44 protein-coding genes, 1 tRNA gene, 3 rRNA genes, 1 other RNA gene and 1 pseudogene (2 of these 50 running past the window's edge) are annotated in these 57,671 nt (G+C 39.5%); 31 read left to right on the top strand and 19 right to left on the bottom strand.

What is annotated here, in order from left to right; genetic code table 11:
• Positions 1-2,823 carry the 3' portion of an efflux RND transporter permease subunit gene (locus tag VSAL_RS13430; protein WP_012551039.1) on the top strand. Its footprint begins 306 nt before the window's first position, so the window shows 2,823 of its 3,129 coding nt (coding positions 307-3,129); its start codon lies off the left edge, out of view; its stop codon occupies positions 2,821-2,823.
• A 16-nt stretch (positions 2,824-2,839) separates the two neighbouring features.
• Here the strand turns inward: VSAL_RS13430 and VSAL_RS13425 are convergent, their stop codons facing one another.
• The 4 genes from VSAL_RS13425 to mtnN form a co-directional block, all read right to left on the bottom strand.
• Entirely contained in the window at positions 2,840-4,150 is a 1,311-nt protein-coding gene (locus VSAL_RS13425) for a peptidoglycan DD-metalloendopeptidase family protein (protein ID WP_012551038.1), read from the bottom strand.
• A gap of 189 nt (positions 4,151-4,339) precedes the next feature.
• Positions 4,340-4,951: a TRIC cation channel family protein gene (locus VSAL_RS13420; protein ID WP_012551037.1), complete on the bottom strand. Its 612-nt coding sequence runs from the start codon at positions 4,949-4,951 to the stop codon at positions 4,340-4,342.
• 42 nt (positions 4,952-4,993) lie between these two features.
• Positions 4,994-5,947, bottom strand: coding sequence for a cobalamin biosynthesis family protein (locus VSAL_RS13415; protein ID WP_012551036.1), 954 nt, complete (start codon positions 5,945-5,947; stop codon positions 4,994-4,996).
• Between the two features lie 65 nt (positions 5,948-6,012).
• The gene (gene mtnN, locus VSAL_RS13410; protein WP_012551035.1) at positions 6,013-6,708 is read right to left on the bottom strand and encodes a 5'-methylthioadenosine/S-adenosylhomocysteine nucleosidase; all 696 of its coding nucleotides are present in this window, start codon (positions 6,706-6,708) and stop codon (positions 6,013-6,015) included.
• A 468-nt stretch (positions 6,709-7,176) separates the two neighbouring features.
• On the opposite strand from mtnN, the gene VSAL_RS13405 reads away from it, so the two are divergent.
• The 4 genes from VSAL_RS13405 (at position 7,177) to VSAL_RS13390 (ending at position 12,355) form a co-directional block, all read left to right on the top strand.
• Positions 7,177-8,721: ribosomal RNA gene (locus tag VSAL_RS13405) — 16S ribosomal RNA — on the top strand.
• A gap of 329 nt (positions 8,722-9,050) precedes the next feature.
• Positions 9,051-11,941, top strand: a 23S ribosomal RNA gene (locus tag VSAL_RS13400).
• 124 nt (positions 11,942-12,065) lie between these two features.
• Positions 12,066-12,181 (top strand): 5S ribosomal RNA (gene rrf / locus VSAL_RS13395).
• The 16S, 23S and 5S rRNA genes sit together here with 1 tRNA gene alongside, the layout of an rRNA operon.
• A gap of 97 nt (positions 12,182-12,278) precedes the next feature.
• Positions 12,279-12,355 (top strand) — tRNA-Asp (locus VSAL_RS13390).
• 82 nt (positions 12,356-12,437) lie between these two features.
• Here VSAL_RS13390 and VSAL_RS13385 read toward each other — a convergent pair.
• From VSAL_RS13385 to gltB, 3 genes are all read right to left on the bottom strand, one after another.
• Positions 12,438-12,869, bottom strand: a complete 432-nt coding sequence (locus tag VSAL_RS13385) for a DUF1499 domain-containing protein (protein WP_012551034.1) — start codon at positions 12,867-12,869, stop codon at positions 12,438-12,440.
• Between the two features lie 164 nt (positions 12,870-13,033).
• Positions 13,034-14,506, bottom strand: a complete 1,473-nt coding sequence (locus tag VSAL_RS13380; RefSeq protein WP_012551033.1) for a glutamate synthase subunit beta — start codon at positions 14,504-14,506, stop codon at positions 13,034-13,036.
• Positions 14,506-19,053 carry a glutamate synthase large subunit gene (gene gltB, locus VSAL_RS13375; RefSeq protein ID WP_012551032.1) on the bottom strand — a complete coding sequence of 1,516 codons (4,548 nt, stop codon included), beginning with the start codon at positions 19,051-19,053 and terminating at the stop codon, positions 14,506-14,508. Before gltB ends, VSAL_RS13380 begins: the two co-directional genes overlap by 1 nt.
• 558 nt (positions 19,054-19,611) lie before the next feature.
• Between gltB and VSAL_RS13370 the strand changes: the two are divergent.
• The 3 genes and pseudogenes from VSAL_RS13370 to VSAL_RS13360 all read left to right on the top strand — a co-directional run bounded on the left by VSAL_RS13370 (position 19,612) and on the right by VSAL_RS13360 (position 23,432).
• A pseudogene (locus VSAL_RS13370) lies at positions 19,612-20,554 on the top strand (TIGR01212 family radical SAM protein).
• A 55-nt stretch (positions 20,555-20,609) separates the two neighbouring features.
• Positions 20,610-22,976, top strand: a complete 2,367-nt coding sequence (gene arcB, locus VSAL_RS13365; protein ID WP_012551031.1) for an aerobic respiration two-component sensor histidine kinase ArcB — start codon at positions 20,610-20,612, stop codon at positions 22,974-22,976.
• Between the two features lie 9 nt (positions 22,977-22,985).
• Positions 22,986-23,432, top strand: a complete 447-nt coding sequence (locus tag VSAL_RS13360) for a hypothetical protein (protein ID WP_012551030.1) — start codon at positions 22,986-22,988, stop codon at positions 23,430-23,432.
• A 74-nt stretch (positions 23,433-23,506) separates the two neighbouring features.
• Here VSAL_RS13360 and arcA read toward each other — a convergent pair whose 3' ends face one another.
• Complete coding sequence (gene arcA / locus VSAL_RS13355; protein ID WP_012551029.1) at positions 23,507-24,226, bottom strand: two-component system response regulator ArcA; 720 nt, start codon at positions 24,224-24,226, stop codon at positions 23,507-23,509.
• A gap of 443 nt (positions 24,227-24,669) precedes the next feature.
• On the opposite strand from arcA, the gene VSAL_RS13350 reads away from it, so the two are divergent.
• The 4 genes from VSAL_RS13350 (at position 24,670) to thrC (ending at position 30,238) form a co-directional block, all read left to right on the top strand.
• The gene (locus tag VSAL_RS13350; RefSeq protein WP_012551028.1) at positions 24,670-25,146 is read left to right on the top strand and encodes a putative 4-hydroxy-4-methyl-2-oxoglutarate aldolase; all 477 of its coding nucleotides are present in this window, start codon (positions 24,670-24,672) and stop codon (positions 25,144-25,146) included.
• 394 nt (positions 25,147-25,540) lie between these two features.
• A complete protein-coding gene (gene thrA / locus VSAL_RS13345) occupies positions 25,541-28,000 on the top strand; it encodes a bifunctional aspartate kinase/homoserine dehydrogenase I (protein WP_012551027.1) in 2,460 nt (819 codons plus the stop codon).
• A gap of 1 nt (position 28,001) precedes the next feature.
• Positions 28,002-28,958: a homoserine kinase gene (thrB, locus tag VSAL_RS13340; protein ID WP_012551026.1), complete on the top strand. Its 957-nt coding sequence runs from the start codon at positions 28,002-28,004 to the stop codon at positions 28,956-28,958.
• Positions 28,955-30,238: a threonine synthase gene (gene thrC, locus VSAL_RS13335; RefSeq protein ID WP_012551025.1), complete on the top strand. Its 1,284-nt coding sequence runs from the start codon at positions 28,955-28,957 to the stop codon at positions 30,236-30,238. Before thrB ends, thrC begins: the two co-directional genes overlap by 4 nt.
• A gap of 155 nt (positions 30,239-30,393) precedes the next feature.
• Here thrC and grcA read toward each other — a convergent pair whose 3' ends face one another.
• Positions 30,394-30,771: an autonomous glycyl radical cofactor GrcA gene (gene grcA, locus VSAL_RS13330; protein WP_012551024.1), complete on the bottom strand. Its 378-nt coding sequence runs from the start codon at positions 30,769-30,771 to the stop codon at positions 30,394-30,396.
• A 361-nt stretch (positions 30,772-31,132) separates the two neighbouring features.
• Here grcA and nfo point away from each other — a divergent pair, with 361 nt between their 5' ends.
• The 3 genes from nfo to VSAL_RS13315 all read left to right on the top strand — a co-directional run bounded on the left by nfo (position 31,133) and on the right by VSAL_RS13315 (position 33,275).
• Positions 31,133-31,981, top strand: coding sequence for a deoxyribonuclease IV (nfo, locus tag VSAL_RS13325; RefSeq protein WP_012551023.1), 849 nt, complete (start codon positions 31,133-31,135; stop codon positions 31,979-31,981).
• Complete coding sequence (gene ung, locus VSAL_RS13320; RefSeq protein WP_012551022.1) at positions 31,982-32,656, top strand: uracil-DNA glycosylase; 675 nt, start codon at positions 31,982-31,984, stop codon at positions 32,654-32,656. It abuts the gene before it with no gap.
• Positions 32,657-32,744: 88 nt separating this feature from the next.
• The gene (locus VSAL_RS13315; RefSeq protein ID WP_012551021.1) at positions 32,745-33,275 is read left to right on the top strand and encodes a hemerythrin domain-containing protein; all 531 of its coding nucleotides are present in this window, start codon (positions 32,745-32,747) and stop codon (positions 33,273-33,275) included.
• A gap of 42 nt (positions 33,276-33,317) precedes the next feature.
• Here VSAL_RS13315 and VSAL_RS13310 read toward each other — a convergent pair whose 3' ends face one another.
• On the bottom strand, positions 33,318-33,500 hold the full coding sequence (locus VSAL_RS13310; RefSeq protein ID WP_026025389.1) for a DUF3545 family protein: 183 nt from the start codon (positions 33,498-33,500) through the stop codon (positions 33,318-33,320).
• A 733-nt stretch (positions 33,501-34,233) separates the two neighbouring features.
• Here VSAL_RS13310 and VSAL_RS13305 point away from each other — a divergent pair.
• From VSAL_RS13305 to VSAL_RS13290, 4 genes are all read left to right on the top strand, one after another.
• Complete coding sequence (locus VSAL_RS13305) at positions 34,234-35,667, top strand: alanine/glycine:cation symporter family protein (RefSeq protein WP_012551019.1); 1,434 nt, start codon at positions 34,234-34,236, stop codon at positions 35,665-35,667.
• 113 nt (positions 35,668-35,780) lie between these two features.
• The gene (gene yaaA / locus VSAL_RS13300) at positions 35,781-36,560 is read left to right on the top strand and encodes a peroxide stress protein YaaA (RefSeq protein WP_012551018.1); all 780 of its coding nucleotides are present in this window, start codon (positions 35,781-35,783) and stop codon (positions 36,558-36,560) included.
• Between the two features lie 256 nt (positions 36,561-36,816).
• A complete protein-coding gene (gene mscS, locus VSAL_RS13295; protein WP_012551017.1) occupies positions 36,817-37,677 on the top strand; it encodes a small-conductance mechanosensitive channel MscS in 861 nt (286 codons plus the stop codon).
• A gap of 164 nt (positions 37,678-37,841) precedes the next feature.
• Entirely contained in the window at positions 37,842-38,537 is a 696-nt protein-coding gene (locus VSAL_RS13290; protein WP_012551016.1) for an oxidative stress defense protein, read from the top strand.
• A gap of 102 nt (positions 38,538-38,639) precedes the next feature.
• On the opposite strand, the gene serA is transcribed toward VSAL_RS13290, so the two are convergent.
• The 6 genes from serA to zapA form a co-directional block, all read right to left on the bottom strand.
• On the bottom strand, positions 38,640-39,869 hold the full coding sequence (gene serA, locus VSAL_RS13285; RefSeq protein ID WP_012551015.1) for a phosphoglycerate dehydrogenase: 1,230 nt from the start codon (positions 39,867-39,869) through the stop codon (positions 38,640-38,642).
• Between the two features lie 140 nt (positions 39,870-40,009).
• Positions 40,010-40,891, bottom strand: coding sequence for an IS982-like element ISVsa6 family transposase (locus tag VSAL_RS13280; RefSeq protein ID WP_012548944.1), 882 nt, complete (start codon positions 40,889-40,891; stop codon positions 40,010-40,012).
• A gap of 187 nt (positions 40,892-41,078) precedes the next feature.
• Positions 41,079-41,735, bottom strand: coding sequence for a ribose-5-phosphate isomerase RpiA (gene rpiA / locus VSAL_RS13275; RefSeq protein WP_012551014.1), 657 nt, complete (start codon positions 41,733-41,735; stop codon positions 41,079-41,081).
• Between the two features lie 144 nt (positions 41,736-41,879).
• Positions 41,880-42,461: a 5-formyltetrahydrofolate cyclo-ligase gene (locus tag VSAL_RS13270; protein ID WP_012551013.1), complete on the bottom strand. Its 582-nt coding sequence runs from the start codon at positions 42,459-42,461 to the stop codon at positions 41,880-41,882.
• Between the two features lies 1 nt (position 42,462).
• A non-coding RNA gene (gene ssrS, locus VSAL_RS22425) (6S RNA) lies at positions 42,463-42,644 on the bottom strand.
• Positions 42,645-42,675: 31 nt separating this feature from the next.
• Complete coding sequence (gene zapA, locus VSAL_RS13265; protein WP_026025388.1) at positions 42,676-43,002, bottom strand: cell division protein ZapA; 327 nt, start codon at positions 43,000-43,002, stop codon at positions 42,676-42,678.
• A gap of 252 nt (positions 43,003-43,254) precedes the next feature.
• Between zapA and VSAL_RS13260 the strand changes: the two genes are divergently transcribed.
• From VSAL_RS13260 to VSAL_RS13250, 3 genes are read left to right on the top strand one after another with little or no spacing between them, the layout of a single operon-like run.
• Positions 43,255-43,824: a YecA/YgfB family protein gene (locus VSAL_RS13260; protein WP_012551011.1), complete on the top strand. Its 570-nt coding sequence runs from the start codon at positions 43,255-43,257 to the stop codon at positions 43,822-43,824.
• An 11-nt stretch (positions 43,825-43,835) separates the two neighbouring features.
• The gene (gene ubiH / locus VSAL_RS13255) at positions 43,836-45,023 is read left to right on the top strand and encodes a 2-octaprenyl-6-methoxyphenyl hydroxylase (RefSeq protein WP_044583496.1); all 1,188 of its coding nucleotides are present in this window, start codon (positions 43,836-43,838) and stop codon (positions 45,021-45,023) included.
• A 2-nt stretch (positions 45,024-45,025) separates the two neighbouring features.
• Positions 45,026-46,231, top strand: a complete 1,206-nt coding sequence (locus VSAL_RS13250) for an FAD-dependent 2-octaprenylphenol hydroxylase (RefSeq protein WP_012551009.1) — start codon at positions 45,026-45,028, stop codon at positions 46,229-46,231.
• Between the two features lie 86 nt (positions 46,232-46,317).
• On the opposite strand, the gene VSAL_RS13245 is transcribed toward VSAL_RS13250, so the two are convergent.
• On the bottom strand, positions 46,318-46,521 hold the full coding sequence (locus VSAL_RS13245) for a DUF1107 domain-containing protein (protein ID WP_012551008.1): 204 nt from the start codon (positions 46,519-46,521) through the stop codon (positions 46,318-46,320).
• A 461-nt stretch (positions 46,522-46,982) separates the two neighbouring features.
• Positions 46,983-47,939, bottom strand: a complete 957-nt coding sequence (ygfZ, locus tag VSAL_RS13240) for a tRNA-modifying protein YgfZ (protein WP_012551007.1) — start codon at positions 47,937-47,939, stop codon at positions 46,983-46,985.
• Between the two features lie 178 nt (positions 47,940-48,117).
• Between ygfZ and VSAL_RS13235 the strand changes: the two genes are divergently transcribed.
• Complete coding sequence (locus VSAL_RS13235; RefSeq protein ID WP_012551006.1) at positions 48,118-48,378, top strand: FAD assembly factor SdhE; 261 nt, start codon at positions 48,118-48,120, stop codon at positions 48,376-48,378.
• 466 nt (positions 48,379-48,844) lie between these two features.
• On the opposite strand, the gene nadB is transcribed toward VSAL_RS13235, so the two are convergent.
• A complete protein-coding gene (nadB, locus tag VSAL_RS13230; RefSeq protein ID WP_012551004.1) occupies positions 48,845-50,461 on the bottom strand; it encodes an L-aspartate oxidase in 1,617 nt (538 codons plus the stop codon).
• 321 nt (positions 50,462-50,782) lie between these two features.
• Between nadB and rpoE the strand changes: the two genes are divergently transcribed.
• The 8 genes from rpoE to era form a co-directional block, all read left to right on the top strand.
• Positions 50,783-51,361, top strand: coding sequence for an RNA polymerase sigma factor RpoE (gene rpoE / locus VSAL_RS13225; RefSeq protein WP_012551003.1), 579 nt, complete (start codon positions 50,783-50,785; stop codon positions 51,359-51,361).
• A 29-nt stretch (positions 51,362-51,390) separates the two neighbouring features.
• Complete coding sequence (locus VSAL_RS13220; RefSeq protein WP_012551002.1) at positions 51,391-52,008, top strand: RseA family anti-sigma factor; 618 nt, start codon at positions 51,391-51,393, stop codon at positions 52,006-52,008.
• Positions 52,009-52,986: a sigma-E factor regulatory protein RseB gene (gene rseB, locus VSAL_RS13215; protein ID WP_012551001.1), complete on the top strand. Its 978-nt coding sequence runs from the start codon at positions 52,009-52,011 to the stop codon at positions 52,984-52,986. It begins immediately after the preceding gene.
• A 4-nt stretch (positions 52,987-52,990) separates the two neighbouring features.
• On the top strand, positions 52,991-53,476 hold the full coding sequence (locus VSAL_RS13210) for a SoxR reducing system RseC family protein (protein ID WP_012551000.1): 486 nt from the start codon (positions 52,991-52,993) through the stop codon (positions 53,474-53,476).
• An 89-nt stretch (positions 53,477-53,565) separates the two neighbouring features.
• Complete coding sequence (gene lepA / locus VSAL_RS13205; protein WP_012550999.1) at positions 53,566-55,359, top strand: translation elongation factor 4; 1,794 nt, start codon at positions 53,566-53,568, stop codon at positions 55,357-55,359.
• Between the two features lie 120 nt (positions 55,360-55,479).
• Positions 55,480-56,382 (top strand): signal peptidase I, encoded by a 903-nt coding sequence (lepB, locus tag VSAL_RS13200; protein WP_012550998.1) that lies wholly within the window; start codon positions 55,480-55,482, stop codon positions 56,380-56,382.
• A 10-nt stretch (positions 56,383-56,392) separates the two neighbouring features.
• Positions 56,393-57,064, top strand: a complete 672-nt coding sequence (gene rnc, locus VSAL_RS13195; protein ID WP_012550997.1) for a ribonuclease III — start codon at positions 56,393-56,395, stop codon at positions 57,062-57,064.
• Positions 57,064-57,671, top strand: the 5' portion of a protein-coding gene (era, locus tag VSAL_RS13190; protein WP_012550996.1) for a GTPase Era. It continues 358 nt past the right edge of the window; 608 of the gene's 966 nt are visible here — the first part of the coding sequence; it begins with the start codon at positions 57,064-57,066; its stop codon lies off the right edge, out of view. Before rnc ends, era begins: the two co-directional genes overlap by 1 nt.

Below are 57,671 nucleotides of genomic sequence, written 5' to 3'. Positions count from 1 at the left end.
GATAAAGCGCTGAATGACGTAAAAGATGCGGTTGATCTTGTTAAGCCTAATTTGCCAGAAGAGAGCGATGAGCCAACTGTTAATGAGGTGACTTTAGCCGCAGAGCAAGCCGTTTTATCCGTTGTGTTATATGGCACGGTACCAGAGAGAACAACAATACAAATTGCCCGTCAACTAAGAGATAAACTAGAAAGCTATAAGCAGATATTAGAGGTTGATATTGCAGGGGATCGAGATGATGTTGTTGAAATTATTGTTGATCCTCTTTTACTTGAAAGTTATGGCTTAGATCAAGCTGCTATTTATAATTTGATTGCTTTGAACAACCGAGTGGTTGCCGCTGGATTTGTGGATACAGGCTATGGACGATTCTCTATCAAAGTACCTTCCGTTTTTGAGTCATTAAAAGATGTTTTAGAGTTACCAATTAAGGTCGATGGTAAGCAAGTAGTGACGTTTGGTGATATTGCGACAGTTCGTAAGGCGTTTAGAGATCCAAACAGTTATGCACGATTGAATGGTGAAAAAGCCATTGTTTTAGATATAAAGAAACGCTCAGGTGAGAATATTATTGAAACCGTCGAGATCGTAAAAGCGGTTTTATTGGGAGCCCAAGAGTTAGAGACGTGGCCAAATAATCTTTTAATTAAATACACTTGGGATGAGTCAAAAGACGTGAAGATCATGCTTAATGATCTGCAAAATAATATTTTATCGGCGATATTGTTGGTTGTTATTGTGATCATTGCTGTATTGGGCGCGAGAACCGCACTTTTGGTTGGGATCTCTATCCCCGGCTCTTTTCTTACTGGCTTATTAATGCTTTCCCTCGCAGGATTAACCGTGAACATTGTGGTTCTATTTTCATTAATTATGGCGGTAGGCATGTTAGTTGATGGAGCCATTGTTGTGACTGAATATGCTGATAGGAGAATGCAAGAAGGGGCTCATCGAGTCATCGCTTATAGAGAAGCTGCGCAAAGAATGGCGTGGCCAATTATAGCCTCTACTGCAACCACTCTTGCGGCATTTGCTCCTTTATTATTCTGGCCAGATACGACTGGTGAGTTTATGAAATACTTGCCATTAACTCTAATGGCGACATTAACTGCCTCTTTATTTATGGCTTTATTATTTGTTCCTGTTTTAGGCAGTTTATTTGGTAAACCCCAGCAAGTCCTCCCTGAAAAAAGGCATAAATTACAAGCATTAAGTAATGGTGATTACAGTCAGGCTACTGGCATAACTAAATTGTATTTCAATACATTATCGATTGCTTTGAAGCATCCATTTAAAATACTTTGTTTGGCTGTTGTTTTCTCTATTGGCATTGGCTTTACTTACGCTAAAGCGGGATTGGGGGTGGTGTTTTTCCCAGAGGTAGACCCTCCGTTTTTAACCGTCAAAGTTAGATCTCATGGTGATTTATCTATCAATGAAAAAGATAAGATCATGGTGGAAGTACAAAATGAAATATTAGGAATGAAGGAGTTAGATAGTATTTATACTCGTACAGGGGGGGATGATGAGATAGGCCAAATTCAAATAACACCTATAGATTGGCAATATCGTCGATCAGTGAAAGAGATTATTGAAGATTTAAGAGATAAAACAGAAAATATTGCGGGGATAGAATTAGAATTTAGTACACCCAATGCAGGCCCACCAAGTGAGCATGATTTAGTTATTGAATTGAGTTCTCGTGATGGTGAAGCATTGAATCAATCGGTTAGAAAAGCAAGAAACTGGATAGATGCCAATCCTGCTTTTACGAATGTTAGTGATACTTCGAATAAACAAGGAATTGATTGGAAAATCGATATCCGTAGAGACGATGCGGCACGCTTTGGTGCTGATGCAACATTGGTTGGTAATACCGTACAATTTGTCACTAATGGATTGAAAATTGGTGATTACTTACCTGATGATAATAATGAACAAGTTGATATATTAGTACGATTTCCTAAAGAGCACCGAGATATTGGACGTTTTGATGAGCTAAGGGTAAAAACCAGTCATGGTTTAATTCCTATAACCAATTTTGCTCGAATTATTCCTACTCACAAGCAAGATACGATTCATCGAATTGATGGACACCGAGTATTGACAGTAAAGGCTGATATGAGTGATGGTTATAATTTAAGTATTGAATTACCAAATATTGAGCGTGGTTTAGAAGAGTTAAATTTTCCTAAAGGAGTTGTATTTAAACTTAGAGGTCAAAATGAGGAGCAAAATAATTCAGCTGTTTTCCTTCAAAATGCATTTCTTATTGCATTAGCAGTAATGGCCATTATTTTAGTCACGCAGTTTAATAGCTTTTATCAAGCTTTCCTTATATTAAGTGCGGTTTTATTTTCAACCGTCGGAGTGTTTGCCGGGTTACTTATTTTTCAACGACCGTTTGGTATCATTATGTCAGGTATTGGGGTGATTTCTCTTGCTGGCATCGTGGTTAATAATAATATAGTCCTGATTGATACCTATAATACATTGCGTAAAGAAGGTATTGAGAAAGTCGATGCCATACTCCAAACCGGAGTTCAGCGTTTACGACCAGTATTATTAACAACGGTAACGACGATTTTAGGTCTAATGCCAATGGTGCTTGAAATGAATATTGATTTACTTAATCAAAAGGTTGAATTTGGTGCACCAAGTACTCAGTGGTGGTCTCAGTTAGCGACTGCTGTAGCTGGTGGACTTGCTTTTGCTACGGTGCTGACATTAGTACTGACACCATGCTTATTAATGCTAGGAAGAGATAACGTAGGAGTGGTTAAAGATATTAGTGAAAGAAAAAGCCCTAGTCTTTATAACTAGAGCTTTATTATTGATATTAGTGAGTGAGTACCGGATGAGTACCTACAATAAATTGACTGTATTGGTTTAACTCTTTTAATCGCTGTTTTGCGACAACTTCAAACTCTTTTTTATCTTTACCTGTTAGCGATTTAGATTGGGGTAAAGAAACGGTTCTTGAGTCTTTATGAACGCCATTGACTAAAAATTCATAGTGTAAGTGAGGGCCGGTCACTCGGCCAGTTCCACCAAGCGTACCTACGGTATCACCTTGTTTTACTCGCTGTCCTGCTTTTACATAGCGTTTAGTCATGTGTAAATATTTTGTAATGTAAGTATTACTATGACGAATGAATACATAGTTACCATTAAACTGGTTATATCCTGATTTATCTACGACACCATCACCGGCAGCCCAAATAGGCGTTCCTACAGGGGCAACATAATCAGTCCCTCGATGTGCGGTTCTTTGTCCTGTTACTGGATGAAGACGACGTGGATTAAAATTAGAACTAACATAACGAAAATTAATTGGAGAGCGTAAAAATGCTTTTTTCATCGCTCGACCATTAGGTTCGTAAAAATTTCCATTTTTATCATTACGAATTGCGGTAAACGTGTCGCCACGGTTAGTGAAAGTGGTCGCTATAATATTTCCTTTACCTGCATATTCACCTTTACTGTACTTCTCTTCATAAAGTACAGTGAAGGTATCACCAGCACGAATATCTAATGCAAAATCAATATCCCAACCAAAAATCCCCGCTAGTTCCATTATCTGATTCGGGTTTAACCCTGCAGTAATAGAAGCATTCCAGAAATTGGAAGTAATCGTTGCTTTGGTATAATTCAGTTGAGTTTCAATTTCTTGTTTTTCAAGTAACCCTAAGTAACCATCGCCTACTTTACTAATACGGTAGGTTTCAAATTGACTTATTGGACGGATCAGTTGGATGATTTCTTGATTTTGATTAAAACCAAATTTAAGTTTATCACCAGGTCGTAAGCGAGTCAGTTGTGTTTCTATTTCTTTGTCGCTACTGGTTAGATTATATAATTGACGGGCGCTTAATCCGACTCGGTTGAATAATACAGAGGCACTTTCACCTGATTTTACTGTGTAAGTTTCCCAAATCAGTTGTTGGTTTTTACCTGATTGTTCATGAGAGATCAGGGCTTCTTGACGGATTTCTGTGGGGTAAGTTTGACCAACGTTTAATTTATAAAAGCCAGAATCAGGAGCCACAGAGCCTGGAATAGTTGCAATCGCTGCAACGACTCCTGCACTGCAGAGACCGATAAGAATGCGATGAATCACGGGAATACGAGTTAATTTAGATAATATCATTCGATTAAGTAGTAAATATTGAATACAAATAACAACATAGAAGTTTAGCTTGTTTTTCGCTTTACTGCCATGAGCGGAGGTTATAGTTAAAGCTTGGTCACCTTTTTTTAATAAAAGTTCAATAAATAAACAGGCTTAATCATGAATAGAATAGATAGGCAGCAAACATACTGCCTATCTAGGGATTGATTATTTGTTTAGCGCAAAGGTAGGTAAAGATAAATGCCAACGAATAGCGGCTAGACGAATAACAAGAGTTGTCGCAACACCACATAGCATTGCGGTGGATGAGGGAACATTAAACTCTAAGGCTGAGGTATGAACTATTCCACCTAAGATACAAGCGGTGGCATAAACTTCGCTCCTCAATACCATCGGAACTTCACGGGCAAGAACATCGCGAATAATCCCACCACCACAACCGGTAATAACGCCCATAATAACTGCGACCATGGGATCTGCATTATATTTAAGTGCTTTTTCTACACCAATACCGACAAAAACGGCGAGACCAATCGCATCCGATACTGGTAAAACATACCAAGGAAGTCGCTTTGGTTTTCTAATGATAAGCATAGTTAAGATACAAGTAATAAAAATGACCAACAAATAATTTGTGTCGGTAATCCAGAAAACGGGGGTTGCACCTAGAGCCATATCACGAATCGTACCACCACCAATAGCGGTAACACTTGCCAAAACGGTAACCCCAAAAGGGTCCATTTTTAACCGCCCAGCTAATAACACTCCTGAAATTGCAAAAATGGCGGTACCGAACATATCAATTGTATAGATTAACATCTTGTCCTCTATGACTTACTGCATGATGTTGTTGAAGTAAGGTTATAGCCCTTGTTTAAGCATAACCATGATGACGCTTTGAAGAATTATCCAAATGGCGATTCTCCAGCTTAAAAAACGATGGATTTGAGCTAAATGAATCGCAGAAGGTACAATTTTCCCTCCTAGCTTTGGACGACTTATTTTCTTTCCTTGATAAATTACGGGTCCTCCCATAGATAATTCAAATTTACTGCCAATGATAATTAATAACCAAGCGTTATTTTTATTTGCCCAACTTTTTTGTTGTTGTTTGAGGCGTTGAAGGGTTAATCCGCATTTTTCACCTAAAAGACATAATAAGCTAAAAAGTTTTAAAGGAATAAAATCAAGGAACGCTTGAATGGTTAAAGCGGGGATCCCAAATGGACGAAATGAATCTCTTGATGGAGACCAAGCTCTGGCTAACTCTAAAGATAAGCGATAAATGAAAGCACCAATCCCACCTGCGATGCCATACCAGAATAAAACACCAATAACCGTTCTGGCATAACCTAAAATAATGGTTTCGGCGCTGGCTTTCCCTAAACCTAAAATAGATAGAGGTTCTACATCTCGATTTACCCAAGGAAGTAAGGCTTCTTTTGCTTCTTTTTTATTATTTTTATTAATCGCTTGAATAGTTTCTTTACAGAGTTTTTCAACCCCTCGCCATTCTAAAGAAATTAAGAGTAATCCTAGATTGAATAAGGGAAGATTCCAAACGATAGGTAATGCAGCAATACAAACAATAAATGAAGGGATAATCATTAAGCACCAGGCAAGAGCGCCTGAAATAAATCGTTGTTGATAGGATCGAGCTGTATTCACTTTTGTAGACAATAGTTCTGCAAACTTTCGCCAAATAGTCATTGGGTGGGCGTGAACAGGTATCGGCAAAAATAAATGAAATAACAATGCGCCCCATAAAACTAATAGGGAATAATCGGCGATGAAGAAAGACAGTTTATCAAGCATATATGTATTAACTATATATAGAGGGACAATGGAGCAAACTAATCGTTAACTCCATTATTATGTTATTACTTTAATAAAGTAACCATCTTCATCACCATTTCTGATGAACTTTCTGCAGCAAGAGGCAAGAATTCTTCAAAACTCATTGGTGATTCTTTATCTGCCACATCAGATATTGCACGAACGACAACAAATGGAACACTAAATTGATGACAAGTTTGAGCAATGGCTGACGCTTCCATTTCAACAGCGATAACAGAAGGAAAATGAGAGCGAATAAATGCTTGGCGCTCAGGCGTACATACAAAAGCATCACCAGTACAGATTAAACCACGTACAGCATGCTTATCTTCCATTTGAGTCAATGCTTTTTCTGCGACTGCCATTAGTTTTTCATCTGCTTTAAAAGCAGCTGGTTGTTGTGCCATCTGTCCCATCTCGTAACCAAATGCAGTTACATCAGCATCATGATGACGAACTTCTGTAGAAATAACGACATCACCAAGATTCAATGAAGAATCAAACCCACCAGCAGAGCCAGTATTAAGAACAACATCTACATTATGATCTGAGATAAGAAGAGTTGTCCCTACGGCTGCCGCTACTTTACCAATGCCTGATTGAAGTAAAACGACTTCAGCACCATTCAATGTGCCTGTATGAAAAGTACAACCAGCTTTGATTGTTGTCGCTAAGCCATTAATTTGTTCTTTTAGAATGGCAACTTCTTGTTCCATTGCACCAATAATACCGATTTTCATTTGTTTATCTCAGTAACGTTCGAATAGAACTGAATTGTAACATAGCTATTTAAGGTGGTGGAATAAGAGTTTTCTTGAGATAAAAGAGGATAAAGTGAGATTATTGATGTCTTTATATACGCAATGCTTGTTTATTGTTCGGTTGATTGTTTTTTTTAATAAAAGACTTGCATGAAATGCGCATCGGCATATACTTCGACTCCACCAACGCAGAACAGTGATTTAAATCACAAGTTCAGCAAATGTTGGTAAGCTCTTTAACAATTTGAAACCTATTAATCTGTGTGGGCACTTGTGAGTTGATAATTACTAGTTTGCTTTTACTTTTCGAAGTGAATTCAAACAAAAATAATCAATGAACTGAGTGACTACACAAAATTACTTTTATGTAAGAAATCAGTAAAAATCATTGAGCCGGTTTTGTTTCTGCCCTCTTTTAACTAAGAAGACAGAGCAACCAAAAAACTTTAATTGAAGAGTTTGATCATGGCTCAGATTGAACGCTGGCGGCAGGCCTAACACATGCAAGTCGAGCGGTAACAGGAATTAGCTTGCTAATTCGCTGACGAGCGGCGGACGGGTGAGTAATGCCTGGGAATATGCCTTGATGTGGGGGATAACTATTGGAAACGATAGCTAATACCGCATAATGTCTTCGGACCAAAGAGGGGGATCTTCGGACCTCTCGCGTCAAGATTAGCCCAGGTGAGATTAGCTAGTTGGTGGGGTAAGAGCTCACCAAGGCGACGATCTCTAGCTGGTCTGAGAGGATGATCAGCCACACTGGAACTGAGACACGGTCCAGACTCCTACGGGAGGCAGCAGTGGGGAATATTGCACAATGGGCGAAAGCCTGATGCAGCCATGCCGCGTGTATGAAGAAGGCCTTCGGGTTGTAAAGTACTTTCAGTCGTGAGGAAGGGTGTGCAGTTAATAGCTGTACATCTTGACGTTAGCGACAGAAGAAGCACCGGCTAACTCCGTGCCAGCAGCCGCGGTAATACGGAGGGTGCGAGCGTTAATCGGAATTACTGGGCGTAAAGCGCATGCAGGTGGTTCATTAAGTCAGATGTGAAAGCCCGGGGCTCAACCTCGGAACCGCATTTGAAACTGGTGAACTAGAGTGCTGTAGAGGGGGGTAGAATTTCAGGTGTAGCGGTGAAATGCGTAGAGATCTGAAGGAATACCAGTGGCGAAGGCGGCCCCCTGGACAGACACTGACACTCAGATGCGAAAGCGTGGGGAGCAAACAGGATTAGATACCCTGGTAGTCCACGCCGTAAACGATGTCTACTTGGAGGTTGTGGCCTTGAGCCGTGGCTTTCGGAGCTAACGCGTTAAGTAGACCGCCTGGGGAGTACGGTCGCAAGATTAAAACTCAAATGAATTGACGGGGGCCCGCACAAGCGGTGGAGCATGTGGTTTAATTCGATGCAACGCGAAGAACCTTACCTACTCTTGACATCTACAGAATTCGCTAGAGATAGCTTAGTGCCTTCGGGAACTGTAAGACAGGTGCTGCATGGCTGTCGTCAGCTCGTGTTGTGAAATGTTGGGTTAAGTCCCGCAACGAGCGCAACCCTTATCCTTGTTTGCCAGCACGTAATGGTGGGAACTCCAGGGAGACTGCCGGTGATAAACCGGAGGAAGGTGGGGACGACGTCAAGTCATCATGGCCCTTACGAGTAGGGCTACACACGTGCTACAATGGCGCATACAGAGGGCTGCAAGCTAGCGATAGTGAGCGAATCCCAAAAAGTGCGTCGTAGTCCGGATCGGAGTCTGCAACTCGACTCCGTGAAGTCGGAATCGCTAGTAATCGTGAATCAGAATGTCACGGTGAATACGTTCCCGGGCCTTGTACACACCGCCCGTCACACCATGGGAGTGGGCTGCAAAAGAAGTGGGTAGTTTAACCTTTCGGGGAGGACGCTCACCACTTTGTGGTTCATGACTGGGGTGAAGTCGTAACAAGGTAGCCCTAGGGGAACCTGGGGCTGGATCACCTCCTTAACGATAGATTGCGATTTATGAGTGTTCACACAGATTGATTAGGTTTTAATAAGTTGAAGTGACAGAGCTTTAATTAATGATTTCGATTATTGATTAAAGCTTTTTGCTTTAAGCTCTTTAACAATTTGGAAAGCTGACTGATTTAACTAACTTACGAGTTAGATAAATCAAAATTTAAAAGTTCTTAATATCTTTTGTTTATCTTTAGATAAACAAATTAAAAACACATTCAAGTGTTCTTGTATTTTGAATCCGGCGAAAAACCAGAACTCTCAATGAAGAGTTCAACCTTGGTTGTTTATGCCATACGAAACCTCTTGGGGTTGTATGGTTAAGTGACTAAGCGTACACGGTGGATGCCTTGGCAGTCAGAGGCGATGAAAGACGTATTAACTTGCGATAAGCCCAGATTAGGTAGTAAAAACCTTTTGAGTCTGGGATTTCTGAATGGGGAAACCCACTAGCATAAGCTAGTATCGCTGCGTGAATACATAGCGCAGCGAAGCAAACCGGGAGAACTGAAACATCTAAGTACCCCGAGGAAGAGAAATCAACCGAGATCCCGAAAGTAGCGGCGAGCGAAATTGGGTTAGCCCTTAAGTTGTTAATGAGACAGGTGAAGCCTCTGGAAAGTGGCGCGATACAAGGTGATAGCCCTGTAACCGACATCTCATCATCAGTGAAAACGAGTAAGGCGGGACACGTGATATCCTGTCTGAATATGGGGGGACCATCCTCCAAGGCTAAATACTACTGACTGACCGATAGTGAACCAGTACCGTGAGGGAAAGGCGAAAAGAACCCCTGTGAGGGGAGTGAAATAGAACCTGAAACCGTGTACGTACAAGCAGTAGGAGCATACTTGTTATGTGACTGCGTACCTTTTGTATAATGGGTCAGCGACTTATATTCAGTGGCAAGGTTAACCGTTTAGGGGAGCCGTAGGGAAACCGAGTCTTAACTGGGCGTTCAGTCTCTGGATATAGACCCGAAACCAAGTGATCTAGCCATGGGCAGGTTGAAGGTTGAGTAACATCAACTGGAGGACCGAACCGACTAATGTTGAAAAATTAGCGGATGACTTGTGGCTAGGGGTGAAAGGCCAATCAAACTTGGAGATAGCTGGTTCTCCCCGAAATCTATTTAGGTAGAGCCTCGGACGAATACTACTGGGGGTAGAGCACTGTTAAGGCTAGGGGGTCATCCCGACTTACCAACCCTTTGCAAACTCCGAATACCAGTAAGTAATATCCGGGAGACACACGGCGGGTGCTAACGTCCGTCGTGAAGAGGGAAACAACCCAGACCGCCAGCTAAGGTCCCAAAGTTATAGCTAAGTGGGAAACGATGTGGGAAGGCTCAGACAGCCAGGATGTTGGCTTAGAAGCAGCCATCATTTAAAGAAAGCGTAATAGCTCACTGGTCGAGTCGGCCTGCGCGGAAGATGTAACGGGGCTAAGCTATACACCGAAGCTGCGGCAGTGCAATTTATTGTGCTGGGTAGGGGAGCGTTCTGTAAGCCGTTGAAGGTGTGCTGTAAGGCATGCTGGAGGTATCAGAAGTGCGAATGCTGACATGAGTAACGATAAAGGGGGTGAAAAACCCCCTCGCCGGAAGACCAAGGGTTCCTGTCCAACGTTAATCGGGGCAGGGTAAGTCGACCCCTAAGGCGAGGCCGAAAGGCGTAGTCGATGGGAAACGGGTTAATATTCCCGTACTTCTTATAATTGCGATGGGGGGACGGAGAAGGCTAGGTAGGCTTGGCGACGGTCGTCCAAGTTCAAGTGCGTAGGCTAAGAGTTTAGGTAAATCCGGACTCTTGTTAGGCTGAGACACGATGTCGAGCACCTACGGGTGTGAAGCTATTGATGCCATGCTTCCAGGAAAAGCCTCTAAGCTTCAGGTTATAAGAAATCGTACCCCAAACCGACACAGGTGGTCGAGTAGAGAATACTAAGGCGCTTGAGAGAACTCGGGTGAAGGAACTAGGCAAAATGGTACCGTAACTTCGGGAGAAGGTACGCTCCTAGCGGTGATGAGACTTGCTCTCTAAGCTGCCGGGAGTCGCAGATACCAGGTGGCTGCAACTGTTTATTAAAAACATAGCACTGTGCTAAATCGTAAGATGACGTATACGGTGTGACGCCTGCCCGGTGCTTGAAGGTTAATTGATGGGGTTAGACTTCGGTCGAAGCTCTTGATCGAAGCCCAAGTAAACGGCGGCCGTAACTATAACGGTCCTAAGGTAGCGAAATTCCTTGTCGGGTAAGTTCCGACCTGCACGAATGGCGTAATGATGGCCACGCTGTCTCCACCCGAGACTCAGTGAAATTGAAATCGCTGTGAAGATGCAGTGTACCCGCGGCTAGACGGAAAGACCCCGTGAACCTTTACTACAGCTTGGCACTGAACATTGACCCTACATGTGTAGGATAGGTGGGAGCCTTTGAAGCAAGTACGCTAGTATTTGTGGAGGCAATCTTGAAATACCACCCTTGTATGCTTGATGTTCTAACGTTGGCCCCTTATCGGGGTTGCGGACAGTGCCTGGTGGGTAGTTTGACTGGGGCGGTCTCCTCCCAAAGAGTAACGGAGGAGCACGAAGGTGGGCTAAACACGGTTGGACATCGTGTGGTTAGTGCAATGGCATAAGCCCGCTTGACTGCGAGAATGACAATTCGAGCAGGTACGAAAGTAGGTCATAGTGATCCGGTGGTTCTGAATGGAAGGGCCATCGCTCAACGGATAAAAGGTACTCCGGGGATAACAGGCTGATACCGCCCAAGAGTTCATATCGACGGCGGTGTTTGGCACCTCGATGTCGGCTCATCACATCCTGGGGCTGAAGTCGGTCCCAAGGGTATGGCTGTTCGCCATTTAAAGTGGTACGCGAGCTGGGTTTAGAACGTCGTGAGACAGTTCGGTCCCTATCTGCCGTGGGCGTTGGATGATTGAAAGGGGCTGCTCCTAGTACGAGAGGACCGGAGTGGACGAACCTCTGGTGTTCGGGTTGTTACGCCAGTAGCATTGCCCGGTAGCTAAGTTCGGGATCGATAAACGCTGAAAGCATCTAAGCGTGAAGCGAGCCTTGAGATGAGTCATCCCTGATACTTTAAGTATCCTAAAGGGTTGTTGAAGACTACGACGTTGATAGGCAGGGTGTGTAAGTGCTGCGAGGCATTGAGCTAACCTGTACTAATTGCCCGTGAGGCTTAACCATACAACACCCAAGGGGTTTTGAACGGATTTAAGATAGCAAGAAACAGATTGAATGTGATTAAGAACGCATAACCAGCTTTCCAGATTATTATTTATCTCTTATTGAGGTAGATAGAAAGAATTTGCTTGGCGACCATAGCGTTATGGACCCACCTGATCCCATGCCGAACTCAGAAGTGAAACGTAATAGCGCCGATGGTAGTGTGGGGTCTCCCCATGTGAGAGTAGGACATCGCCAGGCTTGAATTAAGTTTTTATCTTTTTTAGAAGATGAAGACAAAGAATAAAACGCTGACACGTTTTATTTAAGTAATAGCATAATGCTGAATAGACACTACGGAGTGGTAGTTCAGTTGGTTAGAATACCGGCCTGTCACGCCGGGGGTCGCGGGTTCGAGTCCCGTCCACTCCGCCACTATTTAAAAAGCCCTAATCGTAAGATTAGGGCTTTTTAACGTCTGTATAAAATAGAAATAGTGAAATTAAAATGGGTTTATTTATTGAGTAATTAGCCCCTGTTTTAATAAAAGAGATCTTAATTTCTCAACACGCTTTTTATTTACATCAAAATCAGAATATCCTGTACGTGATTCTGAACGTACAATTAGAGTATTCCCTGAAATTCGTAATTCTAAGTCATCTACGAAGCGAAAAAGTAAACTAGTGCATTCAATATGAATGTAATCATTGTCTATATTTACAACTTTAGCTCCTTTTAAATGTTGAGCAACATTAGATATATTTTTAATATTTGCTGTGTTGGTTAATATAAATGGAGCTGCGGAAAAGCTTTCTCTATTTTCTAGCGTTGAGACGCAATTTGGTTTGTCACCACATGGCTTTGTTGATTTATCCATGACTACGTCGCTCCTTTGGCTACAAGCTGATAAAGTAAGTATTATAAATATAGGAATGAGTGATCTTTTCATAAATAATAAACTTCTATTTTAGTTATAGATATTAGAAATGTTAAGTAAGTATAAAACAAGCCCGTGAATTGTTGAATTTTTGTTTATTGAATTTACTATAAAAAAGGCCAGCATCAAAATGTTGGCCAAAGGTTTGGAAGGAACCTGAATTTAATTGCGAAAGATTATGATGCTGATAGCATTAGAGAGCCTGCTTTCGCTTCTAAGTTTGTATTCCCCATAAGATAAGCGTCAACTTCACGCGCACATTCACGACCTTCATTAATACAACGTACAATTAATGATTGCCCTGTACGCATATCACCTGCAGCAAAAACACCTTTTTGGTTAGTAGAAAAACCATTGGTAGCAACGTTGCCACGATCATCAAGTTTAATATCTAATTGAGCTAGAACACCCGTAGGTTCTGGGTGTAAAAATCCCATAGCTAAGAAAGCTTGATCACATGGTATAACTCGCTCACTATTTGCTACTTCGTTAAAACCAGGTCGCTCTCCAGGTTTGGCATCTTGCCAAACGATATCAGCAATACGGAGGCCGGTGACATTACCCTCATCATCAGAGATAAACTCTTTAGTTAAAATGTTCCAATGACGCTCACAGCCTTCTTCGTGGGAAGTCGTTGTTTTCATGATCATTGGGTATTGAGGCCAAGGCATATTCGCTGGGCGCTTTTCTGGTGGAATAGGCATTATCTCAACTTGAGTAATGCTTGCTGCACCATGACGGTTAGAAGTACCTACGCAATCTGATCCTGTATCGCCACCACCGATAACGACAACATGTTTATCTTTTGCATGGATCTCTTTTGTTTTAAGATCCATATTGTTCGCTCGGCGATTGTTTTGACCTAGGAATTCCATTGCAAAATGAACCCCATTTAATTCACGACCAGGAATAGGAAGATCCCTTGGTACTGTTGAACCACCAGTCAGTAATACAACATCAAAATCTTGGCGCAGTTGTTGAGCATTAATTGAAACGCCAATATGTGCATTTACTTCAAACTTAATACCGGCTTCGGCCATTAAATTGATCTTTCGATCAATGATATCCATTCCTAGTTTGAAATCAGGAATACCGAAACGTAATAAGCCACCAACTTTCTCATCTCGTTCAAAAACAGTGACTGAATGGCCTGCACTATTGATTTGCTCTGCAGCAGCTAAGCCGGCAGGACCTGAACCAATAATCGCGACAGTTTTTCCTGTACGGGAACGAGGCTTTTTAGGTTGTGCGTATCCTTCACGATACGCAGTCTCAACGATTGTTTTTTCAATATTACAGATTGTGATTGGATCTTGATTGATCCCTAATACACATGCACTTTCACAAGGAGCAGGGCATACACGGCCTGTAAATTCAGGAAAGTTATTTGTTGAGCTTAGAATATGCCAAGCTTCTTCCCAGCTATCGCGATATACGGCATCGTTAAATTCCGGAATGATGTTCCCAATAGGGCATCCGTTATGACAAAACGGAACACCACAATCCATACAGCGAGATGCTTGCGTATTGATTTTATCGCCAAATTCTTCGTTTAAGACAAATTCTTTATTATCTTGAATTCGAACAATTGGTTCTAATTTTTTTGGTAACTCACGACCATTTTCTAAAAAACCTGTAGGCTTGCCCATTATACTGCCTCCACTTCTTCCATTTGTGCGTGTTGTGCTTCAGTCTTACGCTTTTGAAGTACCGCTTTATAGTCTCGCGGCATAACTTTAGCCAGAGAGGCTAAATTTACTTCAAAATTACTTAAGAAAGACTTTGCTACTTCACTTCCAGTGAATTCAACATGCTTAGTTAGCATTTTATGTAAAAGATCTTTATCTTCTTGTTCGATTGGGTCTAGGTCAACAAGTTCTTGGTTTAACTTTGATTCAAAGTCTCCTGACTTATCCCAAACATACGCTACACCACCACTCATTCCAGCGGCAAAGTTGCGGCCGGTTGAGCCAAGGATAATCGCGACACCACCCGTCATGTATTCACAACCATGGTCACCAACACCTTCCACAACAACTCTTGCCCCAGAGTTTCGAACGCAGAAACGCTCGCCTGCCATTCCTCGAATGTAAGACTCGCCAGAGGTGGCACCATAGAAACAAACGTTACCAACAACAATGTTATCTTCAGCTACAATACTTGATCTTGTGTCTGGATAAAGTACGAGTGTACCTCCTGATAACCCTTTGCCCCAGTAGTCATTTGCGTCACCTTCTACTTCAAATTTGACGCCTTTCGCTAAGAATGCTCCTAAACTTTGCCCCGCGGAACCATTAAATTTCACATTCATTGGTTGCGGTAATCCTTGGTCTTTATAGACTTTAGATATTTCATTTGAAAGCATCGTTCCGACACTTCGGTCAGTATTTAGAATATCAAACTCTGCATTAACTGATTTACCTTCTTCGAGTGCTGGTTTTGCAAGTTTTATAAGTTTGCGGTCCAATACATCTTCAAGATTATGCTGTTGTTTTATTTGATTGAAAATACCATCTTCAGCACGAGGTTGTTCTACGTGAAGTACTGGTGATAAATCTAAGTTTTTATATTTCCAATGACCAATATCGTCACGAACCTTAAGTTTGTGAGATTGACCAACCATGTCTTCAATAGAGCGGAAACCAAGTTCAGCCATAACTTCGCGAAGGCCTTCAGCCATATATTGGAAGAAAGTAACAACGTCTTCTACGCGACCATCAAAACGCTCACGTAATGTTTTATTCTGTGTTGCAATACCAACAGGGCAAGTGTTTTTATGACACTTACGCATCATGATACAACCTTCAACAACAAGAGCCGCCGTCGCTACACCCCACTCTTCGGCGCCAAGAAGTGTTGCTACCGCAAGATCTCGAGGTGTTTTCATTTGGCCATCAGACTGAACAACGATACGGTTACGTAAACCATTCTTCAGTAATGTTTGGTGTGTTTCAGCTAGACCTAATTCCCACGGTAAGCCTGTGTGACGAATAGAGGACATAGGAGATGCACCAGTACCACCATCAAAGCCTGCAATAAGTACTACGTCAGCTTTTGCTTTAGCAACACCAGAGGCGATAGTACCAACACCTGCTTCAGACACTAACTTAACGTTAACACGGCCTTTACGGTTTGCATTTTTAAGATCGTAGATAAGTTGTGCTAAATCTTCGATTGAATAAATATCATGATGTGGCGGTGGTGAAATAAGTCCAACGCCTGGAGTTGAGTGGCGAGTTGCCCCAATCCAATCGTCGACTTTATCTCCAGGCAACTGTCCGCCTTCTCCTGGTTTTGCACCTTGAGCCATCTTAATTTGCAATTCATCGGCGTTGGTCAGGTAGTAAGAGGTAACACCAAATCGACCAGATGCAACTTGTTTGATTGCAGAGCGCTCCCAGTCACCATTTTCTTTTTTCTCAAAGCGAATCGGGTCTTCACCACCTTCACCTGAGTTAGATTTCGCACCGATACGGTTCATTGCAACAGCAAGTGTTGAATGTGCTTCGTGTGAGATAGAACCGAACGACATAGCGCCAGTTGCAAAACGTTTAAGAATATTCTCTATTGGTTCCACTTCCTCTAAAGGAATAGAGCCCGCTGGGTTTTTAATAAAGGCTAATTGGCTACGCAGTGTTGCTGCATTGTCACCTTGGTCATCAATAGCTTGGGTATATTTCTTAAATTGTTCGTAATCTTTATTACGTGTTGATTCTTGCAGTAGTGAGATGGTTTCTGGATTGAATAAATGCTTCTCACCACGTTGTTTCCATTGGTAAACACCACCAACATCAAGTACTTGAACTGGGATTTCTCGAGTAGAGTAGCCAATACGGTGACGGATAAGCACTTCTTTTGCTATATCATCAATAGTAAGGCCTTGAATACGAGAAACAGTACCTGTGAAGTACTTGTCAACAACGGATTTACTAATGCCTAATGCTTCAAATATTTGAGCACCATGGTATGACTGTAATGTTGAAATTCCCATTTTTGAGAAGATCTTAAGCAGACCGCCATTAACCCCTTTACGGTAATTATCAAATAGCTCTTTTGGATGAAGTGTTGGATCGAGTTTCTTAACGCGTTGAAGTTCAACAATCGTTTCAATGACTAAGTATGGGTTAACTGCATTCGCACCATAACCAACGAGTGTTGCAAAGTGGTGTGTTTCACGTGCATCCCCCGTTTCTATAACGATGTCACATTTAGCTCGTAATCCTTTACGAATTAAGTGGTGATGAACGGCGCCCACAGCAAGCATTGCTGGAATCGCAGCATGGTTAGAGTTTACAGCGCGGTCAGTCAGTAGAATAATAGAATAACCATCATTTACCGCATCTTCAGCGTATTGGCAGATGCGTTTTAGTGCACGTTCTAATTTACCCGGCTCTTCACTTGCTTGGAATACGATATCAAGTGTCTTTGCTTGTAGGTGTTCATTATCAATCGCACGCAATTTTTCTAATTCAGAATTCGACAAAACAGGGGATTCAAGTTCTACTTTTTGACAATGCTCAGGGGTTTCAGCAAGTAAGTTTTGATCTTTACCTAGGTAAGTATTAAGTGACATAACCATACGCTCACGGATCGGGTCGATCGGTGGGTTAGTTACTTGTGCAAATAATTGCTTAAAGTAGTTAGATAAATGCTGAGATTGATGCGAAAGAATCGCTAATGGCCAATCTGCACCCATTGCAGTTAATGGCTCATAAGCCGTTTTCGCTAATGGTAGAATAATTTCATTAACTTCTTCAGAGGTAACACCAAACGCCTGTTGACGATTCAGTAGACGTTCTGGAGAAGGTTGGCTGTATTGGTTCGTTGCTTCAGGCAGTTTTTTCAAACTAAGCAGGTTTTCTTCAACCCATTTTTCATAAGGTTGTGAGTTTGCAATGCCATCTTTTACTTCTTCATCAGAAATAATGCGACCTTGCTCTAAGTCAGCAACAAAAATACGGCCTGGTTGTAAGCGACCACGGAACTCAATATTTTCTGGGGCTATTTTTACTACGCCAGATTCAGATGCCATAACAAGGAAGTCATCTTTTGTTACTGTATAGCGAGAAGGGCGAAGACCATTACGGTCAAGCGTTGCACCTACTTGAACGCCATCGGTAAAACAAACAGAAGCGGGGCCATCCCATGGTTCCATTACGTTGGCGTGATATTGATAAAATGCACGACGAGTCGGGTCCATGTTTTTATTTTCTTGCCATGCTTCAGGGATCATCATCATTAATGCATGTGGCAAGCTACGACCAGAAAGAACAAGTAATTCTAATGCCATATCAAAGTTAGATGAATCTGAACTGCCTTCCTGACAAATAGGAAGTAGCATGTCCATTTCTTGTTGGCTAAAGAGATCTGATTCAATGATCGCTTCACGGGCTTTCATCCAGTTCAAATTACCACGAACAGTATTGATTTCACCATTATGAGCAATGTAACGGAATGGTTGAGCTAGGCGCCAACGAGGAAATGTATTGGTTGAAAAGCGAGAATGGACTAGAGCTAAAGCAGTGACCATTGATGGGTTTTGTAAATCTAAGAAATATTGAGGTACTTGCTCTGTAGTTAACTGGCCTTTGTATACTAAGGTTTTGTATGATAATGAGTTAATGTAGAAATCATCACCGATGTTGGAAATACTTTCTAAACAAACACGAACTGTATAGTTACGAAGAACATACAATTTACGTTCTAATTCTGCGGGATCCATTGATGGACCACCAGAAATAAAGACGTGTTCAAATTGAGGTTCGGTACTTAGAGGATCATTACCTAGCATCGAGTTATCGACAGGTAATATACGATATCCAAGAATTTCCAAATCAAGACGTTGAGCGTTACGCTCTAAAATATCTCTACATTGTTGACGTTTGTATTCATCTTTTGGAAAAAGAACAACGCCAATACCGTATTTATCAAAAGAAGGTATTTTAATACTAAGTTTAACGGCTTCTTCTAATAAAAACTCATGAGGTTTTTGTAATAAAATACCTGCGCCATCACCACTGCATGGATCACAGCCTTGGCCACCACGGTGCTCCATACGGGCTAGCATATCAAGTGCTTGAGTTACCACATCATGAGATTTACGGTTTTTAAGGTGAGCGACAAAACCGATACCACATGCATCATGCTCCAATTCCGGAGTATACATGCCCTGTGCACTTTGCTCTCTATCTACCATAGATACATCCTTCCAGTATTATACAGACACAACTTTTCTACGTAAGTTTCTGTCTAGTCCTTTGCTAATCTTCAATCGAACTTGCTGTGAGTTAGTCTCAAGAGGTAGCAAGTTTGAATCCATTCTGGTGTTTGCTGGCATCACTTAATATGACGTGCAAACTAACCCAATCCATTGTGATATCTATCAAATACATTTTTATCCGTTGTATTTGTTGTCTGAGGGTAGATACCACTATCGAAAAGCCCCAATAATCTATTGGTGGCAAATTAAACTATTTAACTATCCTACATTTTTGTCATATTAAATACCAACTAAAGTTGCACGTAATGTTTACTTTTTTCACACTAAATGCATAAGTATTTATAATAAATGGCCTTTTTTTGCGTTTAATCGCTACTTTATGCACCTTTTGTTGATATAAATTAGAATAGCGTATGATTTTTTTCGTTATTATTTACGGTCTTTTTTTACAATCGAGTTAGTAACTTTCATAAATAGAACTGAGACTTCTTTTTATTTATGAACTAAGTCTTTGATTTATTATTGGTTACCGCAATGCAACTTCATGAACTAGCAAATACATTCGGACAAGATTTACAGCGTCGTTATGGCGAAAAGGTACATAAACTGACACTCCATGGTGGTTTTAGTTGCCCTAATAGAGATGGAACGATTGGAAAAGGGGGGTGTACCTTTTGTAACGTCGCCTCATTTTCTGATGAACAAGAGCAGTTTAAAGCGATTCATGAGCAGCTAGCAGATAGAGCGGGAGAAGTTAAGCGTGCGAAAAAGTATCTTGCCTACTTTCAAGCTTATACAAATACATTTGCAGAGGTCCAAGTACTAAAAAATATGTATGAAGAAGCGCTGAATTCCGCCAATATTGTTGGTTTGTGTGTTGGTACGCGGCCTGATTGTGTACCTGATGCGGTATTAGAATTACTGAAAGGGTATGTTGATGACGGATATGAGGTTTGGCTTGAACTTGGACTTCAGACGGCTAATGATAAAACCTTAAAGCGCATCAATCGTGGGCAATGATTTTGCTTGCTATGACACGATTACGCGTAAAGCTAGATTGTTAGGAATTAAGATTTGTACTCACCTTATTATAGGGTTGCCTGGTGATACGAGAGAAGACAATCTTGAAACACTTAATAAAGTATTAGAAACCGGAACTGATGGAATAAAATTACACCCGCTGCATATCGTAGAGGGAAGTACGATGGCTAAAGCATGGCGTGCTGGTAAAATAGAAGCGCCAACAATGGAAGATTATATTGATGTTGCTTCTGAAATCATTCGTTTAACTCCTCCTGATATTATTTATCATCGTGTATCAGCGACAGCAAGAAGGCCAACTTTACTTTCACCAATGTGGTGTGAGCCTCGCTGGTTAGGGCTAACTAATGTAGGTATGGCTCTTAATAAAGATGGAGCGCAAGGTTCTTTGATTAACACGCCTTTCAAATACACGATCCCAGTGTTGAAAAAATAACTCAAATAGAATGAACCCTGATATTATTCATATTGAATATTATCAGGGTGTATCTATGAAGCAGTTAAAAATTCTTGCGCAGTTTTATGTCGATCTTATGGTTAGGCTTGGGATCGTCCGTTTTAGTCTCTTACTTGCCATCGCTCTTGTTGCTTTAGCTGTCATTGTTCAAGTTGGAGTGACTCTCGTCTTGAGTGGTGAAGTTAATGATTTAGACATTGTACGATCTGTTTTTTTTGGTTTACTGATCACTCCTTGGGCTGTTTTCTTTTTATCAGTAGTCGTTGAACACTTAGAAGATTCTCGTCAACGCTTATCTAAATTGGTTGGTAAATTAGAAGAAATGAGAACTCGTGATCTTGATTTAAATAAAAAATTAAAAGGTAACGTCAAAAAACTGAATCAAGAAATAGAAGAGCGAGAAAAAGCAGAAGAGGCTCGCCAAGAAGCGATGGGGGATTTGGAAAATGAGGTCTTTCATCGAGAAAAAGCACAATTAGAATTAGCTGAGCAAACTGCGTTATTGCGATCTTACCTTGATACTTCCCCCGATATAATTTATTACCGTAATGAATTAGGTTTTTTCTCTGGCTGTAATAAAGCCATGGAGGATCTCATCGGTAAATCTGAAAAAGAACTGATTGGATTATCACCTAAAGATGTTTATAGCATTGAAGTCGCGACTAAAGTCATTGATACCGATAGACAAGTTCTTAAAGAGAACCAAGCATTAACGTATGAACAGTGGCTTGATTATCCTGATGGCAGAAAAGCGTGTTTTGAATTAAGCAAAATCCCTTTTTATAGTAAAGATGGTCGTCACTTAGGTTTGGTTGGTTTTGGACGAAACATAACGGATCGTAAAAGTTACGAAGAGGCCCTAGAAAAAGCCAGTCGTGACAAAACAACATTTATATCAACAATCAGTCATGAATTACGAACACCACTTAATGGTATTGTCGGATTAAGTCGTATGCTGCTTGATACCCGTCTTGATGATGAACAACATAATTATATGCGAACTATTAATGTCAGTGCGATCACTTTGGGTAATATATTTAACGATATTATTGATATGGATAAATTTGATCGCCGTAGATTAGAACTATTACCTAAGCCTCTTGATTTTATTAGTTTTGTTACTGAAATGGAAAATATATCAGGATTAATGGCAGAGCAAAAAGGGCTGCGTTTTGATCTAGAAAGACTAACGAGCCTTCCCGCGCATATCTGTGTTGATAGTACTCGTTTACGACAAGTTCTTTGGAATTTAATCGGGAATGCGACTAAATTCACGAAAGAAGGCGGAGTTGTGATGTCCGTGAGTGCCGATATACACGGTGACAATGCAGATATAACTTTTGAAGTGGAAGATTCAGGAATTGGGATCCCTGAGTCTGAATTAGAAAATGTGTTTACTATGTATTATCAGGTGAAACAAGGCAAAGATAATTTACATGCAGTAGGGACTGGTATTGGTTTAGCGGTATCTAAAGAATTAATTAACTTGATGGGAGGGGACATTACAGTAACCAGTGATGTCGGGTTTGGTAGTACGTTTATTGTCTCTATCAACGTCCCCTTGGTTGATCATGTTGAAGAAGAAGAAGCAATGCCTGAGATGAAAAGTGCAAAATCTTTGCGAATTTTTATGCTTGAGGATATTGAACTGAATATTACCGTCGCTCGTTCGTTGCTTGAAAGTTTAGGTCATACCGTCGATGTGGCTATGTGTGGTGAAGATGCAATCAATCAATTTGATCCCACAAACTATGATTTAGCGTTATTAGATATTCAATTACCTGACATGACTGGATTTGATGTCGCTCAAATATTTAGAGAAAAATATGAGGAATTACCACCGTTAGTTGCTTTAACGGCTAATTTATTAAAAGAAAAAGACGAATACTTTGAAAAAGGTATGGATGAAGCCATCAGCAAACCGTTAAGTGTTAAAGCGTTAACTGAAGTACTTGAACTGTTCTCTATCTCCGATGAAAAAGAGAGAGAGAAAGAAAATAAAGTGGCTCAAATTAAAACGGCAGAACAACTTGAGAGTGAGCATTTAATTGATACTTTACTCGATTTAGAAATGCTTGAGTCGTACATCGAGATAGTTGGTACAAAACCTATTTATACCAGCATCGAAATGTTTGAAAGCAGTATGAAAGAATATATTCAAATACTTGATTCAAACATGACAGCACGAGATCAAGATGGCATTGTATTTGAGACTCATAAAATGAAAGGGGCTGCGGGATCCATTGGTTTAAAGCATATTCAACAAGTGGCCCAAAAAGCACAGTCTCCAGATTTACCAGCGTGGTGGGAGAATATTGATGATTGGGTTGAAGAAATTAAAAATGAATATGAAAATGATATTCAAGTACTAAAAAGTTGGTTAAAGCAGCGACAAAATTAAGGAACTATAATGAAAAGAATAATGATAGTAACCGCAGTCATAATCGGACTTGCTGGTTGTCAGATGACTTCTGAAGACAACATCGATTGGCAACAAGATAACCAAGTTGAGTTAATGAATTCAAAAATAGAATTAAACTCAGCGGTTTGGATTGACGAAATGCCAAGTGTTGGCAGTGAAGAAGATGAAAGTAAGCTGAATTTAGCACTGACACTGACTTCAAATCAGGTTATAGACCCTGATATTGAGATCGTCGAGGTGGTTATTCGTCAAGGTGAAGAGTCGTGGGTGATTGATGAAGAAGAATATGATGTGCGCGTTCATAACAATCATTCTTGGGAAATAGCAGCGAAATCATTTCATGTATTGGATGCAAGTAAGCCGCTGGATATTGCTGTTCAAGTTAATGATGAATGGATAATTCAAACTAATGTTTCGGTTGATACTGTGTATTAATTTAATACCGGATACAAAAATGCCCCGTCTATCTAAATAGAGCGGGGCATTTTTATTTCAGAAAGAGTTAACTATTATAACTCTTCTAGATCACCACAAAAACGGTAACCTTCACCATGAATAGTAGCGATAATCTCAGGAGTATCTGTTACTGATTCAAAATGCTTACGGATGCGACGAATAGTTACATCAACAGTACGATCATGAGGTTTTAGCTCACGGCCTGTCATTTTTTTCAATAAGTCAGCACGAGTCTGAATTTTACCTGGGTTTTCACAGAAGTGAAGTAAGGCACGGAATTCAGAGCGAGGAAGCTTGTAGCTTTCACCGCTTGGGCTAACTAGAGAGCGGCTGTTGATTTCAACAGTCCAACCATTGAATGTATAACGCTCAACCAGTTTTTTATCTTCAACGGCTGTGCTTTGATTCATTGAACGAGTCAATAAGTTACGTGCACGAATAGTCAGCTCGCGAGGATTAAATGGTTTTGTGATGTAATCATCAGCACCGATTTCTAATCCTAAAATCTTATCAACTTCATTGTCTCTACCTGTAAGGAACATAAGAGCCATATCACCACGTTCGCGAAGTTCACGAGCAAGAAGAAGGCCATTTTTTCCTGGAAGGTTGATGTCCATAATCACAAGATTAAGCTGTTGTTCAGAAAGCACAGTGTGCATTTCTTCACCATCGCTTGCTTCGAATACATTGTAGCCTTCTGCTTCAAAAATGCTTTTTAGTGTATTACGAGTAACGTGTTCATCTTCAACGATTAGGATCTGAGGGGTTTGCATGGGCGGTACCTAACTAACTGATTAAAGTCAAAAGTAGAATTAACGGTGTTAATTCTATAATAAAAAATTTACAAATAGGAAATAGACTCTTCAATCGTAGACTAAAATATATATTGAAGAATAGAAACCTAAACGGCACGCCATCCTTGGTTGTCATTGAATATATAATCAATAACATGATAAAGCTCTAATTTTTTGAATTAGTATCTAAAACTTGATTAGAAGATAGATTTTAATCCCTTAACACCACTCTAACAATAAGCGATTTTTATTTCCATACATTTTATTGATTTAGGTCAATAGCAATCGATACCACTAGAGTGTAGTAATAAATATAGGAACATATTTATAGTAAAATTGTAAATTTCTATGCGATTTATGGAGATGTAATACTTGCTAATGTTGTTAAGCAGGTTTGTTTTAATAAACAAGGAGAATATAAAATGGATTTATTGCCTGATATTTGTGATCAATTTGAAGACCGCGTTCAACTTATTGATGTCGAATTTAAAGATTTTGGTGGTCGAGCGTGTTTTTACGGTGAGATTGTCACTGTACGTTGCTATCAAGATAATTCACTTGTGCGTGAAGTATTGCAGCAAAATGGTAAGGGGAAAGTGCTCTTTATTGATGGCAATGGCTCGTGCCAAAAAGCACTTCTTGGCGATCAAGTTGCACTACTTGCTGTAAATAATCAGTGGGAAGGTGTGATCGTATATGGGGCTATTCGTGATGTCGGTGAAATAAGAACAATGCCACTAGGAGTCAAGGCATTGGGCACATCACCATTTAAAACAGAAAAACGAGGCGCTGGAGAGCAACAAGTGTCAATTACGGTTAATACTCAAGTTATCCCACCTGGGGATTATATCTACGCAGATCTCAATGGTGTCTTGATAAGCAAAGAATTATTAATTTAATTGCAAAAACTAAATGCTTGTTTAATAGATTATATTCAATAGCTTGCAACGATATATTCTTCTTTTGTTATGTAAATGAGTAAATTTATCATTGACTTGTTAGAGGGACGTAAGGTAGTTATTGTATATCGAAAACATTTATTTTAGAGTTTTTATTATATGTTCATTATCAGCTCAATGATTATTACCACAACAATTACCGGCACCATGGTTGCTGGGGTGGGCTGATACGCATAAGTATTTTAAAGAAGCCCGCACTGATTATCAGAGCGGGCTTTTTTTTGCAATTTAGTTACTAATTCTTAACTGCATTCTTTCATTATTTACTGAAACGTTTATCATGCTAGAAGCAGTAAGGATACTGCAGTAACACTCGTTTTTAGGGAGGATAGAGATGCGAGTATTAAAGTTTGGTGGTTCGTCATTAGCAGATTCAGATCGTTTTTTACGTGCCGCAGATATCATTGCCAATAATGCGCAACAGCAAGATGTTTCTGTTGTTTTATCGGCACCGGGTAAGGTAACGAATAAGTTAGTTTCAGTCGTTGATAACGTATTAACGAATGGAGAAGCTGAGTTACAAATTTCAGAATTAGAAGCTGTTTTTATTCAGTTGTTTGATGGTATTTCTACCGCACTTCCACAAGTCGATCTTAAAACGCTTGAAAATAAGCTAAAAGATTCACTTTCTCAACTTCGCCAATATGTGCATGGTATTAGTTTATTAGGTATGTGCCCTGATAATGTCTATGCAAAAATCATCAGTAAAGGCGAACGTATTTCAGTCGTTACAATGAAGGCGGTACTTGAAGCTAAAGGGCAACAAGCAAGCCTTATCGACCCAGTTAAATATCTTTATGCTCGTGGTAGTTTTTTAGAAGGTGCTGTTGATGTTGATATTTCGACGCTGAATTTTAAAAATGAACCTCTTCCTAAAGGGCACGTAAATATCATGCCTGGTTTTACTGCAGGGAATGAAAAAGGTGAATTGCTTACTTTAGGGCGTAACGGATCTGATTATTCAGCGGCGGTGCTTGCCGCTTGTCTTCGTGCCGAGTGTTGTGAGATTTGGACTGATGTTGATGGTGTTTATAACTGTGACCCTCGATTAGTTGATGATGCTCGTCTACTTAAGTCTTTAAGCTATCAAGAAGCAATGGAATTGTCGTATTTTGGGGCTTCAGTTTTGCATCCTAAAACCATCGCACCTATTGCTCAATTTCATATTCCTTGCCTAATTAAAAACAGTTTTAACCCTCAAGGTCCAGGCACGCTTATTGGCCAAGATACAGGTGAAGATAATTTAGCCATTAAAGGGATAACGACATTAAGTAATTTAACGATGGTTAACGTCAGTGGCCCTGGCATGAAAGGCATGGTTGGTATGGCAAGCCGTGTATTTGGTGCAATGTCTACGGCTGGTATTTCTATTGTCTTAATTACTCAGTCTTCTTCTGAGTACAGTATCAGCTTTTGTATTGAGGCTGAGGATAAAGTACAAGCAGAGCAAGTATTACGCGAAGCGTTTGAATTAGAATTAAAAGACGGTTTATTAGAACCCGTTGAATTTATTAATGATGTTGCTATCGTAACGCTAGTTGGTGATGGCATGAGAACATCAAAAGGTGTGGCTTCTCAATTCTTTACATCATTAACAGAAGTGAACGTTAATATCATTGCTATTGCTCAAGGCTCTTCTGAGCGAGCTATTTCAGCCGTCATTCCTGAAGATAAAGTGTCTGAATCAATTAAAGCGTGTCACGAGAATCTCTTCAATAGTAAGCATTTCTTAGATGTTTTTGTCGTAGGTGTTGGTGGTGTTGGTGGTGAGTTAGTTGAACAAATTAAACGACAACAACCAAAGCTGTCTCAAAAAGGCATCGAAATTCGAGTTTGTGGCTTGGCAAATAGTCGAGGTCTATTATTGGACAGCAAAGGGATTTCACTGGACGGATGGCGTGACCGAATGGGTAATGCGACCGAAGAGTTTAGTCTTGCTCGTTTAATCTCATTGGTTCAGCGTAACCATATTATTAACCCTGTGATTATTGATTGTACGTCTGATCATGGTATTGCTGCTCAATATGTTGATTTTCTATCGGCAGGTTTTCACGTTATTACTCCGAATAAAAAATCGAACACCGATTCTATGGCCTATTACCATCAGTTACGTAATGCAGCACGTGCAACGCGACGTAAGTTTATGTATGAGACGACGGTTGGTGCAGGTTTACCTGTTATTGAAAACCTACAAAACCTAATTGCTGCTGGTGATGAGCTTGTAAAGTTTAATGGTATTTTATCCGGTTCTATGTCTTATATTTTTGGCAAGCTAGACGAAGGCATGTCATTAAGTGACGCTACGAATGTAGCGAAAAAAAATGGCTTTACTGAGCCCGATCCTCGAGATGATTTATCTGGTATGGATGTGGCTCGAAAACTTCTTATTCTTGCTCGCGAATCTGGCCTTGAAATTGAATTAGATGACGTAGAGGTTGAACAAGCATTACCACCAGGCTTTGATGACTCAGGAACTATTGATGAATTCATGGCTCGTCTTCCAGAAGCGGATGCATATTTTGTTCAAGAGTCAGCTAAAGCCGCAGAGGAAGGCAAAGTATTACGTTATGTCGGTGAAATTTCAGAAGGGAAATGTAAGGTTCGAATTGCTGCCGTAGATGGTGATGATCCTATGTTTAAGATTAAAGACGGTGAAAATGCATTGGCATTCTACAGTCGTTACTATCAACCAATCCCATTGGTATTAAGAGGCTATGGCGCAGGAACAGAAGTAACTGCTGCTGGCGTATTCTCTGATCTTATGCGCACCCTTGGCTGGAAATTAGGAGTATAAAATGAGTGTTGTTGTTTATGCTCCGGCATCGATTGGTAATGTAAGTGTTGGGTTTGATGTACTTGGTGCAGCGGTTTCTCCTATTGATGGTTCGCTATTAGGAGATAGAGTTCTTGTTGAATCCGGTTCTGACGCTTTCACTCTTGCCACATCAGGTCGTTTTGTTGATAAATTGCCAGAAAATCCGCAAGACAATATTGTTTATGATTGTTGGAAAGTGTTTGCAAGAGAGCTTGAAACTAAAAACGTAACGTTAAAACCTATTCATATGGTACTAGAAAAAAACATGCCAATTGGTTCTGGTTTAGGCTCTAGTGCTTGCTCTATTGTTGCTGCACTTGATGCATTAAATCAGTTTCATGATAAACCATTAACTGAAATGGAGCTCCTTGCTCTAATGGGGGAGATGGAAGGACAGATATCAGGTGGGATTCACTATGATAATGTGGCGCCATGCTATCTTGGTGGTTTGCAATTAATGGTTGAAGAACTCGGTATTATTAGTCAAGAAGTCCCTTGTTTCGATGAATGGTATTGGGTGATGGCATACCCGGGTATTAAAGTATCAACGGCGGAAGCTCGTGAAATTCTACCTTCTCAATATCGTCGTCAAGATGTCATTGCTCATGGTCGAAATCTCGCAGGCTTTATTCATGCGTGTTATTCAAAGCAACCAGAGCTAGCCGCGAAAATGATCAAAGATGTGGTGGCTGAACCTTACCGTGAACGCTTATTACCTAATTTTGCTCAAGCTCGCGCTTATGCCGCTTCTGCAGGTGCATTAACAACAGGAATTTCTGGGTCAGGACCAACTCTATTTAGTATTTGTAAAGATAAAGATATTGCTGAAAGAGTATCTCGTTGGTTGCAAGATAATTACGTTCAAAATGACGAAGGATTTGTCCATGTTTGTCGTTTAGACAAGCAAGGTTCACAAGTAACAGGAAGTAAATTATGAAGTTGTACAACATAAAAGAAAACGATGAGAAAGTCTCTTTTGGCCAAGCCGTTCGCCAAGGTTTAGGTCGTAATCAAGGACTGTTTTTTCCATCTGAACTGCCTACGTTTGATGATATAGATACACTTCTGGCCGACGATTTTATTTCCCGTAGTACTAAGATTTTATCTGCGTTTATTGGTGATGAATTGCCACAAGATACTGTTAGAAATATGGTTGAGAATGCATTTCAATTTCCCGCACCTATTCACGCAGTTAAAGATGGCGTTTATGCACTAGAATTATTTCACGGTCCAACATTAGCGTTTAAAGATTTTGGTGGCCGTTTTATGGCTCAGTCTTTAGCCGCAGTGACAGAAGGGAATGATAAAATTACGATTCTAACCGCGACATCTGGTGATACTGGAGCTGCTGTTGCTCATGCCTTTTATGGTATGGATAATATTAATGTCGTGATCTTATATCCGAAAGGTAAAATAAGCCCATTACAAGAAAAGCTATTTTGTACTCTGGGTGGCAATATTCATACCGTTGCCGTTGATGGTGACTTTGATGATTGTCAGGCATTGGTTAAGCAATCTTTTGATGATGCCGATTTACGTAAAGAAATTGGATTAAACTCAGCTAACTCAATTAATATTAGTCGTTTAATGGCTCAAATTTGTTATTACTTTGAAGCCGTTTCTCAGCTACCAAAAGAAAAGCGTGATGATGTCGTTATTTCAGTACCAAGTGGTAATTTTGGTAACTTAACAGCGGGTTTATTAGCTAAGTCTTTAGGCTTACCTGTTAAACGCTTTATTGCTGCGACAAATGTAAATGATACGGTGCCACGTTATCTTGAAACGGGGCAATGGGAACCAAAAACAACGATTCCTACAATTTCAAATGCCATGGATGTGAGCCAACCAAATAACTGGCCTCGTATTGAAGAGCTTTGCCAACGTTTAGGCTGGGGGCTTGAAACGCTAGGTAAAGGTGCAGTCACTGATGCTCAGAGTGCAGAAACATTAAAAGAAATGCATGCAGAAGGCTACTTATGTGAACCTCATGGTGCGATAGCTTATCGTATTTTGAATGAGCAATTAGCTGAGGGTGAGATTGGCTTATTTTTATGTACAGCCCATCCCGCTAAGTTTAAAGAAGTTGTCGATGATATTTTAGGCGGAGATCTTGATCTTCCAGCGCCATTAGCGAAACATAATGCAATGGAGTTATTGTCTGAAGATCTTGCTAATAACTTTGATGATCTAAAAGAAGTATTGCGTAAAGTTCAATAAAGGCGAAAGCGATACGGTAATGGCATATGAATGGATATGCCATTAATAAAAAGCCTCTTAAATGCTAACTAATTAGTCAGTATTGAAGAGGCTTTTATATAGAAAAACGGCACTCATGAGCAATGAGTGCCGTTTTTTATTTAGGAAAGTCTAGATTATAGAGTTTCTGTAAAAGTACGTGCGATAACGTCTTGTTGTTGCTCTGTTGTTAGAGAATTAAAACGTACAGCATAACCCGATACACGGATAGTTAACTGTGGGTATTTCTCTGGGTGCTTAACTGCGTCTTGTAATGTATCACGTTGCAGAACGTTAACATTTAGATGTTGGCCACCTTCAACTTTTGGTGCTTTTTCAATAGCAACGTCACGGCTTTCGTATTCGCCCAGTGCGCTTGTTGCAATAACTTGGTCAGCTTCAAAGCCTGAAGTTGCAACAACACAACGTGCTTCATTTTTCTCGCTATCTAGTAGCCAGATAGAGTTAAGAAGATCGTCATTTGCAGCTTTAGTAATTTGGATACCTGTGATCATTTTACTTTCTCCTAGTCCACTTTGTGGTTATTTTGTAAATATCTTATGGGTCACATTATATACATGATACCCTTACTTTGTATATTGATATAGGTCAAAAAACAACAAAAAGTGACAATTAATTCATCTTTAAAATCTTATCCTAAATCAATAAAACACCATATAGCTAGCTTGTGGCACGAAAATTTCAGCTTACTACTTTATTGGTATGAGCTTATTTTGTAGTAAACTTACTACAAAATTGGATTTTTATATTATTTTGATATTCTCTGTTTTCCGTCCAAGAAAGCAGAGAAGTACTGACAAATAAAGCATTTACCGTAATAATGGACCGAAGTTAATTTTGAAAGGAAAGACAGAGATGAAATATATTGGGGCACATGTGTCTGCGGCCGGTGGTGTTGATCAAGCGCCAAAACGTGCATATCAAATGGGGGCTACAGCGTTTGCATTATTTACTAAAAATCAGCGCCAATGGGTAGCTAAGCCGTTAACAAAAAAGATCATCTCTGATTTTAAAGCAAATTGTAAGCGTTTTGGATTTGAACCTTCTCAAATATTACCGCATGACTCTTATTTAATTAATCTTGGTGCGCCAGAAGAAGAAAAGCTAGAGAAATCTCGCGCGGCATTTATTGATGAAATGGAGCGTTGTGAACAATTAGGGCTCACTTTGCTCAATTTTCATCCAGGCAGCCATTTAAAGAAGATCTCAGAAGATGAGTGTCTTACCCTTATTTCTGAATCCATTAATCTCGCGCATCAAGCCGTGCCGAATGTGATTGCTGTGATTGAGAATACGGCTGGCCAAGGAACGAATCTTGGATGGAAATTTGAACATTTAGCTCAGATTATCAGTCAAGTTGAAGATAAGTCTCGTGTCGGTATATGCCTTGATACATGCCATACATTCGCCGCTGGTTATGACTTAAGATCTAAAGAGGCTTGCGAGCATACTTTTTCTGAATTTGAACGTATTGTTGGTTTTCAATACTTGCGTGGTATGCACATCAATGACGCCAAAATTGAGCTAGGCAGTCGTGTCGATCGCCATCAATCTTTAGGTGAAGGCACGATTGGATGGGATTGCTTTAAGTACATTATGCAAGATGATCGTTTTAATGGCATTCCTTTAGTATTAGAGACGATAAACCCTGATATTTGGAAGGATGAAATCGCTCAACTTAAAGAACTCAGTGAGAAAAAATAAATGAACACATCTTGGAATGACATTTTAGAAACGGAAAAAGAAAAACCGTATTATCAAGAAATGATGACGTATATAAACGAAGCACGTTCTCAAGGAAAAAAAATATTCCCCAAAGAAGAGGATGTGTTTACTGCTTTTTCATTGACGCCATTTAATAACGTTACCGTTGTCATTCTAGGTCAAGATCCCTATCACGGAGAAGGGCAGGCGCATGGGCTGTCTTTTTCTGTATTACCAGGAGTTAAGATCCCGCCTTCTCTGCGCAATATGTATAAAGAATTAGCAGAAGATATTGAGGGTTTTATTCCACCAACACATGGTTATTTAGAAAGTTGGGCTGAGCAAGGGGTCTTGTTACTTAATACGGTATTAACCGTTGAAGAATCACAAGCTCATTCTCATGCAAAGTTAGGATGGGAAACGTTTACTGACAGCATCATTGAGCAATTAAATGAAAAAAAAGAAGGGATTATTTTCTTACTATGGGGGGCTCATGCTCAAAAAAAAGGCATTAATATTGATGCAATGAAGCACTCTATTTTAGTGGCTCCTCATCCTTCCCCTTTATCGGCAAGAAGAGGTTTTTTTGGTTGTCAGCACTTTTCTAAAACAAATGAATTGCTGCGAGAGAAAAACTTATCCGAAATCAACTGGAGTTCAATTACATTGGACTAGTGGTTAAAAGTTGAACTGAAAAGCGGTGCTCCTTTAATAATACGTTAGACTCAAAAGGTAATCACCTGACAGAGTAAGGGAGGACAGGATGCTTATAGATAGTATTTATAAAGATCATGGTTACATTAACCGAATTATTCAGTTGTTGGATAAAAAACTGAATCGGTTAGAGGAAGAAAAGACAGTCAATTATAATGTAATACGTGAAAGCGTTGATTATCTATCGTCTTTTGCTGAAAAAAATCATCATCCAAAAGAAGATAGGATCTATCAATATTTTATTGATAAGTATGGCGAGAATAAAGCACTGACCAATTTATTGCATGAACACAATACGCTTTCTGCAGATACTGTTGATTTTTCAATAACACTTGAAATGATTTTACAGGATGCGATTGTCCCGAAAGATATTTTTAGAGAGCACTTACTTGCATTTACGAAACGCATTCGCCGACATCTTGAACTAGAAGAAAAAGAGGTATTTCCTTTTTTAAAGGCGCAGTTAACTGAGATTGATTGGCGTAATTTAGAAAAGGGATGGGTGGAGGAAGACGATCCTGTGTTTGGTGAAAGAGTGCATAGACGCTATGTTCAATTAGCGGAACAGGTAAGAGCTTAGATTGATAAAAAGGAGAGCGTTAGTGCTCTCCTTTTTTATTGGCTATTTTAAAATACAATCGTCAATACTGCCGCTAAAAAAGGGATCAAGCTCTTGCAGTTCGTGCAACAGCTGACGTCGATCTTGAAGTTCCTCTATTTCACGCCATAAACGTTTTGGTTGTTTTTTCTTATTTGTTGTTGATGATTTTGTTGCCAATATTTCGTTTAGCGTGTACCCGTCCATAAGCACTCCGTTTTATAAATTAGTCAAAAAATACAATTAGTAACACCATTTATTTAACAAGGTATTTAGTATCACATCCCATGGGATCATGAACTTGAACTGTTTCGCATTTGTTTCTTTTTGATGAATATTTTATGAGAAGGGGATCACTGAAACGTAAACTTAATCGTGAATATTTAAAAATTATAGTTTAGTTACAAATATAGTGTAGTTGACGAGAACCGTTTAATGTTTGTCTTTTGTTAAATAAATCTGATTTATTTACTCTGCGTTGTCTTGATTTAGCTGTGAAAGTGAGTCTGAATATAAAAAATGGCGATGTTATCTTGCCATCTAATGATTGGGTCTAGACGACTGTTTTTATTAGATCAATAAGAAATTCATTATTGATAATATTGGACTTAAGGCATTTCTTGTATGTAGCCGCACCGGTTTGGTTGTTTATTTTCGTTGTATTTTTTGTTGTTTTGATTTGTATTTAATACTGATACGAATAAATAGAGGACTGTTCCTATTGATTTTTCAGTAAATACTGAGCATTATTCGGCTCGCGAGCTTTAAGTAATGCGTAAATATTTATATAAAGTGAAATTAAATTTACGTTTTCATACTCTATGCGTGCTTTAGGAATGCGAATTCCTACATAGATGAAGACGCTTAAAGTTCGTCATTTTTTAGCCACTAAATTTATCAAGTGTGCTATGTCATAACCAAACTTAGCTGAGAGGTAAGCGTGACAAGTATTATTAACTTACTGAATGACCTGTTATGGGGTTCAGTTCTCGTGTATTTATTAGTCGCCATTGGGATCTATTTTACGGTTCGTTTAGGCTTTATTCAATTTCGTCATTTTGGGCATATGTTTTCTGTTTTAAAAAACAGCCGTAAATCTGATTCTTCTGGTATTTCATCGTTTCAAGCACTATGCACCAGCTTAGCTGCGCGTGTTGGTACGGGGAATATGGCAGGGGTTGCCGTCGCTTTAACCGCCGGCGGTCCAGGCGCTATTTTCTGGATGTGGCTTATTGCTATGTTGGGTATGGCAACGTCATTTGCTGAAAGTACATTAGCACAATTATATAAAACCAAAGATGATGAAGGCAACTATCGTGGTGGCCCTGCTTATTATATGGAAAAAGGATTGGGCATGCGCTGGATGGGCGTATTGTTTTCTGTCTTTTTGATCATCGCTTTTGGTTTGGTATTTAATGCAGTACAAGCAAACTCGATAGCCAGTGCAATGCAGAATGCATTCGGGTGGCAACCTCTGTATGTCGGTATTGGTATTGTGATTATTTCTGCGATTGTTATTTTCGGTGGTTTTCGAACCATTGCTCGAACGGCTGAAATCATAGTACCTGTGATGGCATTAGCGTACTTAGCGATTGCTTTATATATCATGGTTACAAACATAGAAAAACTACCGGGAGTGGTTACTCTGATCTTTAAGAGTGCTTTTGGACTTCAAGAAGCCGCTGCTGGTGGTTTAGGTTACGCAATTGCTCAAGCAATGATTAATGGTATTAAGCGCGGTCTATTCTCAAATGAAGCAGGTATGGGGTCTGCACCTAATGCAGCAGCCTCTGCAACACCTTATCCGCCGCATCCTGCTTCACAAGGTTATGTTCAAATGCTTGGTGTGTTTATGGATACGATTGTTATCTGTTCATCTACTGTCGCGATTATCTTAATGTCGGGTGAATATGTACCGCATGGCGAAGTCACTGGTATTGAGTTAACTCAGTTAGCATTAACAAGCCAAGTGGGGGATTGGGGCGGAATATTTATTGCGGTTGCTATTTTCTTCTTTGCTTTTACCTCTATCATTGCAAATTATTCGTACGCTGAGACTAATTTGATTTTCTTGGAGCACAATCATAAAGCCGGGATCGGTATTTTCCGTATCGTGGTTTTAGGTATGGTTATGTTTGGGGCGTTATCATCATTACCTACGGTATGGGCTTTAGCTGATGTTTCTATGGGGATGATGGCAATAGTGAATTTAATCGCAATTTCATTATTGTCAGGAACCGTTATCAAGCTGGCGAAAGATTACAATAAGCAGCTTAGTGAGGGTAAATTACCGACCTTTGATAGTAAAGATTACCCTGAATTACATTCTCAATTAGAAGAAGGTATTTGGGATAATAACAAAGAGAAAAACTAATTAATTGCTTTTACCCATCAAATAAATAGATAAAGCCACGCTACCTAGCGTGGCTTTTTTGTATCTGAATCGTTACTATCTTTATATAAATCAGATAAAGGAATTTCTCGCTCATGCTTATTGTTGTTTCTCCTGCTAAGACCCTTGATTACGAAAGCCCATTGGCAACCGATTTATCGACACAACCCGATTTCATTGCTGATTCGGAAGAATTAATTCATGTATGTCGAAAGTTAACGCCTCTTGATATTTCTTCATTAATGAAAGTGAGTGATAAAATTGCGAGTCTTAACGCGATTAGATTTGAAGAGTGGTCTCCTATCTTTACTTCTGATAATTCTAGACAAGCGTTATTTGCTTTTAAAGGCGATGTATATACCGGGCTTGATGCTGCTAGTTTTAGTGATGATGATTTTGATTATGCGCAGCGGCATTTACGCATGCTTTCAGGGCTGTATGGATTATTAAAGCCACTTGATCTGATGCAACCGTATCGTTTAGAGATGGGGACTAAATTAGCAAATGATAGAGGAGCGAATCTTTATCAATTTTGGGGTAATAAAATAACAGAAAAGCTAAATGCAGCGATTGAAGAACAGGGTGATAAGACTCTTATCAATCTAGCATCAAATGAATATTTTAAAGCCGTCAAACCCGCGTTATTAAATGCTGATGTGATCACTCCAATATTTAAAGATTGCAAAAATGGGCAGTATAAAATAATTAGTTTTTATGCAAAAAAAGCACGTGGCCTAATGGCTCGTTTTATCATTGAAAATAGAATTGCAACCATTGAAGAGTTAAAACGTTTTGCGGTAGATGGTTACTATTTTGTGTCAGCTGAATCATCAGAGAAAGAACTGATGTTTAAACGAGAAGAACAGTTCAAATAATTGCATGGAAATTGATTTTATTGGCAAATTATGTAAATAAAATGTTTCTAAATTTGGCTTGAGTAGTTATATTAACTAGGTGCTTGTATTAATAGCTATTTTTTAACATTGGTTTAGGTCGTTAATTAAGCATGTAAATAGGTATTTAAAAGGATTTAACACCACACTGACTATCGATAGTGTTAGAATAGGTATAAATCGTCAAAATAATGACTACATTCTCATTCGCATGAGAACTATATAAAGGACAAATCAAATGGCAGATCAAGGTGCAGTTACTGATTTAGCAACAACTGGCGTTGCTAATTTAGAGCGTTGGCTTACAGATAATTCAGAACTCTTTATTACTTATGGTGTAAATATTATTTCGGCACTAGTTATTCTTTTTATCGGTAATATTATCGTTAAGAAAGTCGCTGGTAGTGTAAGTAAAGTTCTTGAAAAGAAAAAAATGGACAAAGCAGTCGTTGACTTTGCTCATACATTAGTTCGTTACCTTTTATTTATTATCGTATTAATTGCAGCATTAGGTAAAGTAGGTGTTCAAACGGCTTCTGTTGTTGCTGTTATTGGTGCGGCTGGTTTAGCGGTAGGTCTTGCACTTCAAGGTTCGTTATCAAACTTTGCAGCTGGTGTATTGATTGTTGCCTTTCGTCCATTCAAATCTGGCGATTACGTTGAGATTGGCGGCGTGGCTGGTTCTGTTGAGTCTATCCAAATTTTCCAAACGATCCTAACTACTCCAGATAATAAAATGATTGTTGTGCCGAATGGGGGTGTTATTGGTAGCCCAATTACTAACTATTCTCGTCATGCTACACGTCGTGTTGATCATGTTATTGGCGTTTCTTATAGTGCTGATCTTAAGAAAACTAAAGAAGTGATCACAAAAGTACTTGAGGCTGATCCTCGTGTACTTAAAACACCGGCACCAACGGTTGGTGTTGTTGCTTTAGCTGATTCATCAGTAAACTTTGTGGTTCGTCCGTGGTGTAAAACTGCAGATTACTGGGATGTTTATTTTGATACGCTTCAAGCGATTAAAGAAGGTCTAGATAGCGAAGGAATTGAAATCCCATTCCCGCAAATGGATGTTCATTTGAATAAAGCTGATTAGCCTTTATGGTCTTAGTGTAGAAAATGCTTCCTTCGGGGAGCATTTTTTTTATCTGCTACTTATCTATTATCCTTTTGGATTAGAGTGGACTAGAATGAATATGAAATGGAATTTTCTATATAAATAAGAGTCATATATACATGACGTTATATTGAGATATTAAAATGAAAAAAATTGTTAGTGCATTATGTTTATCTGCTTTGATTTCCCCTGCTGCATTTGCTGAATCACCAGAGTTTCCTCATTTGGAAGTGTCTGGAGAGGGTAAGGTACTGGTTGTTCCTGATATGGCTCAGTTTTCTGTTGATGTGGTAGAAAGTAAAGCAACAGCAGAAAAAGCGAAGCAAGCTGCTGACAAGGCAGTGATCGGATTTTTAGCTCGTTTAGAAGTACAAGGTGTTAAGCGAGAGAATATTAATAGTGGCAATATTCGTTTAACACCCGAATATCGTTACCCGAAAGGGCAGAAACCTGAATTAGTTGGTTATAAAGCGATTCGCAACATTACTGTTACGGTGATGGATTTAAATAAACTGAATGGGTATTTAGATAAAGCTTTAGGTGATGGAATTAATCGAATTAATCACATTGAACTTAAAACAAGCAAAGAAAAAGAATATATTGAAGCTGCGCGTTTAGAAGCAATTAAAGATGCAAATAATAAAGCCGCTTCTTTGGCGAAAGGTTTTGGTACATCAGTGAAAGGCGTCTGGAAGATTTCTTATCATAATAATTATAGCCAACCTGTAATGATGAAAGCGATGCGTATGGACAGTTCTGCAAATACAGCTGAAAGCTACCAAGATACACAAATGGTTATCTCTGACAGTGTTTCGGTTGTTTATCGTTTAAAAGAATAAGCGACGTTATATCTATAATAGTGTTTAGAAAAATACATTGAAATAAAAAGGGTTACTAAGCGTAACCCTTTTTTTTGTACGATGTTATTAGCGTATGATTTATTAGTGAAGGATACGGGCTCGGATAGTACCTTCAATATCTTTTAGCTTCGTTAATGCTTCTTCTGAACGAGCGGCTTCAACATCAATAACGACATAGCCCATTTCTGATGAGGTTTGTAGGTATTGTGCCGCGATATTAATCCCTTTATCCGCAAAAATACTGTTAATTTTAGTCAGAATGCCTGGGCGGTTCTCATGAATATGAAGTAAACGAGACGTGCCAGTATGTAGAGGTAGAGAGACTTCTGGGAAGTTCACTGATGACAGTGTTGAACCATTATCTGAGTATTTTGTAAGTTTACCTGCGACTTCTACCCCAATGTTTTCTTGAGCTTCTTGAGTTGAGCCTCCGACATGAGGTGTTAGGATAACATTATCAAACTTTTGCAATGGTGATTCAAATGGGTCTGCATTTGTTTTAGGTTCTACTGGGAATACGTCAATAGCGGCACCACCTAGATGGCCAGATTCAAGCGCTGCACATAAGTCGGGTATTTTTACGACGGTACCACGAGCAGCATTGATAAAGATTGCCCCTGGTTTCATTCTTGCGAACTCTTCTGCACCCATCATGTCTTTTGTGCCTGCGGTTTCAGGTACATGAAGGGTAATAACATCACACTTGTTTAATAGTTCACTCATGGTTTGAATTTGAGTGGCGTTACCTAATGATAATTTATTTTCAATATCATAATAGTAAACACGCATGCCTAGGTTTTCAGCTAAGATCCCCAATTGTGTGCCGATATGTCCGTAACCTATGATACCCAAACGTTTGCCTCTGGCTTCAAAAGAAGAGTCAGCACTTTTTTTCCAGATACCACGGTGAGCTTGTGCATTCTTTTCTGGAATACCGCGAAGCAGTAATAGGATTTGCCCCAATACTAGTTCAGCCACACTACGTGTATTAGAGAACGGGGCATTAAAGACAGGAATACCGCGTTTTGCTGCTGCGGTTAGGTTTACTTGGTTCGTACCAATACAGAAACAACCAACGGCAACTAATTTATTAGCAGCATCAAACACTTCTTGGGTTAGTTGAGTTCGTGATCGTAAACCTATGAAGTGGACATCTTTTACTGCTTCAAGAAGCTCTTCTTCTGACAATGAACCTTTATGGTATTCAATGTTTGTATAGCCGTCAGCTTGAAAAACTTCAACACAAGATGGGTGCAATCCTTCTAAAAGAAGAATTTTAATTTTTTCTTTTTCCAGAGATACTTTTGCCATGGTCGTTCTTATCCTTAAAAACAAAATCAATAATGATTAGGGAAGTGATTATTTATTGATGATTATAAAGTATCAAAAAATAACCAGTTTGGGTAAGAAAATTACGGAATAGTTAACCTGAATTCTGGATAAAACATGCTTTAAGCGAGGATTAGTTCAAATTCACATTCTGATAGCTTAATTCGTGGCTTTTGTTTTTTTAAACAATAAGCCACAACGCCTGAAATTACATTTAGCATGAAACCAGTCACGCTACGATGACGGCTATGTTCAATTTGAGAGATATTCTTCAATTGGTCATTTATCGTTTCGATAATGTATCTCTTTGATAACATAGCCTTATCAAAAGCACTTATCTCTTTTGCTTTCATGTTTTTTCGCGAGGTAGTCACTAAATCGACATCAGAGTTCTTTAAGCTCTCACTCAACTTTTTACCTATGTACCCTTTATCAGCGTACAATTTCCCCGAGAGTTCTTTGCATAAATCAGGTACAGGAGTCCTATCATTTACATTGCCAGCTGTGATTTTCAGCGAAATAATTTCTCCAAGATGGTTAATCAATAAATGAAGTTTGAAGCCGAAAAACCATCCCATGGTACCTTTTCCTCTTTTCGCAACACCATCAAAGACTTTATGGCGAGGAATTCGAATGTTATGGCATACTTTAAGACTCGTGGAGTCAACAAAAGCAATGCCAGTCGGCTTACCTTTGATAGATTGAAAATAGGCACACATTGGGGCGATTAGGCTAGGCATTTTGCTCACAAATCGAGTGTAGCTAAGTAAATTTGGAAAGTATCCTTTCCAATATTGATGAACTAACCCGATATAGAAGTTCTTGAAATCTCTATGATTTGATTGATGAAAAGCGATGACAATAGTCATACATTCACTAGTAGACATTACTGACTGACGTTTTCTTTTTCTCTCACTAGCCTCAACAAGGTATTTTTCCCATTGAGATAAGAATTGATAACAAAAATCATCGACATCACAAAATATATCAACTAATTTATTCATCTTGCCCACCTTTTAAAATACGTTCAAATAATTCTTGGTCGAAAGATCTGATCGTTAGGTGGGCAATTAGTTCAGCCTTATCCAGAATTCAGGTTAGTTAATAAAAAACGGTGCTAATGAGCACCGTTTGTAATCAAATGACATTTTTATCTCTCAATTTACAGAGATAAGAAGGGGAATCATCGTATTAAACGAATTTTTTTACGCCATCAGGAGCGCCAACCAATAAAACATCGGCGCCACGGTGAGCAAATAAACCAACCGTCACAACACCAGGAAGGGCATTAATTTTATCTTCAAGCTCTTTCGCATTGGTGATTTTCATGTTGTGAACGTCTAAGATCATATTACCATTATCAGTAACAACGCCTTCACGGTAGGCAGGATCACCACCTAACTTAACCAGTTCACGAGCAACATAAGAGCGTGCCATTGGAATGACTTCAACAGGAAGAGGAAACTCACCTAATATGTCGACTTGTTTTGTGTTATCAACAATACAAATAAACTTATCAGAAATTGCAGCAACGATTTTTTCACGAGTAAGGGCTGCACCACCACCTTTAATCATCTCGTTCAGACCATTGATTTCATCCGCGCCATCGACATAAACATCAAGACCAGCAACATCGTTACAATCAAAAACTTCAATACCGAGTTCTTTTAGTTTTTCTGTTGAAGCAACTGAACTTGATACCGCACCTTTAATGTCATCTTTCATTGTCGCAAGTGCGTCGATGAAATGATTTACTGTTGATCCTGTACCTACACCAACAATGCTGCCAACTTCTACGTATTCTAACGCTGCCCAACCGGCTGCTTTTTTCATCTCGTCTTGAGTCATGACATTCTCCTAATGAAATAATAGTGTTCAATATGAAAGCGGCGTGATTATAACGTACAGATTTTTCTTCGTCAGAAAAAATAAGTCTAGAAAGAGTAAAAAAGTGATGTGAAGATACTTAAAGCAAACGTTTTCGGTTGTTTTTTACCATTTCCATATTTTATCAGAGGTAATGATACGAGGAAGAGGAACATCCCAAGATTCAACAGGTAAAATATCGACTTGTTGGCAAGAGTGAGCAATACCTATAGGCATAGGACCTTGTTGATATTGATGCCAGTTCTTAAGTGTACGGTCGTAATAACCGCCCCCCATACCTAACCGGTTTCCTGTGTGATCAAAAGCAACTAGAGGAGTTAAGATAAGATCCAATTCAGAGATAGGAATGACTTTAGTTTTATCTAACTTGGGTTCTCGTATTTGGTATTTATTTACGATAAGAGGTGTCGTGCGGTCATATTCAAGAAATAGTAGGTAGCCTTTAGAAAAAGGATGGATTACCGGTAAGAAAACGTTTTTTCCTTGCTCCCATAGCCACTCAATTAATAAGTGAGTACCTATTTCGCCATCAGCTGAAAGGTAAATAGCAATAGATTGAGCTTTTTGTATTGAAAGATCAGTGGAGCATTGCTGTACGAGATCGTAAGCGGCTTGATGTTGATATTGCTGAGAGAGGTTTTTACGACGTTGACGGATGTCTTGTCGAAGGTGTCGAGGAGATTGCATGGAATACCCCAAAGTGCCGTAGTGAAACGTAGCCCTTGAACCCTAGGTTCAAGGCGGATCAGCAAAGTTTACCGTAGGCTTCTCAGTACAAGCCGAGCATGCTCAATAGCAAACAAATACTAACCCTAATTTGTGCTTATCGGCTCAGGGACATAGATCCGACCACAAACACTCCAGGGTAAATTTAATTCTTTTGCTATCCTTAGCGATGAGACTATTCTGCCGTACTTTCTTCCGTTTTACTAGGCTTTGCTAAAGAAATTGCAGCTTCTAATGCACTAGCAAGCAGTCCCATGCGCTGGTAAACATCAGATGAGTGTTTACTTGCTTCATTTTTAGACATATGTAACTCATAACAGATATTTAGCGATGTGATCGTTAATAATTGTTCTGTATTCGTTACTTTAGTGCGTTCCGATAATTCATTTACTCGGTTATTTAAATCTTTAGCCGCCTCTTTTAAAGCTGCTTCTTGACCAGCAGGGCAGTTCACCTTAATGGCACGTCCTAATATTTGGACTTGGACAGCTTGGCTTGTCATCAATACATTACTCATCGTTAAACTAGGGGATAACACTGATTTATTTTATCTTCAGTGATAATTATATGAAACTATAAGAAATGCATTAATAAGATTCAAGCATTTCCCTTCTCTTTGTTGACAGCGGTTAACTATATTCTTAATAAAACAACAATATGATGAAAAGATACTCAATTGAAAGTGATCGTGAGTTTTCTGAATTTGCTTGAAGTGGTAGCATGGGGTACTAATCATAAATTTAGAGAGCTTCTAATGAGCGAAATTAAAATGCCAGAATTCCTGACTGTAGAGTCAGCCCTTAAAGACAGTGGATTAGCGGTAACGCCCGCAGAATTACACGGCCTGCTAGTTGGTATGATAAGTGGTGGATTGCCTTTAGATGATAATGCATGGAAGCCTTTAATGTATGATTACACTAATGATGGGTTAGGATGGCCTGACAGTGCCATTCAGATCGGAAGTGCCGTTTTCCAATTTACCGTTGCAGAGTTAACGGGAAGCGAATTGGCTCTCTCAATGTTAATTCCCAATGATAAAGAAGGACTAATGAACCGAGCTGATGGACTAAGTGAGTGGGTGAATCATTTTATTTCAGGACTTGGTTTAGTTGATCTGAAAATGGATAAAGCATCAGAAGCATTAAAAGAAGCTTTAGTTGATCTAGAAGAAATTGCGCGTCTAGGGATCGACGAAGATGATGATATTGAAGAGCAAGAGAGTTTATTTGAACAAGTGTTAGAACATGTGCATGTTTGTGTATTAACTATTCACTTAGAATTGGGTCAACGTATTCATAAAGATGCGTCTAAAGCTGTCCACTAATGAGTGAAGATATGACACATTATGATGTTGTTATTGTTGGTGGAGCAATGGCTGGAGCTACTCTAGCGTTGGCACTACAACAAATGACCAAAGGTGCATTATCTATTGCCGTTATAGAGGCTTTTGAACCCAATATATATAAGCATCCTGGGTATGATTCTCGTAGTATTGCACTGTCGAGCGGAACCACTCAATTATTGAAAGATGTGTCGTTATGGTCTGAAATAGAACCAGTAGCGACGCCTATTTATCATATTCATGTGTCAGATCGTCATCATGCAGGGATAACAGAGCTTACTTCTGCAGAGCTTAATATTGACAGCTTAGGTTACGTTGTTGAGTTAGCCGACGTTGGCCGTTTTTATCATCAAAAACTGTTAGCGACCGATAACATTAATTTTATTTGTCCAGTCACTGTGGTTAATATTGAACGTTTATTAGCGTCATCGATAATTCACTTATCAAACGGAGATGCTATTTCAACGTCATTAGTGGTTGCGGCTGATGGTGCAGAGTCTCAAACGTGTAAGAGTATGCAGATTGAAGCTCAAGAGTATAATTTTGAGCAAGTAGCCATTATTGCGAATGTAACAACAGAGTGCCACCCACAAGGTAAGGCATTTGAACGTTTTACTGAGAATGGGCCACTCGCCTTACTTCCAATGTCTCAAGGGCGTAGTTCACTGGTATGGTGTGTAAGCCCAGAAGAAGCAGAACGTATTTCGTCTTTTGATGATAAGGCTTTTTTAGCACACTTACAGATCGCGTTTGGCTGGCGTTTAGGGGTAATGAAAAAAGCAGGAAAACGAGCGCATTATCCATTGTGGTTACGTCATCAAACTCAGCACGTGTCACACCGTTTTGCGGCTATTGGTAATGCAGCTCAAACATTGCATCCTATTGCAGGGCAAGGGTTTAATTTGGGTATTCGAGATGTTTTTTCGTTGGCTGAATGTATTTCTGATGCTTTTAGAGATAATGTTGATGTCGGTGATTATTCTGTTCTTTCTCGTTATCAGCAACGACGTCAATCAGATCAAAAACAAACCATAACAATGACAGCGGGTTTAATCTCTATTTTTGCGAATAATGTTTTTCCTATGGTAGTAGGAAGAAATATGAGCTTATACGCGGTTGATATTTTCCGTTCTTTTTTAAAACCCCTAACATTACGTGCAATGGGTCGAGTGAATAGATAATTATGATGCAAAGTGTAGATATTGCGATTATTGGGGGGGGCATGGTTGGCTTGACTGTTGCTGCTGCTCTAGAAAAAAGCGGTTTAAGAATCGCAATTATAGAAAGTCACTTACCTGATGCGGAATTAACTGCTTTACCTGATGTTCGTGTTTCAGCGATTAGTCGTGCAAGTGAAAATATTTTAACGAATGTTGGTGCTTGGGAAGGCATTATCTCAAGACGAGCGGCGGCTTATACTTCAATGAAAGTATGGGAACAAGACAGCTTTGCGCATATTGATTTTGATGCAACACAAATCGCCCAACAAGATTTAGGCCATATTATTGAGAACCGAGTTATTCAACTTTCTTTACTCGATAAAATAACGAAACAAGATAACGTAACGTTATTCGCTCCTGAGCGTTGTGCGAGTATTATGTTTGGCGAAAGTGAAGCATGGATTAATTTAGAATCAGGCAAAGGAATAACGGCTAAGTTGGTTGTTGGTGCTGATGGGGCTAATTCATGGTTACGTAATCAATTAGATATTCCTCTTACACATTGGGATTATGGACACAGTGCACTGGTAGCCAATGTTCGAACTGTTGATGATCACCATAAAGCAGCTCGTCAAATTTTTAGATCTGAAGGCCCACTTGCTTTCCTTCCGTTAAGTGAGCCCAATCTAAGCTCTATTGTATGGTCACTTGATCCATTACATGCTGAAAATTTAGTATCAATGCCTAGCGATGAGTTTAATAAGCAATTAACGGCGGCGTTTGATAATCAATTGGGGCTTTGCAAGGTTGAAGGAGAGCGACAAGCTTTTCCATTAAAAATGCGCTATGCAAAAGACTTTGTCCGAGAGCGTGCTGTATTAGTCGGAGATGCCGCTCATACGATTCACCCACTCGCAGGGCAAGGTGTCAATTTAGGATTAGCAGATGCAGCGGCATTAGCTGAAACGATTATGACGTTGCAACAAGAGAACAAAGATATTGGTTTAAAAACCAATTTACGGAGTTTTGAGCGATGGAGAAAAACGGAAGCTGCTCAAATGATAGCGTCTATGCAAGGTTTTAAAGAGTTATTCTCAGGCTCTAATCCACTAAAAAAACTGGTTAGAGGTATTGGTATGTCATTAACGAATGAACTTACACCAGTAAAAGATGAATGTTTAAAAAGAGCATTAGGATTATCGGGGCATTTACCAAAAATAGCAAAATAATCCCATTAAGTAGACAGTAAAAAGGTAGCTCATGGCTACCTTTTTTAGTGTTCAATTCTTGATTTTTTACGTTTAATGATTCTGTATTAATAGGCCATTCTCAAGCGATTAACCTCAACATTTATTTCTTTTATCATACGATAATGCACACGCTCTGCTTGAGTTGGGACAATCAAGCGGCCCTCTTCAAATCTAAATTCGCCAATGCCATGAATATGAATCCGTCCGTTAAATAGTCGACTAATATGTTTAGCAATCATGCTTGGTGCATAGTGCTTAAAAAATCGCATCACGTTATCCTTAGGTGATTAATACTAATTAAATCTCGTGCTAGGCCTAAATTATAAGACAGTAAAGATGACATGAGTATTACAGAGTTAGAATATGGTGATGGTAAGCGCAAAATGGTCAAGTTAATGTATTGAAATTTGATCTATATTCAGAATTAACAACTGCTAACAAAATAATGTCAAAAAAAAGCCCGAAATGTTTTTCGGGCAAACAGTCACAGATGCATTTCCAACATTTATAGGCCGTTGGAATAAATTGTTTGGAGTTAAACAATTTATGTATTCTTTTGTAATAAAAGAACACAGATAAGATAACTAACTTGCAATTAAATTGCTACTTATTCACAATAAATAAATAACAATTCATTCTTGTGTCTTGATTTATGCAGGTTACTTCAAAGTAGCAATGTAACTATGTATTAAATACTCATTATTGAAACGCAAAGTATGAGTGATTTAATTTACTCTTCATCTAATGAGTAAGGTTGATTGCCTTTGTTCCAAATTGAATCTTGGAGTTTGAACTGGGTACCTTCCTCTAGGTCGTTAGGTAAAATAGCAAGTGCTAACGTATAACCATCTTCAAAACGGTAAGCCGATACGATAGTGCCTCCTTTTCGCCAGTTTTCACCCACACTACGTTCAATTGCATCACCTGCGACAGGTATTGAATTGGATTGACCTGATAATAGGTACATTGCTCGTTTATTAATGCCTCGATATTTTGCTCGAGCAACGGTTTCTTGTCCTGTGTAGCAACCTTTAGCAAAGCTGATACCACCGACAGCTTGTAAATTCATGGCTTGTGGAATGTGAGCGTTACTTAATGCATTATCTAGCTGAGGTAAACCATGTTGAATTGTGTGTAATGACCATAATGATTCGTCACATAGCACCGTGTTACTTTCTTGGTTTATTATATTTTTTTTGTGTTCTGGTGTGGTGACGAGTAACCATTGAGTTTCACTTATTTTAGCAAACGTTCCAAGCTCGCAAGCACGAACATTCGCGTCAGTTGTTGTGTGTTTGTTTACCCAATCTGTTGCCTTTTTACCGCTAATCCCCAATAAAACGTCATCACCAACCGCGATATCAACTTTAGAAAATACAGAGTATTTTTTTATTTCAGTGAGTTCTGTTTCAATGGCACTTCTTCGCTGAAATAAAGCATAACCATCGTTATGGTTGAACAGTTGGAAAATACTCCATAATTTACCTTTTGCATCACAATGGCCACCAAAGGTAATGTCATCCTGTGGGAGAGTTACTACATCAGCGGTTACTTGTCCCTGAAGGTAGGACTTTTTATCATTACCGATCATTGTGATCAAAGCCCAATCATTAAGCTCTGAAATAGCAAGCGCAGGTAATGTGTCTTCTTTTTTAATTGATAGTTTTGGAAACAATGTGCTCATCATTAAATTCTTATTTTGTTGAGTAATTCTCTTTATAGTAAATGCCTAGATTTTAAATGTCAGTAAAAGAAACATCAGTTTGATGTCTCATCTTCTTCATCTTGTTACTTTTGATCATGGTTGTCATCGGGATTGACTGATAAAATCAGACCAGTTATTTCTATTTTAGTTAGGGAACTGTATGTACAGTGTCGAAGAAAAAGCTCGAGTTAAGTGGGCTTGCCGTCGTGGCATGTTGGAATTAGATGTGGTTATCATGCCATTTTTTGATGAATGCTTTGAAGAACTAACAGAAGCTGAGCAACAAGGTTTCGTTTCTTTACTTGAAAGTGATGACCCAGATTTATTTACTTGGATCATGGGACATGGCCGCAGTGATAATTTAGCTCATGCTTCTATGATAGATAAAATTGTTGCGCATAATCACAGCAAACTCCGTTAGGGTAAACCTTACCTTTTCATATATCGCCTATCTTTGTCTTTATGGCAGTTTTTTCTGTATAGGGTGGGCGGTATTATTGTTAAATATAATCCCTTTTCCTCTTATTCCTTTTCTTTTTTATTTCCTCTATCAACAGAGTAAATTGGCTTACCATGCGTTACTTACTCAACAAGGTATGTATAACTTTGTTAATAAAGAGTCGGATGATGATCGAGATTGGATTGTCAGTCATTCTCTATGGGTCAGTCGGTCGTTAATCATTATTAAATGCCATAACTTATATGACCATCGTACGATGTATTTATTAAAAGACAGTTGTCGATCTTCTTTTTTTAATGAGCTATCTATCATGATGCGGCACAGGTAATTATCTGGTAAATCTATTTTTTAGTAATGCGATAAAATTAAAAAGCCCTACATAGATAAGATTCTATATAGGGCTTTTATTGATCGTTTTACTTAGATATTAATCACGCGTTGGTATTAAAATCGTTGGGCCTGATTCTTCTAAGGCTTCAGGATAATCAAGGGTGTAATGTAAGCCACAACTTTCTTTTCGCTCCATAGCACAACGAATCATGAGTTCAGAGACATCGAGTAAGTTACGTAATTCAATGAGGTTATTAGAGACTCGGAAGTTACTGTAATAATCATGCGTTTCTTGCTTTAGCAATTGGATGCGACGAAGCGCTCGTTCTAAACGTTTGTCGGTACGTACAATTCCCATGTAATCCCACATAAACAAGCGTAATTCATGCCAGTTATGTTGAATCACGACTTCTTCATCTGAACATTCAACTTGGCTTTCATCCCATGCTGGCAATGATGGCGGAAGCTCTCGCTTATCCATTTCTTTAATTATGCATTCAGCGGCAGACCAAGCATAAACAACACATTCTAATAATGAATTAGATGCTAGGCGATTGGCACCATGAAGTCCGGTATAACTTACTTCACCGATAGCAAACAAGCCATCAATGTCTGTTTGGCCCTGCTTATCAACCATTACGCCACCACAGGTATAGTGTGCCGCTGGAACGATAGGAATGGGTTCTTTTGTCATATCAATACCAAACGAAAGCAATTTTTCATTAATGGTAGGGAAATGATGATGAATGAAATCTTCTGGCTTGTGGCTAATGTCTAAATACATGCAATCTGCACCTAAACGTTTCATTTCAAAATCGATAGCTCGGGCAACTACATCACGAGGAGCGAGTTCAGCACGCTCATCGAAATCCAACATGAAACGAGATCCATCAGGACGACGTAAGTAAGCGCCTTCACCACGTAATGCTTCAGACATTAAAAAATTACGGGCATCTGGATGAAATAGGCACGTTGGATGAAATTGATTAAATTCTAAATTCGCGACACGGCACCCCGCACGCCAAGCCATTGCAATGCCATCACCAGAAGAGACGTCAGGATTCGACGTATATTGATAAACTTTAGAAGCACCACCAGTGGCTATAACCACAAATTTGGCACGAACGGTTTCGACATGTTCAGCGTCACGGTTCCAAATATAAGCACCGACGACTTTATCAATGTCACCGCCTATTTTGTCTTCAGTAATTAAATCTAATGCGTTATGACGTTCAAAAATTGTAATGTTAGGGTGATTAACGACGTTATCTTGCAACGACGTTTGCATTGCTTTACCCGTTGCATCTGCCGCGTGAAGAATGCGACGATGACTATGGCCACCTTCTCGAGTTAAATGGAACCTCGGGTGAGATATGTCGGTTTCTTTTTCATCATCATGATCAAAAGGAACACCGCCATCAATTAACCATTGAACACAATGCTTAGCATTTTCTGCAATGAAGGTAACAACGTCTTTATCGCAAATATGAGCGCCTGCAATTAAGGTGTCATCGACATGAGATTCTATAGTATCACTTTCATCAAATACGGCAGCAATGCCACCTTGAGCGTAGTAGGTAGACCCTTCATTACGTGGGCCCTTACTTAAAACGATCACCTTTCCATGTGGTGCGACTCTAAGTGCAAGTGAAAGACCAGCAGCACCACTACCTATGACTAAGACGTCACAACTGTGTTCATTGGTTATGTTCATATATTCATCATTATCCTGTGATTATCAGAGCATTTTACCAGAATCTATCCGGTTGCGTCACATTTTGAGTGGAATCTTAATTATCAAGAATAAAATTAGGAGGAAGTTATCGTATTTTATTGCTGTGAAGCCAAGAATCGGTAGGGAGTTAGGTGCTCTTAATATATTAAATGTGTAAAAAATGTCATAATAAAGGAACTTTCTAACATTTAGAAACTCATACATAGTGCTCAAGTTAATCGTGGTATAGCAGATTGAAGCTATTACGTTATATAAACTTAATGCGCATTTAAGAATAATAACATGGGAGTACCCGCTCCAATGAGTGAGCAGTTAACCGATCAGGTATTGATTGAGCGAGTTCAAAGAGGCGACAAGCAAGCTTTTAATCATTTGGTGATTAAGTACCAAAATAAAGTCTGTAATCTTGTCGCTCGTTACGTAAAAAATAGTGGTGATGTTCCTGATGTAGCTCAAGAAGCGTTCATTAAGGCCTACCGAGCGTTACCAACGTTCCGAGGTGATAGTGCGTTTTATACTTGGCTTTATCGGATAGCGGTCAATACAGCAAAAAATTATTTAGTTGCTCAGGGAAGAAGGCCTCCAGCATTTGATGTTGATGCCGAAGATGCCGAATATTATGAAGGGGCGAGTGCATTAAAAGAAATTACGAACCCTGAGAATTTATCGTTGTCTGAAGAGTTACGACAAATTGTATTTTCGACGATCGATGCGTTACCTGAAGATTTAAAAACAGCAATAACATTACGAGAGCTAGAAGGGCTAAGTTATGAAGATATTGCTGCGATAATGGAGTGTCCGGTTGGTACGGTTCGTTCTCGTATTTTCCGAGCTCGTGAAGTCGTCGAGAAGAAAATTCAACCGCTAATGCAGCGTTAATGATTTCCAACGGTCAAACGGTGAAGACAATGACTGATAAAGCAAAAATTTCTGCTTTTATTGATAATGAAGAAATGGACAATGCGTTTATCGCTTCGTTATCAGAAACAAGCAATGCAGAAACATGGGCAAACTATCACTTAATTGGTGATGTAATGAGAGGGGACGCACCAAGTAGCAAAGAATGGAATATTGCTGCTAATGTCGCTCTTGCTCTTGAAGATGAGGCCGCTCATCAAATGAATGATAATGTGACGGCGTTTATTCCATCACAACCAACGCCTTCAGAGGCAAAGAAAACAATGCCAAGTTGGTTAACTCAATTTAGCCAAGTAGCAATGGCGGCGTGTTTTTCATTAGTGGTTATTGTTGGTGTACAACAATACAACAATGACGATCCTAACGGGATCCCAACAAGCGGTGATATACAGGTTCTTGATACCATACCTTTTAGTGGTTCAGCTGAGCCAGTCAGTTTAACTCGAGACTCTCTGGTACCTAAATCATCGAATGAAGCCGATGTCATGGAGCAACGCAAACGTATTAATGCAATGCTGCAAGATTATGAATTACAGCTTCGTTTAAATGCACATGATGGTTCTGTTGATAGAGAACTGTTAGAGCAAAATTCGACGTTGGCAGAATAAATGAAAAGAATCCTGATCAGCCTAATTGCCTTGGTCAGCATCTTTCCAATAATGGCCTCGGCAGAAGATAAACCTTCTGCGGAGGCCTTGTTGCATCAGATGGATGAGGCTAGCCATAGTTTAAATTACGAACTTTCTTACATTTTAGTGAAGAAAAACAGTATTGAACCTTTCATGTACCGCCATTCTCATACTAAAGATATGACGTTATCTCACCTCGTCTATTTAAGTGGTTCAATGCGAGAGGTGATCCGCCGTAATGATGAAATCAGTTATTTGGAACAAGGAAGTAAACCTTTCTCAATTCAATCTGAAGCCATTGTTGCGCCTATTATTCCGCTATTACATAAAAATGTGGCTGAGCTTAATCAGTATTACGATTTTATTTCTATGGGCAGAGCGAGAGAAGCTGGGTCTCCAACGCAAGTGATTAGAATCGTTTCAAAAGATGGCGCTCGTTATTCCTACGTAGTTTGGATCGATGAAAGAAGTAAGTTGCCTTTAAGAACCGATCTTGTTAGCCGAGACGGTGATATTATTGAGCAGTATCGAGTTGTTTCGTACACCGTCAACGATCAAATTACTGAATTTATGAAAAAACGCCTAGGGACTGTTGAGCTTCCTAAGGTGCTAAAAATACCAGCGGCAACGAATGAAGCGGCAATGTGGTCGGTTAATTGGATACCGCAAGGGTTTAAAAAGATTAATTTTAATCGCTATCGTTTATCTATGAATCAACGTTCAGTAGAAAGTAAAATGTTTTCTGATGGCTTGTTTAATTTTTCGGTCTATATTTCTGAAGCGGATAAGCTAAGTCACAAAGAGCAACTGGTGACACAAGGCCGTCGTTCGCTGCACAGTTATATCAAAGGTGAATATGAAATTAGTGTTGTTGGGGATATCCCTACCGTAACAGCAAAGCGTATTGCCAACTCTGTCGTATTTGATTCTTCAGACGTCAACGTTAAGGAGAAGTAAGAATATGATGACTGCATTAGCAACGGTTCTTGATGTTCAAGATGATATTGTTGTTGTTGGTTGCCAACAAAAAACAAGTTGTAATCATTGTGCGTCACAAGATTCTTGTGGGACAGGTATTGTCTCTAAGGTCCTTCCTGGAAAAGTACATCATTGGGCTTTTCATACGGATAAAAAATTAACGATTGGGCAAATGGTTGAAATTGGTTTACCAGAGAAAAACTTACTTCAATCCGCTGCTATTGTTTATCTTGTACCTCTGTTTTTTCTTTTATTTGGCGCCTTAATCTCTGAATGGTTAATTTCTCCTTTAATTGGTATCGGAGAGGTGACAACAATTGTAATTGCTGGACTTTCATCGTGGGGAGGGTATTTTATTGCGAAAACCCTTTCTCATCGTATTGAACAGAAAACAGAACAACAAGTTAGTCTAATTAGAGTCCTTGGCGAGTCAATTTCTGACACTATCTCAGTAAATGCCGCAGGATAAGATAGCGACTTGCGAGGAAATTGGGTAGAATCCCGTTACTTGATCTCACGATCCAATCCCATTAACTAATTGAGTTTGTCACGTCATTCATGAAGCATATTCGTAATTTTTCTATTATTGCCCATATCGATCACGGTAAATCAACACTATCTGACCGCCTTATCCAAGTTTGTGGTGGCCTGTCAGACCGTGAAATGGCAGCACAAGTTCTTGATTCAATGGATCTAGAACGTGAACGTGGTATCACTATTAAAGCCCAGAGTGTAACTCTAAACTACACGGCGAACGATGGTGAAACTTATCAACTAAACTTTATCGATACACCTGGACACGTTGATTTCTCATACGAAGTATCACGTTCACTTGCGGCTTGTGAAGGCGCATTATTAGTGGTTGATGCAGGTCAGGGTGTAGAAGCTCAAACTCTAGCAAACTGTTATACCGCTCTTGAAATGGATTTAGAAGTCGTTCCAATCTTGAATAAGATTGACTTACCAGCGGCTGATCCTGATCGTGTAGCAGAAGAAATTGAAGACATCGTTGGTATTGAAGCGATGGAAGCGACACGTTGTTCAGCAAAGACTGGGTTAGGTGTTGATGCCGTTCTTGAAACGATTGTTAAATGCATTCCAGCACCGGAAGGCAATCCAGAAGGTCCAACCCAAGCGTTGATCATTGACTCATGGTTTGATAATTACTTAGGTGTTGTTTCTTTAGTTCGAGTTAAACATGGCTCATTGAAGAAAAATGACAAAATTAAAGTAATGAGCACTGGCCAAGCATGGAATGTTGACCGCATTGGTATCTTCACTCCAAAACAAGTGGATACTGATGGATTAAACACAGGTGAAGTAGGCTGGGTTGTTTGTGGTATTAAAGATATTTTAGGCGCACCAGTGGGTGATACATTAACTCACGCTAAAGGTGGCTGTGAAGAGCGCTTACCTGGTTTCCAAAAAGTAAAACCACAGGTATATGCTGGTTTATTCCCTATATCATCGGATGATTATGAAAACTTCCGTGATGCATTGGGTAAATTAAGCTTAAATGATGCGTCTCTTTTCTATGAACCAGAAAGTTCTTCAGCACTTGGTTTTGGTTTCCGTTGTGGCTTCCTTGGTATGCTACACATGGAAATCATTCAAGAGCGTTTAGAGCGTGAATACGATCTTGACCTTATTACAACTGCACCAACGGTAGTGTACGAAGTTGTGTTGAATAATGGTGATTTACTGTATGTAGATAGTCCAGCAAAACTGCCAGCAGTGAACGACTTAGACGAAATACGTGAACCAATTGCGCGTTGTAATATTTTGGTGCCAGCGGAATACTTAGGCAATGTAATTAGCCTATGTATTGAAAAGCGTGGTACTCAAGTTGATATGATTTATCATGGCAACCAAGTGGCATTAACTTATGATATTCCAATGTCTGAAGTGGTGTTAGATTTCTTCGACCGTTTGAAGTCAACCTCTCGTGGTTATGCATCATTAGATTACAACTTCCAACGTTATGAACTTTCTAACATGGTTCGTGTTGACGTATTGATTAATGCTGAAAGAGTCGATGCTCTTGCTATCATTACTCACCATGATAATGCACAAGGTCGTGGTCGTTTGCTGGTTGAGAAGATGAAAGAATTCATCCCTCGCCAAATGTTTGATATTGCAATTCAAGCAGCAATCGGCGGGCATATTATTGCACGTTCAACGGTTAAGCAATTACGTAAAAATGTAATCGCAAAATGTTACGGTGGTGATATTAGCCGTAAGAAAAAACTGTTGAAGAAGCAAAAAGACGGTAAGAAACGCATGAAGCAGATTGGTAATGTTGAATTACCTCAAGAAGCTTTCCTTGCGATTCTTCATGTAGGTAAAGATTAATTTATTACTTCTGATTATTCAGAGTGAAGTAAATTAAACTTTATTACAGCTCAAAGAAAGCGATGATCAATGGTCTTCGCTTTCTTTGTTATGCAACACTTAATAACTTAAGGGAATGTAATGGCTAACACTTTTTCACTGATTTTAGTTTTAGTAACACTGTTTACTGGTGTTATTTGGACTATTGATAAATTCGTCTTGGCACCAAAGCGCAAACAAAAAATTGCAGCCGCCCGTGAGCAAGCGAATGGACAAGTTGATGATGCAACACTTGTAAAAGTCGCTCCTCAACCAGCATGGATAGAACAAGCTGTTTCTATTTTTCCAGTGATTGGCCTTGTTTTAGTGTTGCGCTCATTTATTTATGAGCCGTTCCAGATCCCATCCGGTTCGATGATGCCGACGCTTTTAGTCGGTGATTTTATCTTGGTCGAAAAATTCTCTTATGGAATTAAAGATCCTGTTTGGCGTACACAACTTGTAGATGTGGGGAAACCAGAACGTGGTGATATTGTTGTTTTTAAATATCCACCACAACCAAATATCGACTATATTAAACGTGTAGTAGGTAAACCTGGTGACACTGTTATTTACAGCGCTTCTAAGCAAATTTGTGTGAAACCAAAGGGTGAGAGCAAGTGTAATATTATCCCGTTAACGAACATGAAAGACAGTGAATTCATGCAAGATCGCACTAACTTAGTTCAATATACCGAGCAGTTAGCAAGTGATACTACGCATGATATTTTGGTTAACCCAATGCGTTCTGATCGAGTATCTATGTACCAACCACGACCAGGGTATAACGAGTGGGTAGTACCAGAAGGTAACTATTTTGTAATGGGCGATAATCGTGACAACAGTGCTGACAGCCGTTATTGGGGCTTTGTCCCAGAAGCGAATTTAGTTGGTAAAGCGGTCGGGATCTGGATCAGCTTTGAATTTGAACGTGGTAGCGATAGTATGCTGCCTTCCTTTATTCCTACTGGTGTTCGTTTTAACCGCATCGGTGGCATAGACTGATTGAAATAATATGACATCTCCATTACAACGCCTAGAACGCAAAATAGGCTATAAATTTAATGATGAAGGCTTTCTTAAGTTAGCACTGACTCACCGTAGTGCTAACGGAACTCATAATGAACGTTTAGAATTTCTAGGCGATTCAATTTTGAGCTTTGTGGTTGCTGATGAACTTTATCACCGTTTTCCTAAAGTGGATGAAGGTGATATGAGTCGTATGCGTGCAACGCTAGTTCGTGGTCATACTCTTGCTGAGTTAGGTCGTGAATTTGAGTTAGGGGATTACCTATTTTTAGGCCCTGGCGAATTGAAAAGCGGTGGCTTCCGTCGAGATTCAATTTTAGCGGATGCGGTTGAAGCGATCATTGGTGGTATTTATCTTGATAGTGATACCGAAGTCATTCGTCGAATTATTTTAGCATGGTACAAAACACGCTTAGATTCGATTGAACCAGGTATCTCTCAAAAAGATCCAAAAACACGTCTTCAAGAATACCTACAAGGTCGTCGTAAGCCGTTACCAACGTACACTGTGACAAAAATTAAAGGTGAAGCTCATAATCAAGAGTTCACTATTGAATGTATCGTAGCAGGCTTGGATAAGCCTGTTATCGGCAAAGGAAGCAGTCGCCGCAAGGCAGAACAGTCGGCTGCTGACATAGCATTAGGACAAGTAAACTAATGTCAGATGACAAAGAATTCGATCTAGATGCGTACTTCTCATCAGAAGCTAAAACAGAATCTAGCGACAACCAACACTGTGGCTTTATTGCTATCGTTGGTCGTCCAAACGTAGGTAAATCAACACTTCTAAACCAAATATTGGGACAGAAGATTTCGATTACATCTCGTAAACCTCAAACGACTCGTCACCGCATTATGGGTGTTGATACGGAAGGGGATTATCAAGCGATTTATATTGATACGCCAGGTCTTCATATTGAAGAAAAGCGTGCGATTAACCGCTTAATGAACCGTGCTGCAAGCTCATCATTAAGTGATGTTAACTTGGTTTTATTCTTGGTAGATGGTACTCACTGGACACCAGACGATGAAATGGTATTGAATAAGCTGAGAAAAGCTGGATTCCCTACTGTTCTATTGGTAAACAAAGTAGATAACGTTAAAGATAAAAATGACGTTATGGCTCATCTTCAAACGATGACTGAAAAAATGGACTTTGTTGACGTTGTGCCAATTTCAGCAAAATCAGGCTCTAATGTTGATGTTGTTCAAAAGCTAGTTCGTGATCATTTACCAAAAGCAGTTCATCATTTCCCTGAAGAATA

The sequence above is a fragment of the Aliivibrio salmonicida LFI1238 genome, from assembly GCF_000196495.1.
Taxonomy (GTDB): domain Bacteria; phylum Pseudomonadota; class Gammaproteobacteria; order Enterobacterales; family Vibrionaceae; genus Aliivibrio; species Aliivibrio salmonicida.
The sequence above is the reverse complement of the archived record's forward strand: the minus strand, read 5'-3'. Positions and strand labels throughout refer to the sequence as shown.

What these genes read in the sequence shown, in the direction of transcription:
- VSAL_RS13280 (WP_012548944.1), bottom strand. Translation starts at nt 40,891, where the DNA reads ATGAATAAATTAGTTGATATATTTTGTGATGTCGATGATTTTTGTTAT.
- rnc (WP_012550997.1), top strand. Translation starts at nt 56,393, where the DNA reads ATGACATCTCCATTACAACGCCTAGAACGCAAAATAGGCTATAAATTT.
- ygfZ (WP_012551007.1), bottom strand. Translation starts at nt 47,939, where the DNA reads ATGATGAGCACATTGTTTCCAAAACTATCAATTAAAAAAGAAGACACA.
- VSAL_RS13250 (WP_012551009.1), top strand. Translation starts at nt 45,026, where the DNA reads ATGATGCAAAGTGTAGATATTGCGATTATTGGGGGGGGCATGGTTGGC.
- VSAL_RS13420 (WP_012551037.1), bottom strand. Translation starts at nt 4,951, where the DNA reads ATGTTAATCTATACAATTGATATGTTCGGTACCGCCATTTTTGCAATT.
- gltB (WP_012551032.1), bottom strand. Translation starts at nt 19,053, where the DNA reads ATGGTAGATAGAGAGCAAAGTGCACAGGGCATGTATACTCCGGAATTG.
- rseB (WP_012551001.1), top strand. Translation starts at nt 52,009, where the DNA reads ATGAAAAGAATCCTGATCAGCCTAATTGCCTTGGTCAGCATCTTTCCA.
- VSAL_RS13350 (WP_012551028.1), top strand. Translation starts at nt 24,670, where the DNA reads ATGGATTTATTGCCTGATATTTGTGATCAATTTGAAGACCGCGTTCAA.
- VSAL_RS13360 (WP_012551030.1), top strand. Translation starts at nt 22,986, where the DNA reads ATGAAAAGAATAATGATAGTAACCGCAGTCATAATCGGACTTGCTGGT.
- VSAL_RS13220 (WP_012551002.1), top strand. Translation starts at nt 51,391, where the DNA reads ATGACTGATAAAGCAAAAATTTCTGCTTTTATTGATAATGAAGAAATG.
- serA (WP_012551015.1), bottom strand. Translation starts at nt 39,869, where the DNA reads ATGGCAAAAGTATCTCTGGAAAAAGAAAAAATTAAAATTCTTCTTTTA.
- VSAL_RS13385 (WP_012551034.1), bottom strand. Translation starts at nt 12,869, where the DNA reads ATGAAAAGATCACTCATTCCTATATTTATAATACTTACTTTATCAGCT.
- arcA (WP_012551029.1), bottom strand. Translation starts at nt 24,226, where the DNA reads ATGCAAACCCCTCAGATCCTAATCGTTGAAGATGAACACGTTACTCGT.
- lepB (WP_012550998.1), top strand. Translation starts at nt 55,480, where the DNA reads ATGGCTAACACTTTTTCACTGATTTTAGTTTTAGTAACACTGTTTACT.
- thrA (WP_012551027.1), top strand. Translation starts at nt 25,541, where the DNA reads ATGCGAGTATTAAAGTTTGGTGGTTCGTCATTAGCAGATTCAGATCGT.
- grcA (WP_012551024.1), bottom strand. Translation starts at nt 30,771, where the DNA reads ATGATCACAGGTATCCAAATTACTAAAGCTGCAAATGACGATCTTCTT.
- thrC (WP_012551025.1), top strand. Translation starts at nt 28,955, where the DNA reads ATGAAGTTGTACAACATAAAAGAAAACGATGAGAAAGTCTCTTTTGGC.
- VSAL_RS13315 (WP_012551021.1), top strand. Translation starts at nt 32,745, where the DNA reads ATGCTTATAGATAGTATTTATAAAGATCATGGTTACATTAACCGAATT.
- VSAL_RS13245 (WP_012551008.1), bottom strand. Translation starts at nt 46,521, where the DNA reads ATGCGATTTTTTAAGCACTATGCACCAAGCATGATTGCTAAACATATT.
- zapA (WP_026025388.1), bottom strand. Translation starts at nt 43,002, where the DNA reads ATGACAAGCCAAGCTGTCCAAGTCCAAATATTAGGACGTGCCATTAAG.
- VSAL_RS13260 (WP_012551011.1), top strand. Translation starts at nt 43,255, where the DNA reads ATGAGCGAAATTAAAATGCCAGAATTCCTGACTGTAGAGTCAGCCCTT.
- mtnN (WP_012551035.1), bottom strand. Translation starts at nt 6,708, where the DNA reads ATGAAAATCGGTATTATTGGTGCAATGGAACAAGAAGTTGCCATTCTA.
- VSAL_RS13270 (WP_012551013.1), bottom strand. Translation starts at nt 42,461, where the DNA reads ATGCAATCTCCTCGACACCTTCGACAAGACATCCGTCAACGTCGTAAA.
- VSAL_RS13290 (WP_012551016.1), top strand. Translation starts at nt 37,842, where the DNA reads ATGAAAAAAATTGTTAGTGCATTATGTTTATCTGCTTTGATTTCCCCT.
- rpiA (WP_012551014.1), bottom strand. Translation starts at nt 41,735, where the DNA reads ATGACTCAAGACGAGATGAAAAAAGCAGCCGGTTGGGCAGCGTTAGAA.
- rpoE (WP_012551003.1), top strand. Translation starts at nt 50,783, where the DNA reads ATGAGTGAGCAGTTAACCGATCAGGTATTGATTGAGCGAGTTCAAAGA.
- ung (WP_012551022.1), top strand. Translation starts at nt 31,982, where the DNA reads ATGAACACATCTTGGAATGACATTTTAGAAACGGAAAAAGAAAAACCG.
- thrB (WP_012551026.1), top strand. Translation starts at nt 28,002, where the DNA reads ATGAGTGTTGTTGTTTATGCTCCGGCATCGATTGGTAATGTAAGTGTT.
- VSAL_RS13425 (WP_012551038.1), bottom strand. Translation starts at nt 4,150, where the DNA reads ATGATATTATCTAAATTAACTCGTATTCCCGTGATTCATCGCATTCTT.
- VSAL_RS13380 (WP_012551033.1), bottom strand. Translation starts at nt 14,506, where the DNA reads ATGGGCAAGCCTACAGGTTTTTTAGAAAATGGTCGTGAGTTACCAAAA.
- arcB (WP_012551031.1), top strand. Translation starts at nt 20,610, where the DNA reads ATGAAGCAGTTAAAAATTCTTGCGCAGTTTTATGTCGATCTTATGGTT.
- VSAL_RS13235 (WP_012551006.1), top strand. Translation starts at nt 48,118, where the DNA reads ATGTACAGTGTCGAAGAAAAAGCTCGAGTTAAGTGGGCTTGCCGTCGT.
- yaaA (WP_012551018.1), top strand. Translation starts at nt 35,781, where the DNA reads ATGCTTATTGTTGTTTCTCCTGCTAAGACCCTTGATTACGAAAGCCCA.
- VSAL_RS13415 (WP_012551036.1), bottom strand. Translation starts at nt 5,947, where the DNA reads ATGCTTGATAAACTGTCTTTCTTCATCGCCGATTATTCCCTATTAGTT.
- lepA (WP_012550999.1), top strand. Translation starts at nt 53,566, where the DNA reads ATGAAGCATATTCGTAATTTTTCTATTATTGCCCATATCGATCACGGT.
- VSAL_RS13210 (WP_012551000.1), top strand. Translation starts at nt 52,991, where the DNA reads ATGATGACTGCATTAGCAACGGTTCTTGATGTTCAAGATGATATTGTT.
- VSAL_RS13310 (WP_026025389.1), bottom strand. Translation starts at nt 33,500, where the DNA reads ATGGACGGGTACACGCTAAACGAAATATTGGCAACAAAATCATCAACA.
- nadB (WP_012551004.1), bottom strand. Translation starts at nt 50,461, where the DNA reads ATGAACATAACCAATGAACACAGTTGTGACGTCTTAGTCATAGGTAGT.
- ubiH (WP_044583496.1), top strand. Translation starts at nt 43,836, where the DNA reads ATGACACATTATGATGTTGTTATTGTTGGTGGAGCAATGGCTGGAGCT.
- nfo (WP_012551023.1), top strand. Translation starts at nt 31,133, where the DNA reads ATGAAATATATTGGGGCACATGTGTCTGCGGCCGGTGGTGTTGATCAA.
- mscS (WP_012551017.1), top strand. Translation starts at nt 36,817, where the DNA reads ATGGCAGATCAAGGTGCAGTTACTGATTTAGCAACAACTGGCGTTGCT.